The organism is Gemmobacter aquarius (assembly GCF_003060865.1).
Taxonomy (GTDB): Bacteria; Pseudomonadota; Alphaproteobacteria; order Rhodobacterales; family Rhodobacteraceae; genus Paragemmobacter; species Paragemmobacter aquarius.
Map to the genome: position 1 here is coordinate 3,649,632 of NZ_CP028918.1, position 44,945 is coordinate 3,694,576.

Here is a 44,945-nt window from a genome sequence, read left to right on the forward strand (position 1 = left end):
GAAGTCGACGATCACGGCGGTATGTTCGCGGTCGGACAGTTTCATTCCCGCAACGCGGTGGGCCGAGGCGCGCACGCCAAGCGCAACGGCGGGGCGGCCACGGCCCTGATCGCCTTCACGCGGGGCGGCGATTTCCTCGATCAGGCCGGCCTCGATCAGTTCTTGCGTTATCGTGGTCACCGAGGCGGGGCTGACGCCAAGGTCTTTGGCGACCTGCACACGGGGTATGAGGCCTGCAGCACGGACGCGTTCGAACACCTGCTGGCGCATCGGGCGAAGCGTGTCGGAAAGCGGGGGAATCAGTGGCCCGCAACCCCTGCGCCCCTCGGTCGCCTCGCCGTGACCTGAAACCAGCATTTTTTCGGTCTCCAAAGTAAAAATTGCCAGAGCAGGACCGGATTTCTGCGCGTTACGCCGCGAAATTGCTGCAGAGCAGCATAGAACTGCCCGTTTTCGCGGCGCCTTTAGCTTTGCCGATCATTTTTATTTTGACAACTGAAATTATTAGCGGCAATTTTCCCCGCGTGCCGACGAATCTGTCGGACCGGCCATTCGCTGGCCGCATCTGTGGGAGGATAACAATGCGTAACGCAATTCTGATCGCCGTTCTGGCGGTCACAGGTTTCTCGTCGGCAGCGCTGGCAGAGGGCAAGAAAATCGGTGTGTCCTGGGCCCAGTTCCAGGAAGAGCGCTGGAAGATCGACGAAGCGGCGATGAAAGCTGCGATCGAAGCTGCCGGCAACGAATATGTCTCGGCTGACGCTCAGTCGTCGGCTGAAAAGCAGCTTTCGGACGTTGACGCGCTGATCGCACAGGGCGTCGATGCGCTGATCATCAACGCTTGGGACAAAGATGCCATCGGGCCGGCCATCGAGAAAGCCGCCGCCGAAGGTATTCCGGTCGTCGGTTACGACCGCCTGATCGAAGACGACCGCACCTTCTATCTGACGTTCGACAACGTCGGCGTGGGCCGGATCATCGCGGAATCGGTGTTCGCCGTTGCCCCCAAGGGCAACTATGCGATCATCAAGGGCGACCCGGGTGACCCGAACGTCGGCTTCCTGCGTCAGGGCATGGAAGAAGTGATCGGCGCTGCTGTCGCTTCGGGCGACATCAAGATCGTCGGCGAAGCGAACTCGGACGGCTGGAAGCCCGAGAACGCCCAGAAGAACATGGAACAGATCCTGACCGCCAACAACAACGCGGTCGACGCTGTTCTGGCACAGAACGACGGCATGGCCGGTGGCGCTGCCGCTGCGCTGGCCGCTCAGGGCCTGAACGTTCCGCTGGGTGGTCAGGACGGCGACCTTGCCGCGATCAACCGTGTGGCCCGTGGCACCCAGACCGTTTCGGTTTGGAAAGATGCGCGTCAACTGGGCAAGGCCGCTGGCGAAATCGCCTCGGCTCTGGCTGGCGGTGCGGCGCTTGACTCGATCGAAGGCGCGACCAAGTTCTCGGGCGGCGAGAAGGGCATCGAGATGAATGCGATCCTTCTGAACCCGACCGCGATCACCAAGGACACCGTCGCTTTGGCAATCGACGCCGGCCACATCACCAAGGAAGCCGCTTGCGAAGGCGCGGTTGCCGGTGTTGCGGGCTGCGAATAATCGCTTGAGCTAACGGGGCGCCGACCTGTCAGGGTCGGCGCCCTTTCTTCTTTGATGGGCGTGGCGCGCTGTCCGTCCGTGCGTCCTTTACTCGGTGTGCTGCCGCCCGATGTGGCCGGTGCCGCCCTTTCATCTTCATGGACGAGATATGACCGATACAACCCACCGACCCCAAGCCCCCGCCGAAGAAGGCCTGATCGGCCGTTTCCTGCGGGCGACAGAGCTTGACCCGCGACTGATCGGCATGGTCGGCGCGCTGCTGCTGATCTGGGTAGGCTTTCACGCCTATGGCGCGTTGGTGCTGGGAGACGGGACGTTCCTCACTCCGCGCAACCTGTGGAACCTGAGCGTGCAGACCGCAACCATCGGGATCATGGCGACGGGCATGGTGCTGGTCATCATCACACGCAACATCGATCTTTCGGTCGGGTCCATCGTCGGCGTGACGGGCATGTACATGGGCCTGTTGCAGGTCGAATGGCTGCCGCAATACCTCGGCCTCGGGCATCCGGCGATCTGGATCGTGACGGTGATCTTCGGGATCATCCTTGGCGCGCTGATCGGGGCGTTGCAGGGCAGCCTGATCGCGTTTCTGAGCATTCCTTCGTTTATCGTCACGCTGGGCGGTTTGCTGATCTGGCGTGGCGTGGCCTTTCTGGCGGCGGACGGACGCACGATTTCTCCGGTCGATCCGACATTCGCGCTGATCGGTGGCGGGCCTTATGGGTCTATCGGGGCGACGGGAAGCTGGATCATCGCGGCGATCACCTGTGTCGGGGTGATCTGGCTGGTGGCGCGGGGCCGGGCGAACCGGACCCTGCACGGATTTCCGCTGCGTCCGATCTGGGCCGAGGTGTTCATGGCCGTGCTGGGCTGCGCCGTGATCCTGATCGCGACGATGGTGGTCAATTCCTATCCATGGCCCAAGGGCATTCTGAAGGATTACTACGCGACGCTGGGGCAAGAGGTGCCGGAAGGCGCGTTCATCGCGCATGGCTTTGCCTATCCGGTGATCATTCTGGGCGTGGTCGCCATCCTGATGACGATCCTGATGACCCGTACGCGCTTTGGCCGCTATGTGTTTGCCATCGGCGGCAACCCCGAAGCGGCTGCGCTGTCGGGCATCAATACCCGTGCGATGACGGTGAAGATCTTTACGCTGATGGGCGCGCTGGCCGGTCTGGCCGGTGTGATCGGGTCGGCGCGTCTGAACAGCGCAACGAACGCGCTGGGCGATCTGGACGAACTTTACGTGATCGCTGCGGCGGTTGTCGGCGGCACCTCGCTGGCGGGTGGCGTGGGAACGATCTATGGCGCGATCATCGGGGCCTTGGTGCTGGTTTCGTTGCAGACAGGCATGGTGCTGATCGGTTTCGGCGACGGGTCATACCGCAAGATCGTGATCGGTGCGGCGCTCGTGCTCGCCGTCTATCTCGACATCGTTTACCGCAAGCGCATCAAGTAAGGGGATCACCATGAGCAACAATCGCGGCACACCCCTTGTCGAGATGCGCGACATCTCGATTTCCTTCGGCGGGATCAAGGCGGTCGACCATGTGACGGTCGATCTGTATCCGGGCGAGGTTGTCGGTCTGCTGGGCCACAACGGGGCCGGAAAATCGACGCTGATCAAATGCCTGTCGGGGGCCTACAAGGCCGATGTCGGCGAAATCCGCATCAATGGCGAGTTGGTCGACATCAACAGCCCGCGCGATGCGCGTGCGCTGAACATCGAGACGATCTACCAGACGCTGGCCTTGGCAGACAACCTCGACGCCGCGTCGAACCTGTTTCTGGGGCGCGAGATCGTCAACGGCTTCGGTTTCGTGGACGAGACGAAGATGGAGGCCGAGACGCGCAAGATCATGGCGCGGCTGAACCCCAACTTCCGCAAGTTCAACGTGCCGGTCAGCGCGCTTTCGGGCGGTCAGCGCCAGTCGGTCGCCATTGCGCGGGCGGTGTATTTCAACGCCAAGATCCTGATCATGGACGAACCCACCGCCGCCCTTGGCCCGCACGAGACGCAGATGGTGGCCGAGCTTATCGAAGAGCTGAAAAAGCAGGGTCTGGGTATCTTCCTGATCGAGCATGACATCCACAACGTCATGAAGCTGTGCGATCGGGCGAGCGTGATGAAGAACGGGCAGCTTGTCGGCACGGTGGATGTGAACGAGGTCACCGATGACGACATTCTGGGCATGATCATCATGGGTAAGAAACCCGCAAAGGCTGCGTGATGTTTATCGGACTGGACTTGGGCACCTCGGGTTTGAAGGGGGTGCTGATCGACGGGTCGCAGAAGGTGGTGGCGGAAGCATCGGCGCCGTTGACGGTGCAAAGGCCGCATGACGGGTGGAGCGAGCAGTCGCCCGCCGACTGGATTTCGGCCGCCGAGCAGGTGCTGCAACAGCTTTCGGTGCAGAGTCTGGACAAGGTGCAGGGCATTGGCCTGTCGGGCCATATGCACGGCGCGACCCTGCTGGACGCCAGTGACGAGGTGCTGCGCCCCTGCATCCTGTGGAACGACACCCGCAGCCACGAAGAGGCCGCAGAACTGGACGGCGACCCGCTGTTCCGGCGCGTGACGGGCAACATCGTATTTCCCGGTTTTACTGCGCCCAAGTTGATGTGGGTGCAGCGCCATGAACCGCGGGTCTGGGAGCGTGTGGCAAAGGTGCTGCTGCCCAAGGATTACCTGCGGCTCTGGCTGACGGGCGAACATGTGGCCGAGATGTCGGATGCGGCGGGGACAAGCTGGCTTGATACGGGCAAGCGCGACTGGTCCGATGACTGTCTGGCCGCGACGGGGCTTTCCCGCGCGCAGATGCCGCGTCTGGTCGAGGGATCGCAGGTTTCGGGGTCGCTTCGCGATGCGCTGGCGTCGCGCTGGGGCCTGCCGAAAGGTGTGGTCGTGGCCGGTGGCGGTGGCGACAATGCCGCGTCAGGGGTTGGCGTGGGTGTCGTGCGGGCTGGCGATGCTTTCGTGTCGCTGGGCACGAGCGGAGTGCTCTTTGCGGCGAATGACGGCTATCAGCCAGCGCCTGAAACGGCGGTGCACACGTTCTGCCACGCCTTGCCGGATACGTGGCACCAGATGGGCGTGATCCTCGCCGCGACCGATGCGCTCAACTGGTATGCGGAGCTGGTGGGCGAGACGGCGGGATCGCTTACCGGATCGCTTGGTGCGCTGCAGGGTCCGGGCAAGGGCTTGTTCCTGCCCTATTTGGGCGGAGAGCGGACTCCGCTGAACGATGCGGCGATTCGGGGGGCTTTCCTCGGGCTGGAGCACGCGACAGACCGCGCTGCGGGCACGCGGGCGGTGCTGGAGGGCGTGACATTCGCCATCCGCGACAGCCGCGATGCGCTGGCGGCGACGGGGACAAAGCTGGAGCGGCTGCTCGCCGTGGGCGGCGGGTCGCGGTCGGATTATTGGCTGCGGGCGATTGCGACCGCGCTGGATATTCCGGTGCATTTGCCGGTGGCAGGCGATTTCGGCGGTGCCTTTGGCGCGGCACGCCTGGCGCTTATGGCCGCGACAGGCGCGGGGGCCGAGATTGCCACGCTGCCGCCGATCGCGCGGACCATCGACCCCGACCGTTCCCTGACAGCCGCATTCGACGCGGGCCATGCACGTTACCGCGCTGCACAATCTGCCATCAGGGCGCTTGCCCACTAAGGACCGACGACATGACCGATTTCTTCAAAGGTATCCCGCAGATCAAGTTCGAGGGAGAGGGCAGCAGCAACGAATTCGCCTTCCGGCATTACAATCCGGACGAAATCATCATGGGCAAGCGCATGGAGGATCACATGCGCTTTGCGGTCGCTTATTGGCACAGCTTTGCTTGGCCGGGTGGCGACCCGTTCGGCGGGCAGACCTTCGACCGCCCGTGGTTCGGCGATACCATGGCGCTGGCCAAGCTCAAGGCCGATGTGGCCTTTGACATGTTCGATATTCTGGGCGCGCCGTTCTATTGCTTTCACGATGCAGATGCGCGGCCCGAGGGGGCGACGTTTGCGGAATCGAAGCGCAATCTGGAAGAGATCGTCGATTATCTTGGCGAAAAGCAGGCGAGCCACAAGACCCAGCTCTTGTGGGGCACGGCCAACATGTTCAGCCATAAGCGCTGGATGTCGGGCGCGGCGACCAACCCCGACCCCGATGTTTACGCCTATGCGGCGGCGACCGTGAAAGCCAACATGGACGCCACGCACAAGCTGGGCGGGGCGAACTATGTGCTGTGGGGCGGACGCGAGGGGTATGAGACGCTGCTCAATACAGACCTGAAGGCCGAGCGCGAACATGCGGGGCGGTTCCTGCAACAGGTCGTGGAATACAAGCACAAGATCGGCTTCAAGGGTGCGATCCTGATCGAGCCGAAGCCGCAAGAGCCGAGCAAGCACCAGTATGATTACGACGTGGCCACGGTTTACGGCTTCCTCGTGCAGTTCGGGCTGGAAAAGGAAGTAAAGGTCAACATCGAGCAGGGCCACGCCATCCTCGCGGGGCATTCGTTCGAGCATGAAATCGCGCTGGCCTCGGCTTTGGGGATTTTCGGGTCGATCGACATGAACCGGAACGATTACCAATCGGGCTGGGATACGGACCAGTTTCCGAACAACCACGCCGAAAAGGCGCTGGCATTCTATGAAATCCTGCGGGCGGGTGGCTATACCACCGGCGGCACCAACTTTGACGCCAAGGTGCGGCGGCAGTCGCTGGATGCGGATGACCTGATCCTTGCCCATGTCGGCGGAATGGACACCTGCGCCCGTGCGCTGAAGGCAGCGGCGGCCCTGTTGCAGGACGGTGCGTTGGAAGCGGCGCGGGACGAGCGGTATGCCGGTTGGAACAAACCCGAAGCCAAGGCGCTGCTGACAGGCAGCCTTGAGGATGCGGCGGCGGTCGTGACGGCTAAGGGGCTGAACCCCGAACCGCGCTCGGGTCGGCAGGAGCGGCTGGAAAACCTGTGGAACCGCTTCATCTGACGTGATGAAATAGACGGCAAAGGGGCGGCGGTGCACAGGCTTCCGCCGCCCTTCGCATGAATGGAGGACGTGATGACCTATACCCCCGCCGCCGACCGCTATGAAAAGATGGTTTACCGCCGTTGCGGCAAAAGCGGCCTGCAACTGCCCGCGATCAGCCTTGGGCTGTGGCACAACTTTGGCCACGACACGCCGCATCAGGTGAAGCGCGACATTTGCCGCACTGCGTTCGACCTTGGCATCACGCATTTCGATCTGGCCAACAACTACGGCCCGCCCCCCGGCAGCGCCGAAGAGGCGTTCGGCGATATCCTGAAAACCGATTTCGCAGGGTACAGGGACGAGCTGATCATCAGCTCGAAGGCCGGTTACAACATGTGGGACGGCCCTTATGGCGAATGGGGAAGCCGCAAGTATCTGGTGGCATCCTGTGACCAAAGCCTGAAGCGGATGGGGCTGGATTACGTCGACATCTTCTATTCGCACCGCTTCGACCCCGACACACCGCTGGAAGAGACGATGATGGCGCTTGACCATATCGTGCGGTCGGGGCGGGCGCTTTATGTGGGGATTTCCAGCTACAACAGCCAGCGCACGCGCGAGGCTTACGCGATCCTGAAAGAGCTTGGCACGCCGCTGGTCATTCACCAGCCCAGCTACAACATCCTGAACCGTTGGGTGGAACATGACGGGTTGAAGGACACGCTGGCCGATCTGGGCGTGGGGTCCATCGCCTTTACGCCGCTGGCGCAGGGGATATTGACCAAGAAATACCTTGGCGGCATTCCCCAAGGCAGCCGTGCGGCGCAGGGCAAAAGCCTCGACCCCGCGACGATAACCGAAAGCGCGATTGCTTCGGTCAAAGCACTGGACGCAATGGCGCAGCAGCGCGGGCAGACGCTGGCGCAGATGGCGATTGCATGGGTGCTGCGCAATGGCGGGATCACCACGGCGCTGATCGGGGCATCGAAACCCGAACAGGTGGTCGATTGCGCCGGAGCGATCGGAAACCTCGATTTCAGCGCCGCCGAACTGGATGAAATCGACCGGATCGCGGCCGAAGAAGATATCAACCTTTGGGCGAAATCCTCGGCCGAGTGATCTGACAGAGGGCGAGCGGCGCGTTCCCTGTCGGGCACGCGCCGTTTTGCTTTCCGGCATGAAACACCCAAACGCGCGCCAAATCTGCCGCGCATCGCACAAAATTTACGTTCGCGAATGATGTTAGGCCGTTTTCTTTTATCAAAAGGTCAATTTCATGCCACGTTAAGCAGAGGCTTGATCACGGCAGCGGCACAGGACATGGCGACCAATCTTTCCTCATCCTCCAGCGTGCGGTTGGTGCTGGTTTCGACCGGACCGAACGCACATCTGGCTGCGGGCCTGCTTGCCCGGCATCTGGGGGAAGCTCCGGAAGCGGCGCTTGCCCGTCTGGCGCATGCGCCGTCGGTGCTGGCCGAAGCCGTCGAGCCGCACTTGGCGCAGAATCTGGCTGGTCTGTTGCGGTCGTTCGGGCTGCGCGTGCGGCTCGATGCCTTGCACGGCCCCGAGACGCCGGTGAACCTGTCGATCCAGATTTCGATCCCGGTCAGGATGCAGCGGACCATCCGCATCGTGGCCGAACAGACCGGGCTGTCCGAGACCGAGACCACGCAGACGCTGCAACGCCCTGGCGGGGTGGTCCTGACCGGCTTAAGCCGCGCCGAGGCTGCGCGGATTCGTGCGAAACTTGACCGCGTGGGCACGCTGATCGTCATCGAATCCGATCCGGCAAGTACGGTATACGATGTGTTCCTGCCCGACCGCGACCCCAGCGAAGCGCTGACCGACCGGTTGCGGATGATGGGGGCCGAGCCAGACCCGATCACCAACGCTATCGCGGCGGGTCTGGATGGTGCCCTGTGCGACCACCTGCTGCGCCGTTTGCCCGACGCGGGGATACTTGTGCTCGACCGGGCATTCCAGCGGTATGATCTTTATCTGTCGCGGGCGACCGGCTGGGTCACGCAGGATCTGGCCGATTTTCTGGTGGCCCGCACCGGCCTGCCGCGCAGCCGGTTCGAGGTTCTGTCCGAACGGCTTCCGTTGCGGATCGAGCTTGGGCTGGCCCCTGCGGCGGCACGTCAATTCCGGGCGGATTACGCCTCGATCGGGTTGCACACGTTCCTTGTGCTGTCGGGTCTGGCGCAAACTTTGGACAATCCGAATCTTTAACCGCCGCTTCACGCTTTGGCCGCAGGCTTGCCCGTGGGTGTGAAGTGTATCGGGGAATAGGATGGCCGCGCAGGGCAATGCCGCGCCGGTTATCATCAAGCGTAAGAAGGTCATCGTTGCGGGTGGTCATCATGGGGGGCCTGGAAGGTCGCCTATGCTGACTTTGTGACCGCGATGATGGCGTTCTTCATGCTGATGTGGCTGTTGAACGCGACGACGGAAAAGCAACGCAAGGGGATCGCGGATTATTTCAATCCGACGATTCCGGTGAACCGCATCTCGGGCGGGGGGGATGGGTCGTTCGGCGGCGACTCGGTGCTGTCTGACCAGACGCTTGCACAGAACGGAACGGGGGCTTCGGCCACCTCGCCGACCGAGGAAAACAAGGCGCGGGGCGAGATGGGCCCAGCCGATGCCGCAGCCGAGGCAGCGGCTTTGGCCGATGTGGAACAGGCGCTGACCGCGCGCACCGGCGAAAGCATGACGATGGAGCGGCTTATGCGCCATGTCGTGACCCGCGTGACCGACGAAGGGCTGGTGATCGACATTTTCGATGTCGAGGATCAGGCCCTGTTCCTGCCCGACAGCGCCATGCCCGACCGCGAGCTTGCCGATATCGCAACGCTGCTGGTCGAGGTGCTGAACCTTGCCAGCAACGCGGTTGCGGTGAACGGGCATGTCCGCAGCTATCCTTTGCCGATGATCGACAACCCATCGTGGCGCCTGTCGGCGGATCGGGCGCAGGCGATGCGCGGGTTGCTGGAAAAGGCAGGCCTGGACGCAGGCCGCGTGCAGCGCGTCACAGGGTTTGCCGACCGCAAGCCGGTGACATCGGACCCGACGGCGATACGCAACAACCGGCTGGAAATCATCCTGCTGCGACGAAGCAGGTGAAACTATCGCGCATTTTACGCATTAGCGGGCTGTTAAGACCAAATGGCGCAAGGTCGGGCTGACCCAAAAGGGATCAGGCTGCAGAAAGGCGCTGTTACATGTCCATATCTTCGTCGCTGAATGCCGGAGTTGCCGGTCTGAACGCAAACGCGACCCGGCTCGCCTCGATTTCCGACAATATCGCGAACTCGGGCACCTATGGTTACAAGCGTGCGGCTTCGGATTTCGAAAGCATGGTCATCACCTCGTCCAGCGGGGCGGGCACCTATTCGGCGGGCGGGGTGCGGGCCTCGACCACACGGTTGATCGATGAACGGGGCGCGCTGGTCGGCACGGCGAATGCGCTCGACATCGCGGTATCGGGGCGCGGGATGCTGCCGGTGATGCCAGCGGCTTCGATGGGGTCCAATTTTGCCGACCAGCCGCTGGTGATGACCACGACGGGCGCGTTCCGCACCGATGCGACGGGGATGCTGCGAACCGATTCGGGTTTGGTGCTGCTGGGTTGGCCCGCAAATGCCGATGGCACTGTGCCGGTGAATGCCCGCGACACGATACAGGGGCTGCAACCTATCGTCATCAACTCGAACCAGACGGCGGGCGATCCGACGACCAAGATGGGGCTGGGGGTCAATCTGCCCGCCGTGCAGACGGCGGCCGGATCAGCGGGTGGCTCATTGCCCCTGTCGGTCGAATATTTCGGCAACCTCGGGACATCGGAAAAGCTGGACATCACGTTCGAGCCTGTCATTCCGGCAAGCGGCGTGTCGAACCAGTGGAGCATGGTAATCCGCGATTCGGCGCAGAACGGGGCCGTGATCGGCCAATATGCGCTAGAGTTCGACGACAGCCGTGGCAGTGGCGGCACGCTGGCTTCGGTCACCGCTGTGTCGGGCGGTGCCTATAACGCCGCAGCAGGAACCCTCGCGCTGACTGTGATGGGCGGCCCGCTGACAGTGACGATCGGGCGGCTGGGCGATCCGAACGGGCTGACGCAACTGTCGGACAATTTCGCCCCCGTCGCCATCACCAAAGATGGCTCGCCAGTCGGGAACCTGACTGCGGTCGAGGTGGACGAGAACGGGTTCCTGACCGCGAGCTATGACACCGGATTCGTGCGGCGCATCTACCAGATCCCGCTGGTCGACGTGCCCAACCCCAACGGGCTGCGGACGATGTCGAACCAGACTTATCAGGTCTCGCCGCAGTCGGGGTCGTTCTTCCTGTGGGATGCCGGAACCGGACCGACGGGCAAGGTGGTTGGCTATGCGCGCGAAGGGTCTACCACCGATGTCGCGGCGGAATTGACCGCGCTGATCCAGACCCAGCGCGCCTATTCATCCAACGCCAAGGTGATCCAGACGGTGGACGAGATGTTGCAGGAAACCACGAACATAAAGCGGTAACGCCATGAGCGTGTCAGCCGCCCTGTCATCGGCCCTGTCGGGGCTAACCGCAAGCGCGCGGCGGGCCGAGGTCATCTCGTCCAACGTCGCCAATGCGGCCACCCCGGGTTACGTACGGCGCGAAGTGGTGCTGGGCGCGCGGATGGTGGGCGACCAGGGGCAGGGCGTTGCGACCGGCGGGCTGCGGCGCGATCAGGACAGCTTCCTTTTGAACGACCGCCGCCGCGCCGGGGCCGATGCCGGCGGGCGCAATCTGCTGGCCGATGCGATGAAGCGGATCGAGGCGGCGGTGGGCACGCCCGAGGATGCGACCTCGGTCACCGCGCATATCGCAGGGGTTGAAAAGGCGCTGATCGCCGCCACGGCCGACCCCGCTTCGGAAAGCAGGCTGGCTGCGGTGGCCGATGCGTTGGGCGGGCTGACGCGGCATATGGCGCGGGCGACGGCGGTAATCCAGCTTCAGCGCAGCGATGCCGATGCGAGGATTGCGGAACAGGTGGGTGTGCTGAACACCAACCTTGGCAAGGTGCAAGAGCTGAACGCGCAGATCCTCGCCTATGGCAATTCGGGGCGCGAGACGGCGGCCCTGATGGACCAGCGGCAGGTACTGATCGACGGAATCGCCGCCATCGTTCCGGTGCGCGAACAGTTGCGGACCGATGGCATGGTGGCGCTTTACACCCCCAACGGCGCGGCGTTGCTCGAGGGCGCGGCGGCCAAGGTGGGCTTTGATGCGACGGGGGTAATTACCGCCGATATGACCCAAGCATCGGGCGCTTTGTCGGGGCTGACGGTGAACGGGCGGGCGGTGCTTACGGCGGCGACCGGCCCGCTTTCGGGGGGCACGCTGGGGGCGTTGTTGCGCCTGCGCGACGAAACCGCCCCGCAGGCGCAGGCGCAGCTTGACGCCGTGGCGCGCGATCTGGTCGAACGGTTGGCCGATCCCGCACTCGATGCGACCCGTGCCCAGGGGGCTGCCGGATTGCTGACCGATGGCGGGGCACCCTTTGATCCGGCGGACGAGGTTGGTCTTGCCGGGCGCTTGCGCCTGAACGCGGCGGCCGACCCCGATCAGGGCGGGGCGCTATGGCGCTTGCGCGACGGTCTGGGTGCCGCGACCCCCGGTCCGCAAGGCAAGACCGCGCTGCTCGATGGTTGGCGGCTGGCGCTTGCCTCGGCGCGGCAACCGGCCTCGGGCGGGTTCATGGCCGGTGCGCGCAGTGCGGTTTCGTTGGCAGGGGATGCGTTGTCGCGCATCGCCACCGCCCGCGTCGATGCCGACAGCGAGGCGGGCTATGCCACGGCCTTTGCCGCCGCGCTGGAAAAGCTGGAAGCCGATGGCGGGGTCGATACCGACCGCGAATTGCAAGACCTGATGCAGGTCGAGCAGGCCTATGCGGCCAATGCCCGCGTGGTCAAGGTGGTGGACGACATGCTGCAACAATTGCTGGGGTTGTAAGATGGGCCTGACCTCGATCGGCGATCTGGCGCAGAGTCTGGTGCTGAAACGGCAGAACACCGCCGCCAAGGCCGATCTGCAACGCCTGAGCACAATGTTGACGACCGGAAAGGTCACCGACGCCAGCACGCATCTGCGCGGCAATCTGGCCCCGCTTGCGGCGCTGGATGCCACGCTTTCGCGGCTGGAGGGTTACGCGCAGGTCACCGCCGAGGCATCGCGCAATGCGGCGGCGGTGCAGGATATTTTGGGTCTGGTCGACAAGGCGACCGCGGGCCTTGGTCCGGCCTTGCTGACGGCGGGGCAGGGCGGTGCGGGGTCTATCCTGACCGGAGCGGCCTTGCAGGCCGATCAGGTGCTCGACCAGATCGTGAGCGCCCTGAACACGCGGGTTGCCGACCGGTCGCTGCTGGCCGGTGTGGCCGATGACCGGCCCGCCCTGGTGGATACGGAAAGCTTGCTGGCGCAGGCCGCAGCGGCGGTGGCCGGTGCGGTAGGTGCGGCGGGTGTCGATGCGGCGTTGCAGGACTGGCTGGACGATCCGGCGGGGTTCGTGGCGCAGGCTTACAGGGGCGATGCGCCCCGCGCGCCCCTGCCCGTGGCCGAGGGCGAGGTGGCGCGGCTTGATGTGACAGCGGCGGACCCTGCGCTGCGCGGCACGCTCAAGGGCGTGCTGATGGGGGCGCTTTTGAACCGCGGGGTGCTTGCCGGCCAACCGCAGGCGCGGGCCGATCTGGCGCGGCGGGCGGGCGAGACGCTGGCCGAATCTGCGCCCGACCGCGCCCATCTTGCGGCACGGGTGGGTATTGCCCAACAGCGGATCGAGGCAGCGGCGGCGCGCAATTCGGCCGAGGCCACGACTTTAGCCATGGCGCGGGGCGGCATGGTCGGGGTTGACGGATATGACACGGCCACCGCCCTACAAGAGGCGCAGACAAGGCTCGAGACGCTTTACACCCTTACCGCGCGACTTTCGCGCCTGAACCTGTCGGATTATCTGTGATGCGGACCGCGCTTTTGCTGCTTTTGCTGGCCTCTCCGGCCTTTGCCGATCCGGTCAGGATCAAGGATCTGGTCGAATTCGACGGGGTCAGGGGCAATGACCTTGTGGGATACGGCCTTGTCGTCGGCCTGAACGGCACGGGCGACGGGCTGCGAAACAGCCCCTTTACCGAAGAGATCATGGCCAACCTGCTGGAACGGCTGGGTGCCAATGTCACGGGCGAGGAGTTTCGCCCCAAGAACGTGGCGGCGGTCTTCGTGACCGCGACCCTGCCCGCCTTTGCCCGCGCCGGATCGAAGCTCGACGTGACGGTTTCGGCGATCGGTGATGCCAAAAGCCTGCAAGGCGGAACGCTGGTGATGACGCCGTTGAACGGGGCAGACGGGCAGATTTACGCGGTGGCGCAGGGCGGGCTGATTGCGGGGGGCATTTCCGCCGAAGGGCAGGCGGCGCGGGTGGTCCAAGGGGTGCCCACGTCGGGCAACATCCCGTCGGGCGCGCGGGTCGAACGCGAGGTGGCCTTTGACTTCGCGGGGCTCGATTCTGTGCGCCTTGCGCTGCGAAGCCCCGATTTCACCACGGCCGAGCGGATCGAGACGGTGATCAACGCCGAATTCGGCCGCCCGGTTGCGGCAATGCTGGATGCCGGAACGGTGACGGTCAGCATTTCCGGCGGGTCGCCCGCGCATGTGCTGGCGCGGCTGGAAGGGCTGACGGTCAACCCCGAAAGCCGGGCGCGCGTGGTGGTCGACCAGCGGTCGGGCACCATCGTGATGGGCGAGGATGTGCGGATCAGCCCCGTTGCCGTGGCCCAGGGCGGGCTGACGCTGCGGGTGACCGAAGCGCCGATGGCGTCGCAGCCGAACCCGTTTTCCCAAGGCGAGACGATCCTTGTTCCGCGCAGCGATGCCAGCATCGAGCAGCGGCCCGGAACTGGGCTGGCGCAGGTCGACGGTGGCACCAGCCTGAGCCAGGTGGTCGCCGGGCTGAACGCGCTGGGCGTGGCGCCGAACGACATGATCGACATCCTGAAAAGCATCAGCGCGGCGGGCGCCCTGCATGCCGAATTCGTGGTGAACTAGCAGCTACATATAGCTGCGAACCAGCGCCGCCGAGATCAGCGTCCAGCCGTTCGCCACCACAAAGAAGGCCAGCTTGAACGGCAGCGCCACCACGGCGGGCGGCACCATCATCATGCCCATCGACATCAGCACCGCCGAAACGACGAGGTCGATGATGAGAAAGGGCAGAAAGATCATGAACCCGATCTCGAAGGCGCGGGTGATTTCCGACAGCATGAAAGACGGGATCAGCAGCGACAGCGGCGCGCCCGCAGCAGGGCCAGCCTCGCCGGGGCGCAGTGCTTGAAGCGCGGTAAACGTTTCGGGGTCCATGCGGGCGATCATGAAGGCACGAAAGGGTTTTTGCACCTCGTCAAAGGCTTGGACGGCGGTGATCTGGCCCGCGTTCAACGGCTCGATCCCCTTGGTCCAGGCTTCGGTAAAGACCGGGTCCATGATGAACCACGTCAGAAATATCGCAAGGCTGACCATCAGCATGTTGGGCGGCGCCTGTTGCAGCCCGATGGCCTGACGCAATATCGACAGCACGGTGACGATGAAGGGAAAGCAGGTGACCGTGACCGCCAGCCCCGGCGCAAGGCCGAGCACGGTGATCAGCACCAGCAACTGCACCGTCCGCGTCGACAAAAGCGGTCCGTCGCCAAGGTTCAGCGACAGCTCTTGCGCGGCGGCAGGGGCGGCGCAAAGGGCCAGCGCACAGGCCATCGCCAGAAAGAGCCAGCGGGTCACAGCGCCTCACCGGGAGCTGCAACTTCGGTCAGGCGCACGGCAAGCTGGCCTGACGGATCGCCCTCGACCTCGTGCAACTCGCCCCGCGCGATCAGGCGGTCGCCTACGTAAAGCTCGACCGGGTCTTCGACGCGGCGGTCAAGCACCAGCACCGCATCGCGGCCAAGGCGCAAGAGGTCGCGCACCAGCGGGCGGGCGCGACCCACCGAGACGGTGATTTCGATCGGAACCAGCGAGAAGGGGGTGGTGTCATCCTGCATGGGACGTGGCCTTTGTTTCCAGCGTGAAGTAATCGGCAATGGCGGTGGCGATGGTTTCGACCGCGCCGTCGAGGTCGACCCGCGCTTCGGCAGCATCGAGGGTCAGGCGGATATCGCCGGGGGTCAGCGTGGCATCTTCGACGATCACCACGGGCAGGCCGAGGGCGGGGACGCAGAGCCGTTCGATCGCGGCGCGGCTTTCAGGATTCAGCCGCAGGGTGACCGGCGGTTCGGCCAGCTTTTCGGCGAGCGGAAGAATGGTTTCGACCACCAGCGCGGGCAGGGCCGCCTGCGCCATGCGGGGCAGCAGCTTTTCGGCGATGTCGGTCAGCAGGGGGGCCAGCGCCATCAGCACATGGCTGCGCGCTTCGTGATAGGTGAAGCCAAGCGCCTGCAACGCCTCGGCGGTGCGGGCCTCGGCATGGCCGCGGTCTTGCGCGTGGGCGGCGGCGGCGTCGTCCCATCCGGCGGCATAGCCCGCGTCAAAGCCCGCAAGGCGCGCTTCGTCGGCCGCGGTGGCTTCGGCAGCGGTCGCCTCGGCTTCGGGTCGGTCGGTGAAGGTTTCAAGCGTCAGGGGCGGCATCAGGTTTTCTCCGGTTCGGCTTCCATCCAGCCGCGCAGGATCTCGACCGATTCGGCCTGACGCTCTTCGATCAGGCGGCGCAGGCGGGTGACGGGGTCGGCATCGGGGTCAAGCGTGACATCGATCAACTGGCCCGTCTGGCCCGGATCTGGGCCGATCTCGCCGGTCAGGGCCGGGGGGCCACATCGGGCAGGGCGAGCGGTTCGGCAGCGGTCCGGCCCGCCAGCGCGGGGCGGAGCACGAAAAGGCCAAGCAGCGTGGCGACCAGCGCCAGCAGCGCCAGCTTGACCAGCGTCATCAGGTCGATGCTGCCCGACAGCAGCCCCGACGATGCGGTCGCAAGGGTGCCAAGCTCGGCGGGCGGCGAAAATTCGAGCGTTTTCAGCGTCAGCACATCGCCACGGTCGGAGTTGATGCCTACGGCTGCAGTGACAAGCTCTTGCAGGGTGGCAAGCTCTTCGTCGCTGCGGGGTTGCCACGTCTCGGTGCCGTCTTCGGCCACTGTGCGTGTGCCGTCGACCAGAACGGCCAAGGTCATGCGGCGGATATCGCCCGGCACGCGCGTTATGGCGCGCTGGGTTTCGGAAACGTCAAAACTGGTGCGTTCGTTGCTTTCGGCGGTTTCCGATTTGGTGCCGCCTTGCCCCCCGCCCTCGGGCAGGTTCGAGGCGACCGTGACTGCCCCGCCCGCCCCGCTGTCGCTGCCGCTTTTCGAGGTCGATTCGGTGGTTAGCGCAACGCGGCCCTGCGGGTCGAGCACGCGTTCGGTGATTTGTTCGGCCTGGGTTTCAAGCTCGATCGCCACCTGCACCACGGCCTTGCCCGTCCCTACGCGGGCGGCAAGCAGCCGTTCGACATTGGCGCGGATGGCATCAGCCCGGCTTTCTGCCGAAGCCTGCGTCGGGCCTGCTTCATCCAGCGGTACAAGCCCCGACACGCTGTCGATCACCTCGACCCCGTCGGGCAGCAGGTTCGGCACGGCGGCTGCGACCAGATGGCGCAGCGCCCGCGCCTCGGCCTGCGAGGTAAGGCCCGCCAGCGATGTGACCACGACCGAGGCGGTGGGTATGGGTTTGGCGCCGAATGCCTGCGATTCGGGGCGTGCGATATGCACGCGGGCGGCGCGGAAGGACGGGTTGGCAAGGATGGTGCGGGCAAGTTCCCCCTCGATCGCGCGGCCCCAAGCGGCGTCGAACATCTGCGCCGTGGTGCCGAACCCCGACAGGCTGTCGAGCAGTTCATATCCGGCACCGGCCTGCGCGGGCAGCCCTTCGGCAGCAAGCTCCATCCGCAGGCTGTCGCGCTGTGTGGCATCGACCATGATGGCCTGCCCGCGCACGTTATAGGCCACGTTGCGCGATTCGAGTGCGGCCACCACCTCGCCGGAACGGGCCGGGTCGAGACCCGAATACAGCAGCGCCATGTCGGGCGTCGCAGCCAGCCGCCCCAAAGCCAAAACAGTGACGAACATGGCCAAACTGGCCCCGATCACGGCAAAGCGGCGGCGCGGCGTAAGGGTGGACCAAAGCGAAAGCAGCGGATTCAAAAGGGGCCTCCGTCCCGGGCGTTCTGCCCTGTGCATCCCCAAGATGCCGCCAGCGTCTTAACAATCGGTTAGGCGGAAGCGGATAATCTGACCCCGATCGAAAAGGAGGATGGAATGGCCGAAGCCGAGACAGCGCCCGAAAGCCCACCCAAGCGGCGGGGCAAGCTGCCGCTGGTTCTGGGCGCGGTAATGCTGCTGGTTCTGGGTGGCGGCGGTTTCTATGCAACCTGGTCCGGGATGGTGCTGGGCAGCCACGAGGAGGCCGAGGGGGAAGATGCAGCGCCCCTGCCCGACATCGCCTTTGTGCCGGTCGAACCGGTGGTGATCTCGTTGCCGAAAACGGCCAACAGCAGCCATTTGCGCTTTTCCTCGCAGCTTGAGGTGACGGGGAAATACACCGCCGACGTCACGCTTTTGCTGCCGCGTATCGCCGATATCCTGAACGGTTATCTGCGGGCGATCGACGTGGCCGAATTGGAAGACCCGACCGCGCTGGTGCGAATCAGGGCGCAGCTGTTGCGCCGGATCCAGCTTGTTACCGGAGAGGGGCGCGTGCGCGATCTCCTCGTCACCGAATTTGTCTTGAACTAAAGGGAGCGCGCAATGCCGCCGATGGAAATCCTGTCTGACCTGATGCTTGGGCTGGGGGCGTTCGGCGCGATGGCCTACTGCCATATTCTGTCAGGAAGGCTGAAGCGATTCAATGCGTTGGAAAGCGGGATGGGCGGTGCGATTGCCGTGCTGTCGGCGCAGGTGGACGATATGACCCGGGCGTTGAACGCGGCGCAGAGGCAGGCGCAACAGTCGTCCGAGGGGCTGTCGGCGCTGGTTGCGCGGGGTGATGCGGCAGCGGCGCGGCTAGAGCTTTTGATGGCCTCGATGCATGATCTGCCGGACGAGGAGCCTGGCAAACGCCTGCGCGTGGTGCGCCGTCGCGGGGCTTTTGCCGAGGCTGCAGAATGAAGCGGTGGCAGGGCAGGGGCGCCTTGGCGATGATCGCGCTTTTGTGTGCCGGATCGGGCGCCTTACGTCTGGGCTTTGGCGCGGGGGCCGCGCTGGCGCTGGTGCCGGACCAGGGCGCTACCGAAGCGGCAGGCCTGTGCAGCCCGCCGCCCGCTGCGGTGGCACAGGCCCTGACCGAACGCGAAGCGCTGCTTGCCGACCGCGAGGCGGCCTTGGCCGATCGCATGGCCGCGCTGGCGTTGGCGGAAAAAGCCGTCCAGACGCGCATGGCCGAAATGGCCGAGGCGCGCGACAGCCTGATGCAGGTGGTCGCCGTGGCGGACGGGGCGGCTGAAAAAGACCTCTCGCGCCTGACTGCCGTGTACGAGGCGATGAAACCGGCTGATGCCGCGCGGCTGTTCGCGGCCATGTCACCCGATTTCGCGGCGGGCTTTCTGGGCCGGATGCGCCCCGAAACGGCGGCCGCGGTGATGGCCGCGCTCGACCCGAAGGCCGCCTATGGCATCAGTGCCCTCATCGCGGGCCGGAACGCGAATGCGCCGACCGACTAAGGGCTTTGTTAATCGCAACAGGCGAGACTGCCGGTAACTAGAGTTGGGGGTTGGGTCATGTTCGGCATCATCGGCATCGTCGTGATCATGGTGATGGTCTTTGGCGGCTATGTCGCCGCGGGCGGCAAGATGGCTATCATCTTGCACGCGCTGCCCTTCGAGATGGTGATGATCGGCGGCGCGGCGGTCGGGGCCTTCATCATCTCGAACGACCCTGCCACCGTGAAGCACACGATGAAGGATATTCCGCGCGTCTTCAAAGGCACCAAGTGGAAGACCGGCGACTATCGTGATCTTTTGTGCCTGCTGTTCGAACTGATCCGCCTTGCGCGCACCAATCCCGTCGGACTTGAGGAACATATCGAGGCGCCGCAATCTTCCGCCATCTTCGGGCGCTATCCGCGCGTTCTGGCCGACCATGACGCGACCGACCTGATTTGCGATACGTTCCGCGCCGCTTCGATGAATTACGACGATCCGCATCAGGTCGAAGAGGTGCTCGACAAGCGCACCGAATCGGCCACGCATCACGCCATGCATTCCAGCCATGCCTTGCAGAACATGGCCGATGCCCTGCCCGCGCTGGGCATTGTCGCCGCCGTTCTGGGGGTCATCAAGACCATGGGGTCGATCGACCAGCCGCCGGAAATTCTGGGCAAGATGATCGGCGGCGCGCTGGTCGGCACCTTTCTGGGTGTGTTCATCGCCTATGGTCTGGTCGGGCCCTTCGCGGCGCGGCTGAAATCCGTGGTCGAAGAAGACGCGCAATTCTATCGCCTGATCCGCGAGGTTCTGGTGGCCAACTTGCACAGCCATCCGGCCAATATCTGCATCGAGGTCGGGCGCCAAAACACGCCGCACAGCGCAAGGCCCAGTTTCGCCGAGTTGGAACAGGCGCTTCGCAACCTGAAGGCCGAAGCAGCATGATCCGGCTTTTCCTGCTGTTCCTTCTGCTGGCCACACCTGCCGCCGCGCAGGCCGTCCGTGTTAGCTCGGGCGAGCATGAGGGGTTTACCCGTGTCGTTCTGCAATATGGCCAGCCGGTCGACTGGCAGGTTGGCCGCACCGCCGACGGCTACGAATTGCGGCTGACCGGAAATGCGCCACGCTATGACCTGTCGCGCGCGTTCGACATCATCGGGCGCGACAGGCTGTCGGGTCTTTGGGTCGATCCCGATACGGGCGGGCTGCGAATCGGTGTGGCTTGTGCCTGCCATGCCTTGCCCTTTGCGCTGCGCCCCGACACCGTGGTGATCGACTTGCGCGACGGACCAGCGCCGACGGGCTGGAGCTTCGAGGCGGCGCTTGACGGTACCGACGTTCCCTCGCTTGGCACAAAAGCGCCCGGTCCGGTCGGCCCCGTGCCGTGGAACTGGCGCGACATGGCGCTGGGGGGCCGGTGGAGCGGTTCTGAACCGTCGGTAGTGCCGCAGCCGCTTTTGCCCGAAACGCCAAGCCCGCGGAACATCGTGCTGGAAACCGCGCTTGCCGAAGGCTTCGCCCGTGCCGCGACGCAGGGTCTTGTCGATCCGGTAGGAAAGCCCCCGCCTGTGAAAGAGCCAGCGGCCGAAGCCCCGGAAATGGCGCAGATCAGCCTTGGGATTCAGGCGCGACCAGCCTCGCAACAAGCGGTGGCCCTGTCGGCCCAGGGTGTGCAATGCCCCGGAGAGACGCGTCTTGCCCTGCAAGACTGGGGCGATGACCGCCCGATCCGGGAACAGATGGCCGATGCCACGACCAGCCTTGCCGGAGAATTCGACCGAACAGAGTCAGAGGCGCTGTTCCGTGCCATCCGCTTCCAGCTTTTTCTGGGGTTCGGCGCCGAGGCACGCGCCCTGATGCGTGCCTTTGACGGCCCCAAGCCGGATGCGCCCTTGTGGACTACGCTGTCGCTCATAGTGGATGGCGGCACCGATCCGGATGGCGCGCTGCGGGGCCTTGCCGGATGCGATGATCCGGCGGCGCTTTGGGCCACGCTTGCCGATCCGGCCCTATCACTGGCCGAGGTGAACACGACCGCGTTGTTGCGGACGTTTTCGGCACTTCCGCCGCATCTGCGCTTGCAGGTCGGTCCCGGTCTGGCGGAACGGTTCATGTCGGCGGGTGACACCACCACAGCGCAGGGCCTGTCCGACGCGATCCTGCGACCGCTCGCATCCGACGATGACCGGCGGGCCACGCTTATGCAGGTGCGTCTGGCGCTCGAGGCGGGCGATGCCGCCACCGCGGACCGGTTCTTGACGCAGCTTCTGCAAGACCCTGGCCCGCTTTCGGCGCAGGCAACGGTGGCGCAGATCGACCTTGCCGCCTTGACGGGCGCGCCGGTTGCACAGGCTACGGTCACGTCGGTACAAGCCATCTTGCGCGAGGCTGACGCGACACAGGCACCCGTGCTGGCGCGGGCGCTCGTGCTGTCTCTCGCCCTGTCTGGCGATTTCGACGCGGCGTTTCGGGCGCTGCCTGACAGCCCGGAAACGCTTGGGGCATTGTGGCGGATACTTGCGGAAAAGGGGCCCGATGATGCGCTGGTCACACAGTCCCTGTCGCTTGACGTGTCGACACAATCCGCACTGTCGGCCGAAACCCGGCGCGTGCTGGCGGATCGTCTGCTGACGCTCGGCTTTCCCGATGCGGCGCGGTTCTGGGTGGGTGGCGACGATCCGCTTCTTTCGGCCCGGGCGGCGCTTGCGTCCGGTCAACCGGCCGAGGTGCTGCGTCTGCTGGGTCCCGCCGATGGCGAGGAGGCCCGCACGCTAAAGGCCCGGGCGTTGGTTAAGCTTGATGCAGCAGCGGCCGTTCCGGCCTTTGCCGCCTTGGGCGATGCCGCTTCTGCCGAGCGCGCCGCGCGGCTGGCCGAGGCATGGCCCGAACTCGCTGCGAACGGGCAAGAACCGTGGCGCCGCGTGGCGGAAAGCCTTGCCGCGCCTGCCACGCCCGAAACCGCGCTGGCCCGCAGCCGTGCGCTGGCCGACAGTTCGACCCGGACCGGGGCCGCAATCGACGCTCTGCTTGCCACGGTTCCGGCCCCCGACGCGCCCTAACGGTTCGGAAAGATTCGCCTGCTAGTCTGGCAAGACACAGCCTAGAAAGGGCATAGGGTGAGAACAGTGTTCCTGCTTCTGATGACGGCCGCACCACCCGTCTGGGCTGCCGAAACCTGTGATATCGCGGCCGAGCAGGCGGCGCAGGAAAGTGGCGTGCCGCTGGCCATCCTGTCCGCGATCACCCGCGCCGAAACCCGCAACGGCAGCGGCGCGCCTTGGCCGTGGACTATCAACCACGCAGGAACCGGCGAATGGTTCGATACGCCCGATCAGGCCTTGGCCCGGATCGACGCTTTGGTGGCGGCGGGCGAAAGCCTTGATATAGGCTGCTTCCAGATCAACACGCGCTGGCACGGCAATGCCTTCGGATCGTCGGCAGATATGCTCGACCCGCTGACGAATGCCCGCTATGCCGCGCGCTATCTGCTTGAGCTTTATGGCGAGAGCGCGGATTGGAAAGCGGCTGTCGCTTCGTATCATTCGCGCGATCCCGACCGTGGCGATCGATATGCCGACCGAGTGGCGCTGATCATGCGCGAGGCGGGTGCACCGGTCGAACCGGTCGCCGATCCGATGCCGCGCGAAAACGGCTTTCCGCTGTTGCTGGCGGGCGATCCGGTCAGTCACGGGTCATTGTTCGGGGCGGCGGGGCTGCTTGGCCCGCTGGTCGGACCATGACCATGCCCGCGCTTGCTGCGCTGTTTCGCCCGACGATCCTGCTTGCCTTGGCCTTGATGTCGGTCATCGCCATGATGGTGCTGCCGGTTCCGGCATGGCTGCTCGACCTCGGGCTTGCGCTGTCCTTCGCTTTGGCGATCCTGATGCTGACGATCACGCTGTTCATCGAGCGTCCGCTAGATTTTTCAGCCTTTCCGACGATCCTTCTGGCCTCGCTGCTGCTGCGGCTGGCGCTGAACGTTTCGTCGACCAAGCTGATCATCTCGCAGGGGCATACCGGAACCGATGCAGCGGGCCATGTGATCGAAGGCTTCGCGAATTTCGTAATGGGCGGCGATGTGGTGCTGGGTCTGGTGATCTTTGTCGTGATCCTGATCGTCAATTTCATCGTCATCACGAAAGGCGCCGGCCGCATGGCCGAAGTGGGCGCCCGCTTCGCGCTTGACGGGATGCCGGGGCGGCAGTTGGCGATCGATGCCGATGTGGCGGCAGGCGCGATCGACCACGCCGAGGCAAAGACGCGGCGCGAACGGGAACTGGCCGAGACGACCTTTTTCGGCTCGCTCGACGGCGCGTCGAAATTCGTCAAGGGCGATGCGGTCGCGGGGCTTTTGATCACGCTGCTCAATCTGGTCGTCGGGTTGATCGTGGGCACGCTGGTGCACGGGTTGCCGCTGGGCGAAGCCTTTGAAACCTATACGATCCTTACGGTTGGTGACGGGCTGGTCACGCAGATCCCGGCGGTGGTCATCTCGGTCGCCACGGCGCTGTTGCTGGCGCGGGGTGGTGGCTCGGGTGCGGCGGACGTGTCGTTCTTTGCACAGTTGGGAAGGTATCCTTCGGCGCTGGCGACCGTGGCGGGGCTGCTTGCGCTGTTCGCTCTGGTGCCCGGCCTGCCGATGCTGCCGTTTCTTGCGGGTGCGGCGGGTCTGGGCGCGCTGGCCTGGCGCGGGTCGCGCCCGGTCGAGGTGGCGATGGTCGCCAAGGTCGAACCCGTCCGCCCTCGACCCATCGGCGACATGCTCGATTTCGACGAATTGCATATCGAATTCGCGACCGATCTGGTGGCGATGGCGCTCGATCCGGCCACCGGGCTTGAGGCACGGGTGGGCAACATGCGGGCGCATGTGGCTGCGAATTACGGCTTTATCCTGCCGGAAATCCGGCTGACCGATGAGGCATCGTTGCAGCCCGGAACCTACCGGATCCGGATACAGGGGGTCGAGCGGGTGCGGGACCGGCTTTTTCCGGATCAGGTGCTGGTTCTTTTGGCCGACGGCATCCCCGCGCCGCCCGGGCTGGATGTGCGCGAACCGGTGTTCGGCGCGCCCGCCCGCTGGATCGCGACTGACCGGCAGGAAGACGCGGCGCTGGCGGGGCTGACGGTCGTCTCACCGCCCGAGGTGCTGGCCACGCATCTGCTGGAGACGATCCGCGCCAACCTGTCGCGGCTGCTATCGCTGCGCGGGCTGCGCCGCCTGCTCGATGAATTCGTGAACGTGTCCGATCCCGACCGCGCAACGGCGAACCGGCGGCTTCTGGACGAGATGATGCCCGACAAGGTGCCGAACGATCTGCTTCTGGCCACGCTGCGGCTGTTGCTCGAAGAGCGGGTTTCGGTGCGTAATCTGCCGCTGATTTTGGAAGCCATCGCCGAATCGCGCAGCCTCGGGCGGGCCGAAGCGGTGGCCGACCATGTGCGCCAACGCCTCGGTTTCCAGATCGTGGCCGAGCTGCGACGCGAGGACGGGACGGTGCCGCTGGTGCAGCTTGCGCCTGAATGGGAAAAGATTTTCAATCAATATCAGATAGATGCGCCCGGTGGGGCGAGGGATGTCGCCCTGCCGCCCGATGTCTTTGCCCGTCTTGCCAACGGCTTTGCCGACCGCATCGCGCGGCTGGCCGAAGGCGGAACCCATGCGGCAGTCGTGACCACGGCCCAGCGCCGACGCTTCTTGCGGACGGTCGCCGTGGCCAAGGGGCTTGCCACGCCGGTGCTGGCCTATGAGGAGATCAGCGCCGATGCCAAACCGGCCCTGATGGGGCAGATCGCGGCATGATGCAGGATCTGGCGCAGCTTATGGTCCTGCTCGACGCCGCGCTGCGGCCCTTGGTGATGACGTTCCTGCGTGTCGGCGCGGTCATGGCGCTTTTGCCCGCCTTTGGCGAGCAATCGGTTCCGGCGCGGTTGCGGCTGGTGATCGCCCTGGCCTTTACCGCCGTGGTCGCGCCCGCCGTGATGGACCGGCACACGGGCGATGCGGTTTTGCTGCCCGCCTTGGCCGAGGTGCTTTCGGGCCTGCTGATCGGGCTGTCGCTGCGGCTGTTGGTGCTAGCCTTGCAAACGGCGGGTGCGATTGCGGCGCAGTCGGCCTCGCTTTCGCAATTGTTCGCCACGGCAGGTGCCGAGCCGCAACCGGCCTTTGGCACGCTGTTCACGCTGGGCGGGTTGGCGCTGGCGGTGCAGGCGGGGCTGCATGTGCGGGCGGCCGAGTTGATGATCCTGTCCTACGACCTTTTGCCCGCGGGCCGCATACCCGCCGCATCCGATGTGGCGACATGGGGCACGGCGCAGGGTGCGCGGGCGCTTTCGCTTGCGTTGTCGCTTTCGGCACCCTTCGTTATCGCCGCTGTCTTGTGGAACGTTGCGCTGGGCGTGCTGAACCGTGCGATGCCGCAACTGATGGTGTCGTTCATCGGGGCTCCTGCGCTGTCGCTCGGGGCGCTGGTCCTGTTGGCGCTGGTCACACCGCTTTTGCTGCCCGTCTGGCTGGCGGCGCTGCATGCCACCCTGCAAAACCCGTTTGCGCCATGAGCGAGACTGACGACAAGCCGCACGACCCGTCGCAAAAGCGGCTCGACGATGCGCGCAAGCGGGGCGAAATTCCGCGTTCGCAAGATGTGCTGACGGCGGCGACCTATGCGGGATTTCTGGCCGCAGGGTTCGCCTTTGGTCCGGTGGCGCTGTTGGCGGCGGCGGATGTGGCGACACGCATGCTGGCGCAGGCCGACCGGCTTTCGCCACAGGCGATGTCAAGCGGCGCGCATGCCTTGCAAACGCTGGTCGGCCCGCTGATCCTGCCCTTGTTGCCGTTTTTCCTGATGCCCGCGCTTGTGGTCTGCGTCGTGCTTGCGGCCGAGCGCGGGGTGATCTTTGCACCCGAAAAGCTGATGCCCAAACTGTCGCGCATCGATCCTGTGGCGGCGTTGGGGCATAAGTTCGGGCCTGACGGGATGGTCGAGTTCGCCAAGAGCACGGCCAAGATCGTGCTGACCGGCTGGCTTTTGTTCTGGTTTCTGGGCCGGCACGCAGCCGATCTGTTCAGCACCGTGGCGCTTTCGCCCGCGCAGGGGCTGGCGCTGATGTTGCGGCTGACGCTCCAGTTCCTGTTTCTGGTGTTTCTTGTGTCGCTGGCTTTTGGCGCGCTCGATTACCTGTGGCAGGTTTTGCGGCACAAGTCGCGCAACCGCATGTCGCGTCAGGAACTGGTCGAAGAACATAAGGAATCCGAGGGCGACCCGCATTTCCGCCAACACCGCCGCCAGAGGGGGCAGGAAATCGCCATGAACCGGATGCTGCGCGATGTCGAAACCGCCGATGTGGTCGTGGTGAACCCGACGCATTACGCCGTGGCGCTGAAATGGAACCGCGCCAAGCGACAGGCGCCCGTTTGCGTGGCCAAGGGGGTGGACGAAATCGCCGCCGCGATCCGCGCCAAGGCGGCAGAACATGGCGTGCCGATCCACCGCGACCCACCCACTGCGCGGGCGATCTTTGCTTCGGTCAATCTGGGCCAGCCGGTCCAGCCAGACCACTACCGCGCCGTTGCAGCCGCGATCCGCTTTGCCGAAGCGATGCGGAAGCGTGCCAGAAAGCGGCTGCAATGACGAAGGATCCGCGCATCGACCGTCTGGTGGTGTTGTCGGGGCTGGTCCGCGACCATCGTCTGTCGCAACTCGCCGCTGCCACTGCCGCGCGTGACGCAACGGTTGCAATGCGCGACGGGCTGGTTGCGACGCAAAGCGACGATCCGGCGGCCTTGCAGGCGCAAGCGGTCTATGGCGTCTGGGTCGAACGCCAGCGCGAGGTTTTGGCGCTGCAGATCGACCGGCAGCAAGCCGAGGTTTCAGCGCATACGGAAACGGCCCGCGTCGCCTTTGCGCGGGCCGTTGTGCTGGCAAAGCTGCGTGATCAGCTGTCCTGACGGACGATCTCGACGATCAGCACGTCGCTGACCTTGTCGGTCAGTATGGCTTGTGCGGCCTCGAGCAATGCCTTGCGGAGGAGAACGAGGTTCGCGCCATCGGTGAACGATCCACGAAAGCCGCCTGCGTTCGAATGATCGAACAGCACCTGCAAGAAGGCATCGCGCAGCTTTGGTTCGATCTCGTACACACGTTCGGATGTGCCCGGCACCACCTCGAGGCTGAGCGACAGGATGACCATCGACACCACCCGCCCCTTTTCCAGCACCGGAACGACGAACTGGTTGTTCAGCTTGACATAATCGGGCGGGACGACGGTTTCTTCAGGGGGCGGCTCGGCCTCGGCGGCGGAGTGCGGCCGCAAGAAGTATCCGCCCCCTGCGCCAGCCAGAAGGGCGACCAGACCGATCAGGGGCAAAAGCAGCTTTTTCATCAGAAGGGCAGCACGATGTCGGCGACCTGCTGGCCGTAGCGGGGCTGCTGCACATCGGTGATCTGGCCGCGCCCGCCATAGGAAATCTGCGCGCCTGCGATCTTGTCATAAGTGATCTCGTTCCTGCGCGAAATATCGACGGGGCGGACATAGCCCGACAAGAGAAGCTCGCGCAGTTCGAAATTCACACGCACCTCTTGCCGCCCCTCGATCCGCAGCACGCCATTGGGCAGCTTTTCCACCACGGTGGCGGCGACCCGCAGCGTCAGTTTTTCGGCGCGGCTGACCGACCCGTCACCCTGAAAGGAAGATTTCGACGTCGCTTCTGCGGCATTCTCCATCGATGCGCCGTCGGGCAATTGTGCGTCTATGCGCTGCGGTATGCCGATCAGCGAGGGGATGCCCATGTCTTCCGCCGCGCTGCGGCTGCGGCCTGTGCTGTTCGAGATTTTGGCCGAATCGTCGATCTCGATCACCACGGTCATGATATCGCCCCTTTGGGCGGCGCGGCTGTCGCCGAACAGCGCACCGCGTTCGGCGCTCCACAGCGACGATCCGGCGGTGGGGCCGTCCTGATCGGATGACATCGGCAAGGGTGCCGAATACATGGCGTGATACTGGTTTGACCCTTCCAGCGGCGCAAAGCCGGGCGCGCGGCCCACCTGGTCCATGCGGGCGCAACCCGCAACCGACAATCCGATCAGCAACCAACGCATGGCGCACCTTTCACATCAATGGTTCCGTCCGGCAGGACCGTGCCGGTCAGGGTGGTCTTCGATCCGGTGTTCATGGCGCGAACCGTATCGCCTGCCGCGCCTTCGGACAGCGCGCGGCCTTCAGCCATGATCACAAGGGTGCCTGCGCCGTAGCGCAGCGCGACCGGCTGGTTGCGCCGCACGAGGATGGCGGGGCCAAGATCACCCGCCCGCAGCGGGCGACCGGCATAGATCGCGACCCGTGCGGTCTGGCCAAGCGCGGCTTGCAACGTGGTCAGCGCGCCGGGAATGGCGGCATCTGCCAAGACCACATCGGTGGCCGCAATCACCGCACCGGGCGCGATCAGCCGCGTGGCGATCAGGCTTTCGGCGCAGGCAGGCTGGGCGGCGAGCATCAGGCACAGCCAGCGCATCAGCGCACCTGCGTGGTGGCCGACAGCATCTGGTCGGCGGCGGTCAGCACCTTGGCGTTCAGCTCGTATCCGCGCTGTGCCTTTATCAGTTCGGTCACCTCGCGCACGGCATCGACGCTGCTGTCTTCCAGATAGCCCTGCCGCAGGGTGCCGAAGCCTTCCGCCCCCGGCGTGCCGGTCTGAACGGGGCCTGACGCCGCGCTTTCCAGAAACAGGTTCGACCCCATCGCTTCCAACCCCTTTTCGTTTGAAAACGAGGCAAGGCCAAGCTGGCCCAGAAGCTGCGGTTGGGTCTGGTTCAGGAAATAGGCATAGACCTCGCCGTTGGCGTTGATCGAGATGCTGCGGGCATCATCGGGAATGGTGATGCCGGGTGCGACGGGATAGCCGTCTGACGTGACGATCTCGCCATCCGCGCTGCGGCGGAGCGACCCGTCGCGGGTATAGGCCGCAGCGCCCGAAGGCAACGTCACCTCGATATAGCCGCGCCCTTCGATCGCCACGTCCAGATCGCCGCCCGTCTGCGACAGCGACCCTTGCGACAGCACCACTGAAACGGCGGCGGGGCGAACCCCCATGCCAAGCTGGATGCCGGTGGGCAGCATCGTGCCATCCTCGGCGGTCACGGTGCCGGGGCGGGCGAGTTGCTGATACATCAGGTCGGCAAAATCGGCGCGGCGGGCGTTGAAGCCGGTCGTCGACATGTTGGCAAGGTTGTGGGACACCACATCGACCCGCATTTGCTGCGCCGTCATGCCGGTTGCCGCGATCTGCAAGGCTTTCATCGCTATCTCCCCAAGGTCTGGATGACGCCGCGCAGCCGTTCGTCTTCGCGGTCGAGAAAGCCTTGGCCCAATTCATAGGCGCGCTGCACCTCGATCATGCGCGACACCTCGGTCACGGGGTCGACGTTGCTGTCTTCCAGCATGCCTTGCAGAAGCGTCGCCCCTTCGGCGGGCTGTACCGCGCCGCCGTCGAACAGGGTGCCGCTTTGGTGGCGCAGCGCCAGCGGGTCGACCGGTGCCCAAAGGCCGATACGGGCAAAGGGCTGGCCATTGGCCGAAAGCGTGCCATCGGCGGCAAGGGCGATCTGGCCCGCCGGAACGGTAACGGGCGTTCCGCCGGCATCGAGCAGCGGGTTGCCATCGGGCGTGACGAGCGTGCCTTGGGCCGACGGGGTGAAAGACCCCGCGCGCGTCAGGCGCTGCCCCTGGGGGGTGTTCACCAGGAAAAATCCGTCGCCCTGTATGGCGAAATCGAAGGTGCCGCCGGTGGTGGACATGCCGCCTTGGGTCAAGTCGACCACGCGGGCATTGGCATTGGCCATCGAGATCGATCCGCCCTCGCCCCCTTGGCGCAAGTATTCGGAAAACACCACCCCTTCGCGCCGGAAGCCTGCGGTCGACAGGTTAGCGATGTTGTTCGCCACCACCTGCATTTCGCGCATCAGGCCCGATTGGCGGGTCAGCGTGACATAGCCGCCGGTTTCCATCAGTTGCCCCCCGCGACGACGGGGATGATCCCCATGGTAAAGAAATCGACCAGCCGCGCCGTCATGAAGCCCATCGCGACCCAGAAAACCGCGATCATCAGCGCCACCTTTGGCACGAATGTCAGCGTGGCCTCCTGCACGGATGTCAGCGCCTGCAACAGCCCGATCACCACCCCTGCGACCAGGGCCACGGCCAGCAAGGGGGCGGAAATCTGCACCGCGATCCACAGCGCGGCGCGCATCATGTCGTAAAGCAGCGTGTCGGTCATATCGGCATCCTCAGGATTTCCTGATAGGCCTCGACCACGCGGTCGCGGACTGTGGCCACGGTTTCCACGGCCATCTGCGACGAGGCCAGCGCCTCGACCAGCGCGTGCGGGTCGGCCCCGCCGGTCATGGCGCTGCGGGCGGTGGCCTCGCCCGCGTCGATGCGGGTGGTGAATTCCTCGACCTTGGCGGCAAGCGGAGAGGTTGCGGTCTTGGCCTGCGCGTAAAGATTTGCGGCAAAGGGTGAGCGGATGTCCATTCTAGACCCCCCCCTTTAGCGGCGGATCAGGTCGAACAGGCTTTGCGTCATTTGACGCGCCTGATCGAACAGTTTGAGATTGGCCTCATAGCTGCGCTGTGCTTCGCGCGCATCCGCCAGTTCGATCACCAGATCGACGTTCGAGCCGTCATAGTGACCGCTATCGTCCGACAAGGGATTGCCGGGATCGTAGACGCTTTGCAGTGGCGACCGGTCAAGCATGACCGGACCGGTGGCCACCGTGCCTTGGGCCATTTCGGCAAAAGACACCGTCTTGCGCTGGTAGCCGGGGGTATCGGCGTTGGCGATGTTTTCCGACAGGTGGCGCAACCGGGTCGATTGCGCCTCCATCCCCGAGGCGGCGGCGCGAAGTGCTGTGACAAGCGATGCCATCACTGCCCCCCACGGCCAAGCGCGGCCCGCACGATGCCCGAAGTCGAGCGATAGATCGCCAGCGCCATTTCATGGCTGACCCGCACATCGGCCATGCGAAGCATCTGGTCCTGAAGTGACACCGAGTTGCCGTTGGGGTCGGTTGCGCCTGCTGTCAGTTCGGGCGTGTCACTTGCGCCACGGGCAAAGACTTCGGCGAAATCGGGCAGATCGCGGGCCTTGAACCCCGGCGTGTCGGCGTTCGCGACATTCTCGGCGATCAGGCCCATACGCGCACCGGCATGGGATGCCAGCGCCTGCGCTATACGGGTAAGTTCCAGCTTTTCAAACATCTCGGGCTTCTCCCTCGACCAAGTTCACCAAGGCTTAAGGCTGATTCGCTAAGGAAGGGTGAAAGCGAGAAGGGAAAGCCGATGACACCCGACACATTCGACCCGCTGCGCGCCCGGATTGCGATGACCCGAGCCGTTTCGCGCCTTGGCCGCGTGTCGGGGCTTGGTGCGGGGGTGCTGCACGTGACGGGCCTGTCGCAGGTGGCCGCACTGGGTGACCGCGTGACGCTCGGGTCCATCGGGGCTGAGGTGATCGGCCTGAATCCCGAGGCGCTGACGCTGCTGCCCGACCATGCGGCCGAGGGCATCGCCATCGGGGCGGCGGTCACGCATCTTGGGCCTGCCATGCTGTCACCGGCTGACGGTTGGATCGGGCGCGTGATCGACCCCGATGGCAACCCGCTTGACGGTCGCCCGTTGCTGCCGGGGCCGGTGCCGCGCCCGCTGCGCGCCGATCCGCCCGCTGCGGCGCGGCGGCGGCGGCTGGGGCCGCGCCTGCCCACCGGGCTTGCGGTGTTCGACACGCTTCTGCCCTTGGTGCAGGGCCAGCGCATCGGGCTGTTTGCGGGGTCCGGCGTAGGGAAATCGTCATTGCTGGGTGCCTTTGCGCGGGGTGTGGCGGCGGATGTGGTGGTGCTTGCGCTTGTGGGCGAACGCGGGCGCGAATTGCGCGGCTTTGTCGAAGATGTGCTGGGCCGCGAAGGCATGGCCCGCAGCGTGGTGGTGGCGGCAACGTCCGACCAGTCGCCCCTGTTGCGGCGGCGCTGCATGATGGCCGCGATGACGGTGGCCGAACACTTCCGCGACCGTGGCGCGCATGTGCTGTTCCTTGCCGACAGCATCACCCGCTTTGCCGAGGCGCATCGCGAGGTGGCTTTGGCTGCCGGTGAAACTGCGGCCCTGCGCGGCTATCCCCCCTCGCTGTCGCATGCGATCATGTCGCTGGCCGAACGGGCAGGACCGGGGTCCGAGGGGGCGGGCGACATCACCGCCGTGCTGTCGGTGCTGGTCGCGGGGTCTGATATGGAGGAGCCGGTGGCCGATATCCTGCGCGGCACCATCGACGGGCATGTGGTGCTTGACCGCCGCATTGCCGAACGCGGGCGGTTTCCGGCGGTCGATCTTTTGCGGTCGGTGTCGCGCAGCCTGCCCGATTGCGCGTCAGGCGAAGAAAACGCGGCCATTACCGAAGCGCGGCGCCTGTTGGGCGCCTGGGACCGTGCCGAACTGATGGTGCAATCGGGGCTTTACGCCGCAGGGTCCGACCCGCTGACCGACCGCGCGATCCGGCTTTTCCCGGCGCTCGATGCGTTTCTGGCCGAAACCGCACCCCACGGCGGCATCGGGGCGAGCTTTGGGCGGCTGGGCGGGATCTTGGCACAAAAATAGTCTCTAACTTGGCCCGATCATATGCGCCGCAAAAAGCTGCGGGTTTGTGAAAGCAGGGTTAGCGCGGTCGATTGCGGCTGGGTTCGCGCCTCGCCGTTCAATAGAAATCGCCGGATCAGATCTTCGGTCTTTGCCGGGTTGGCGAATTGCGAGACGGTTTCGTTGCCAAAGGTCGTCGCGGCCTTGTCCCGCAGCATCCCGACCTGACGGTCGATGTCTATGGCAGCAAAGGTGTCCGGCAGGTTCAGCGCCTTTTGCATGACGGTTCGCAACGGCGGGTTGCCGATGATCCGCAGCCATTTCGTCGTTTCCGAAGCCGGTCCTGCCGCGAGTGCCGTCAATTCGCGCCGCGCGTTCAGGGCAAGGCGAAAATCGCCATTCTGCGCGCCCACCGCGCTTTCGAAGCGGCGTTCCTGCCATTGCTTCAAGGTTTTGTCCGCAAAGTCGGACAGTTTGGTATTCGGCACCGAGAAATCGCCGAACCCGAAGGCTTCGGTCAGGGCCTTGTAGCGCGGGTCGGCCAGCCGCATCGCCAGCGCGCCGGGTTTCAGCGTACCATCCGACAGCACCTTTCGGATAAATGCGCGGCTGTCGATATCTGCCTCCAGCCCAAAGGCTTCCAGCGCGACCCGCAGCAACCGCCGGTCGGCGACAAGCTGCTCGGCGGTGTCGATCTTGCCGATAGTCTGGCGGAAATACGCAACCTCGCGCTGGATTTCGGGCGCTTTCGCCAATGCTGCCTGCTGGGACACAGCGGTGCGCTTCAGAAAGCTCCACCCCCCGTGCCGCTTGCAGGCAGAACCGGTGAAAAGCTCATGACGGGCGGGTTGCCATCAGCCGTTCCTCGCGCGGAAGCAGTGCCCGCAGCGCCTTGAGCGCTGCGTAAAACTCGCCCTCGAGCACCGAGTGAGAGGCAAGGCCAAGCTGTGTCCTGCTGTCAGAATCTGTCAGGACTTGGCTTAGCTGCTCGATCCCGCGCAACAGTTGCAGGCGGATTTCCCCCGCTTCGGCATCGCCGGTCAGCACCAGTTGCGCCAGATAGCAGACGCGCCTGACCGGAGTGTTGGCATTTTCAGGGTGGATCGCATCGCGCAGCCGCAGGATGTTGGCGTTCGGCGTCACCACGGCGATGCGCGACCGCTTGTCGCCATTCTCGATCACCGCGCCGTTGATCAGCACCCGTTCATGCGGGCCGAGTTTCAGCACAAGGCCGCTCATGCCGTGCCCCCTTCGCCGCGTAGGCCGCGCATGACGGCGGTGTTGATATCGACAAGCACACCGACCGAAGACCGCCCTTCAAGGATGGCGCGGCTGTGTTCGGCGGTGAATTCGTACAGGTAGAACAGTTGCGCCCGCAACGCTTGAGGCAGGGCGTTCGACGGGTCGGCCACGTCTGCGCCAAGCACGGTCCACAGGCGCAGATTGGCATCGATCGCCTTTGCAAGAACCGTGAATTCGGTATCGCGGCGGCGCCAGGCCATGTTCAGATCGGCGGTGCATCGTGCGAGCAGATCGTATTCCACCGCGCGCGGGTTGCGTGCGGTCACGTCCGGTCGGGCATAGGCCCGCCGTGCCATAAGGTGGACTGTCATGGGTTTCTCCGCTGGTGCCAAAGGCTAGGGGTGTGGCGGGGGCCGGTCTGGCCGGCCCCCTGTGATCATCAGCGGAAGAGCGACAGAAGGTTCTGCGGCTGCTGGTTGGCGATCGAAAGCGCCTGGGTCGAAAGCTGCTGCTGCACCTGAAGCGCCTGCAGCCGGGCCGAGGTTTCCTCCATATCGGCATCAACCAGCGAGCCGATCCCGGCTTTCAGCGAATCTGTCAGTTTGCCCACGAAATCGGCCTGGATACCGATGCGCTTTTCCACCGAACCGAAGGACGCAGCCGCATCGATCGAGGTTTGCAGCATGGTTTCGATGCTGCCAAGCGCGGTGGTCGCGCCATTTGCGGTCGACACATCGATCGACGACAGCGCACCCAGCCCGCCCGATCCGGCGTTGCGGTACTGCCCGCTGACGGTCAGGTCAGTCGTGCTGTCGTTGGTGAACACCAGCTGGCCGGGGTTTGCGCTGTCGAAATCGACCGTCAGGCCACTGACCTTGAGCGCATCGATGGCATTCTTCATCCCCACGGCCACGAGATCGGGCACCGAGTTGCTGCCACTGGCGATATCAGAGTCGGTGATCGTATAGGACGCTTGCTTTTCCCCGATCCGCATCGTGATCTTGTCGCCCGCCGCCCATGCGTTCGCCCCGTCGGCGATGGTGATGTCATCGGACCCGCCGCCACTGTCGAGCGACAGCACGAAGGTATCGGCATCGGCTGAAATCGTTCCGCCGGTGCTGGCGCTGAACACATCGTTTGCCGTGTATTCGCCGGTCGACAGGTCTTCGGCCGTGACCGTGATGGACGAAGCCGAAACCCCCGTCGCCGACCGGTCGAGCGAGGACAGGACATCGACGCTGGTTTGGCTGCCGTTCACAAGGTTCAAGCCGTTGAACTGCGCCGCGCCGACCACCGATTCGATCTGTTGGCGAAGCGCGACGATGTCGGTCTGGATTTTCGTCCGGTCGACGTTGTCTTCCTGCGCGGCGACGATCTTTCCTTTCATGTCGGTCAGAAGTTTCGTCACCGTTTCCGAAGCCTGACGCGCCACGGCCACCGTGGACGAGCCGAGCGACAGGCTCGACGAGATGCCCTTGAATCCTTCGACATCCGATTCCATCACCTTGGACACGGCCCAGACGGCGGCATTGTCCTTGGCGCTGCTCACCGATTTTCCGGTCGAGATTTCAGACTGCGTCTTGCTGAGGTTCGCATTGATCGACTTCATGGTTTGCAACGCGACCATCGCGCTGTTGTTGGTCAGGATCGAAGACATGTTGCGTCCTTTCGTGCGGCGCGTGTTTTGCGACCGCTTTGGAAATGGCGGCTTCTGGCCGATGCGGTCTTTGCCGCGCCATCCCGTCGGGGATGCAAGCACCACTAAAGCGCGGTGCGTCCTAAGCCTTTGCTAACGGCGCGGTTCGAATAGCTAAAATGCAAGTCAAAGCCGGTGCGTCCGGGCTGCGGCAGCAGAATGGTCGTGCTTTTGGCCCGCGCTGTCATAGGTCGTCAGGGTCTGGCCGTTTCGCAGTGCATCGATGCGCCGTCGGGCGGCCCGCAACCCCTTGATTGTGGCATCAAGCAAGGCAGCATTGTCGCGCGCCCGTTTGGCGATACGGGTCAAAGTTGCGGGGTCTGTGGGCGCAGAAACAGTCTCTAACATTGCAGAAAATGCAGCAAGGCGGGAATAATCGCCCGCCTTCACCGCTGAAAAGACATCATCCACAAGCGATTCAAGCGGCGTCATCCGTGCCCCCCATCGAGCGGAACAACGCTTCGGTCAGGCCCAGCCCGCCGGATTGCACGATGGCCTTGGCCTGAGCCTCGCGCAGGAACGAGGCGAACTGTTCTTCGCCGGTGCCTCCGCCGAAATCCTTGCTTGGTGTGCCCAGACCGGCGGCTTGCAACATTTCCGACAGGAAGGCCGCTTCCATCTCGGCTGCCTTTGCGCGCAGGGGCGACGGGGTGTCGGGCAGGTGCGGGGGCGGGACGGGTGTGATCATGCGCGGCTCCATTCTGGGCGTTGGCACAAGAATGGCTATGTGCGGTAAAGAATTCCGTAACGCATCTGCGTCAGAACCAGGTCACCAAGACAGAAGGTCTGCCGGATGATTCCCGAATTGATGGTCCTGCGTGTGGCTGCCCCGCCTTCGCCTGACGCAAAGGCCATTTCGCTTGCCGACCCGACGGCCGAGCCGGCGTTTGGCGATCTGGTCGACGATATCGTAGCCAAAGAGGAGCCGCCGCCGGTCATCGATGTTGGCCCGCGGCACCTTCTGCCCGATTGGCCGGTCGATCCAACCGGATTGACTGCAGCACCGGTGGATTTGGTGCCCGCTTTGGTTGCGGTGGCTGGACCGCTTGTCGCAAAAGACGATGCTGCCTTGGTTATCCCAGACGCATACGACCCGCCCGAGGCGATGGGCAAAGGCGCGACCCGCCCCGACTTCGGTCTGCCCCCGCCGGTTCTGCCAGATGTGACCCGCAGCGCTGCCGCTGCCCATGTGCCTGCGCCTGGCCATGGCAATGCGGGTGCGGTGGAACCCTTGCCAGTGCGCGCTGTGGCAGAGGCAGCCGTGAGCTTCGGAACCACTCGGGCCTATGGTCCGTCCAAGCAGGGGCAGCCGGTCGACCCTGCAAATGCCAAGCTACAGGCGCCCGGCAGTCGGGAACGGCCCATCCCGGCATCGCCTGATGCAGTGGAGGGCAAAGTTACGGGTGGCGAAACGCCGCCAAGCGCCTCGGCGGTGTTGTCGCGTGCGATAGCGGCTGGGTCTGGGGTAACACCTGCAACAGCGCCGGTGGGCGGCTTTGCACAGGGCACAACACCCTTGTCAGAAGATGTGCTGCGCCAACCCGATGCCTTTTCTGAACGGTCGGTGCAGGCTGACCGCGCTGTGCCGCCCCGGCCCGTACCGGACGGTGCTGGCCGAAACCGCATCCTGCCCGATCGTCCAATACCCGATGCCGACCCGGTGCTGCAAACGACCGCCGTTACAGGCAAGGCGGGCACCCTGCCAAAGGCTGGGCCGCCAGATGACCCAAGCGCGCCCGCCAAACCCGTATCTGCGCCGGCTGCGGTTGTGCTGCCCCTGTTGCAAGCCCCGGCGCAGGTGACGATGATCCCGCAGCCGCAGCCGCAGCCGCAGCCGCAGCCGCAGTCGCCGGCCAAGGGCGCGGTGCAGGCGGATGCGGCACCCGCCACGGGTGGAGTGCCGCGAACGTCTGATCCTTCGGCCACATCCGGGCCGGCGCCGGATACATCAACCGGCACCAAAGATGCAGTCGCGCATTTGCCCGACCGGACCGCTGGCGCATTGCCCGAAGCCCCGGCCTTTGCCCCCTCTGATCCGGCTTTGCCGCTTCGGAACGATCCCCGGCCGGTCGAGGCGCGGCACCCGGCCCAACCGATGCCGCCTACCGTCGTGCCCATGCTTGTCGATGCGGCCCGCGCCCTGCCCGACGCGCCGGTGACGCTGACGTTGACGCCCGAAGATCTGGGTGCCCTGCGCTTCGAGATGCAAAGCCGGGGCGACACGATCCACGTCTCGCTGACGGTCGAGCGGCCCGAAACGCTCGACATGCTCCGACGCCATGTCGAGCAGCTGACCGGAGAGTTCAGGCAAGCCGGTTTCGCCAATGCGTCTTTCTCGTTCGCAGGGGGATGGGGCGGCGGCGGGCAAGAGCGTGCGGCAGGCGCAGGCTACGCAACCCGCACCGTGGATAAGGACGAAAGCCCCGTGGCGCGGGCAAGCAAACATGTGAACGGCGGGCTGGACCTGCGGCTATGAAAGGATAAGGCAATGGAAATCACCGCGACCACCAACACGGCTAAACCCGCAGTGAAACCTGCAATCAGCGCCGATTTCGACACGTTCCTGAAAATGCTGACCGTGCAGATGACCAATCAAGACCCGCTGAACCCGATCGAGGGCTCCGATTATGCGGTGCAGCTTGCCACGTTCTCAGGCGTGGAACAGCAGGTGAGGACGAACCAGTTGCTGGCCGATCTGGCCGCGCAAAGCAGCCTTTCCAACATGACGCAGCTTGCGGGCTGGGTCGGGCAAGAGGCACGGGTGGCTGCGCCGGTCTGGTTCGAAGGCGGCGCGGTGACCGTGATGCCAAAGCCCGCCGCGATGGCCGATGCCGCGACGCTGGTGGTCAGCGATGCCTCGGGCGCTGTCGTCGCGCGTGAGGAATTGCCGCTTGGCGCCGCGCCCTACCGATGGCTTGGCGCAGATGCGGCGGGCAACCCCTTGCCGCGCGGGCAATACCTGTTGCAGGTCGAAAGCCGTCAGGGCGACAGCGTCTTGCAGACCGAACTGGTCGAATCCTACGCCCGCATCACCGAAGCGCGGCGCGGGGCCGAGGGTGTGCTGTTGGTCTTGCAAGGCGGGATCGAGGCCAAGGCGACCGATGTGACCGCGCTTCGCATGCCCTGATCTGCGCGTCGTGACCCTTGCGCGCTGGCACAAAGCGGGTAAGCGTCCGCCCGATGGACGACAGGCCCGAAACCACGCAGACCGCGCTGATGCGGCTTGACCCCGCGCTGAAAGCCGGGGATTGGCAACCGCTTGCCGGCGGCCGGACGAACCGGCTGTGGCGGGTGGGGCGCTTTACCGTCAAGCAGTTCGATGCGGCGGCAGCGTCGGCCCTGTTTCCCAACGATGCAGGGGCCGAGGCGCGGGCGCTGACGCTTTTCGCGCCTTTGGGTCTTGCGCCACGGTTGCGGGCAAAGGGGGCCGATTGGCTGATCTATGACCATGCCGAGGGGCGGCCCTGGGCGGGCGATCCGGCACCCGTGGCGCGGGCGCTGCACCGTTTGCACGGCGCGCAGGTGCCGCAGGGCAGTTTTCGCTTGGCCCCGAATGGCAGCGCCGCCGTGCTGGCCGATGCGCGGCGCATCCATGCCTTGCCCGATGCGCCGCCCGATCCCGCGTGCCCTCCGGTTCCGCCGGTTCCGATCCATGCCGATGCCGTGGCGGGCAATATCATCGACACGGGCGCAGGGCCGCTGTTCATCGACTGGCAATGCCCCGCCATGGGCGATCCGGTCGAGGATTTGTGCACGCTTCTATCGCCCGCGATGACATGGCTTTACACCGGAAAGCCGCTTGATCCGGCTTGGGCGCAGGCGCTGTTGCGCGCCTATCCCGATGCGGAAACGGTGGCCCGTGCGCGGGCCATGCTGCCGGTCTATCGCTGGCGCATCGCCGCGCATTGCGCTTGGAAAGCGGCGCGGGGCGACGGCGATTATGCAGCCGCCCTGAAGCTGGAGCTTTAGAGAAAGGTGCCCAGCCCGATGCCTGCCGCAAAGATCACGAAAGCGGCGGGAATCAGATACCAGCGCGACCGGCGCACCTTGACCAGCACCTTGGGCCGGTCGGCCTGCGCGATCAGGGCCGCTTCGACCAGACGCGGCAGTTTCGGGCCGAAGCGCGACAGGATGCGGGCGGTCTGCGCCAGATCGCGCAGCAGGGCGGCGGGGCCGATGTTTTTGGCCACATAGCTTTCCACCACGGGGCGGGCGACCTGCCAGATGTTCATATGCGGATCGAGGCTTCGGGCCACCCCTTCCACCACAACCATCGTGCGTTGCAGCAGGATCAGGTCGGTGCGAGTCTCCATGCCAAAACGTTCGGTCACGTCGAACAGATAGGCCAGCAGGCGCGCCATCGAGATGCGGCTGGCGTCCATGCCAAAGATCGGCTCGCCCACAGCACGCAAGGCGCGGGCGAATTCGTCTATGTCGCGGTCGGCGGGCACGTATCCGGCTTCGAAATGCACCTCGGCCACGCGGCGGTAATCCTTGCGGATGAAGCCCATCAGGATTTCGGCATAGACGCGGCGGGTGTATTCGTCGATCCGGCCCATGATGCCGAAATCATAGGCGATGATCGCCCCGTCGGCCCCGACCTTGAGGTTGCCTTGGTGCATGTCGGCGTGGAAATAGCCGTCGCGCAGCGCGTGGTTCAGGAACAGCGACAGCACGCGGGCGGCCAGAACCTTGCGGTCCAGCCCCGCCGCATCGATGGCGGCATTGTCGTTCATGCCGAAGCCTTCGGCCCAGCCCAGCGTCATCACCGTCTTGCCCGACAGGAACCAGATCGGTTTGGGGACGCGGAACCCTTCGTCCTTTTCGGTATTGGCGGCGAATTCGGCGGCGGCCGATGATTCGAGCCGTAGGTCAAGCTCGCCCATCACCACGCCTTCGAAATGCGCGATCACCTCCATCGGGCGCAGGCGGCGCGAGGCGGGAGCGACGATCTCAATGGTGCGGGCGATCAGGTAAAAGGCGTCGATATCCTTGCGGAAGGCGCGTTCGATGTTCGGGCGCAGCACCTTGACCGCCACTTCCTCGCCGGTTTCGGCGATGCGGGCACGGTGCACCTGCGCGATTGATGCGGCGGCGACGGGTTCGGAGAATTCACTGAAAATCTGGTCGACCGGCAGTTCCAGTTCGGCCGCGATCATCGCCTTGGCGACATCGGTCGAAAACGGGGGCAGGCGGTCTTGCAGGTATTTGAGCTGCTGCGCCAGTTCCTCGCCCACCACATCGGGGCGGGTCGAAAGGATCTGGCCGAATTTGATATAGGCGGGGCCAAGTGCTGTCAGCGCACGGGTGGCGGGGGGAAGGTCGGGGTCACCCTTTAACCCCAGCCATTTGAACGGCCAACCGACGACATGCGCCAGAATACGCAGGCGCGGCGGGGCGCGGAACGCTTCCAGCACGACATCCATCGCGCCGGTGCGTTCCAGCGTCGCGCCCGTGCGGATCAGCCGCCAGATGTTGTGCGGTCCGCGCATCAGATCTTCCAGCCGGAATGAAGGGCGGCGACACCCATCGTCATGTTGCGGTATTTCACCTGCCCGAAGCCTGCGCTGCGGATCATGCCGGCGAAGGTGTCCTGATCGGGGAATTTGCGGATCGATTCGACAAGGTATTGGTAGCTGTCACGGTCATTCGCCACGATCTGGCCCATCACGGGGATCACGTTGAAGGAATAAAGATCATAGGCCTTTTGCAGCATCGCATTCGGGATATGGCTGAATTCCAGCACCATCAGCCGGCCACCGGGGCGCAGCACGCGGTAAGCCTCGGCCAGCGCGTCCTGAATACGGGTGACGTTCCTGATGCCGAAGCTGATCGTGTAGACGTCGAACGAATTGGCGGGCAGCGGCAGCGCCATGGCGTCGCCCACCACCCAGTTCAGCCGGTCAGCCTGATGTTCGGCCTCGGCCCGTTTGCGCCCTTCGACCAGCATTGATTCGGTCATGTCGAGCACGACCGCCGACGACCCCGCCGCACGCTTGAGGAAGCGGAAGGCCACATCGCCCGTCCCGCCCGCCACATCCAGCAGGCGCTGGCCGGGGCGCGGGGCCAGCCAGTCCATCATCGCGTCTTTCCACAGGCGGTGCACGCCGCCCGACATCAGGTCGTTCATCACGTCATAACGGCTGGCGACACGGGTAAAGACGCCATGGACCATTCCGGCCTTGGCCGATTCGTCGACAGTCTGGAACCCGAAATGGGTGGTGCCTTGCGCGGTGTCGTCGTTCATCTGCTCTTGCCGTTCCTTGCTTCGCCCCTTCCTTATAGGGCTGAAGTCCGGCGCTGCAATGCGCCCCAATGTCATCAGGACCAGCCATGCCCGAACTGCCCGAGGTTGAAACCGTCCGCCGTGGACTTGTTCCGGTGATGGAGGGGCAGGTGATCACGCAAGCGCAGGTGAACCGCGCCGATCTGCGTTGGCCCTTTCCCGACCGGATGGCCGACCGGCTGACGGGGGCGCAGGTCATCGGCTTGCGGCGGCGGTCAAAGTATATTCTGGCCGATCTTTCCACCGGCGAGACACTGCTCATCCATCTGGGCATGTCGGGCCGGATGCTGATTTCGGCGCCGGACGGTGCGCGTGCGGCGCTGGGCGAGTTCCACCACGTCCATCCCGCACCCGAAAAGCACGACCATGTGGTCTTCGACATGGCGAACGGGGCGCGTGTCACATTCAACGACGCGCGGCGGTTCGGCGCGATGGATCTGATGGCGACGGCAAAGGCCGGGGCGCATCCGCTTTTGGCGGGGCTGGGACCGGAACCCTTGGGCAACAGCTTTGACGACACCTATCTTGCGGGCAAGCTGAAGGGGAAGAACACGCCGATCAAGGCGGCGCTTCTCGACCAGCGGCTGATCGCGGGCTTGGGCAACATCTATGTTTGCGAAACGCTGTATCGTTCGCGCATCCATCCCGCCACGCTTGCGGGAAAGCTGAAACCCCGCCAGATCGCGCAGATGGTGCCCATCATCCGCGACGTGCTGGCCGAGGCGATCGAGGCGGGCGGATCATCCTTGCGCGATTACCGGCAGGCCGACGGGGAACTGGGCTACTTCCAGCACAGTTTTCAGGTCTACGGACGCGAGGGCGACCCCTGCCTGACGCAAGGCTGCGACGCGGTTGTCCAGCGTATCGTGCAATCGGGCCGGTCCTCGTTCTTCTGCCCCGTTTGCCAGAGGTGACTTGCCAAAGGAAAGGTTGCTGCTAGGACATAGCGCAACGTGAACCCGGGGGACCCAATGGCCTATGAGACGCTGCTCGTCGAGGTCGAGGATTATATCGCGACCATCCGCCTGAACCGGCCCGATGCGCTGAACGCACTGAACACCAAGCTGATGCAGGAACTGGCTGTCGCGCTGGCAGCCGCCGATGCCAACGAACGGGTGCGCTGCATCGTGCTGACCGGATCGGAAAAAGCCTTTGCCGCCGGTGCCGATGTGCGCGAAATGGCGTCCAAAGGTTATACCGACGTCTTTTTCGACGATCTTTTCGGCCCCGAGGCCGAGGCGATTGCCCGCATCCGCAAACCGATGATCGCGGCGGTGGCGGGCTATTGTCTGGGCGGCGGATGCGAGCTTGCGATGATGTGCGATTTCATCATCGCAGCCGACACCGCGAAATTCGGCCAGCCCGAAATCAACCTTGGCATCTGTGCCGGAATGGGCGGCACCCAGCGCCTGACCCGCGCCGTGGGCAAGGCCAAGGCGATGGACATGAACCTGACGGGCCGTTTCATGGACGCGGCCGAGGCGGAACGTTCAGGTCTGGTCAGCCGCGTCGTGCCCGCAAAAGAGTTGATGGGCGAGACGATGAAGGCCGCGACCAAGATCACGCAAAAGAGCATGCTTGCGGCCATGGCGATCAAGGAAACGGTCAACCGCGCGCAGGAATCGACGCTGCGCGAAGGGCTTTTGTTCGAGCGGCGGGCCTTTCACGCGCTCTTTGCGTCCGAAGACCAGAAAGAGGGCATGGCGGCCTTTCTGGAAAAGCGCGAACCGCAGTTCCGCGACCGTTGACCCCTTATTTTCCTGTTTCCTTTCGCTGTGATTTGCCCTAAAGGCCACGGCACATGCGTGTGGGCCCGCTTAGGCAAGATGATTCCCGTAACTTCAGACGGGGCCTTGGGTCTATTTTCGCTATCGAATTGAAACGACAGACCCTAGGAAAACCAGCCAGATGGCAAATACCGCCCAGTCCAAAAAGCGCGCCCGTCAGTCCGAAACGCGCTACGCGATCAACAAAGCCCGCCGCTCGCGCATCCGCACCTTCCTTCGCAAGGTCGAAGAAGCGCTCGCTTCCGGCGATCAGGCCGTTGCGGCCGAAGCCCTGAAGAACGCACAGCCCGAACTGCAGCGCGGTGTGTCCAAGGGCGTGCTGCACGCCAACACCGTTTCGCGCAAGATCTCGCGCCTCGCGCATCGCGTGAAGGTTCTGGCGACGGCGACTCCGTCTGCCTGATCCGGCCATCCGGCCAAAAGAATCGGCAGGGCGCATCCCGCAAGGGCTGCGCCCTTTTCCGTTTCGCCGGCCCGCCGCCGTTTAGGCGATTCCGGTGCGGTTCCGCCTTGTCCGCCTCGCTAGCTATCGGGGTCGAGTGGCGCTTTTGCACAGGGGTTTGGATTCGGTCGCAGCAACCTTCTGTCAAGCGCGAAGATCGGTTGCGGACGGGTTCACGGGCTTGCTACCGTTACCCTGCGATTCACTTCGTCTTGGGGGACATAACGGGGTCGCAGACTGGATTTTTCAGGTTCGCCAAGCTGCCAAGCCGTGTCAGACCTGAAAAAAACTGTGTGCGATCAACCGGTTGTGCTGTCTGCTAACGTTTGCAGAACACATAGCCGCATCGGTCGGATCTGGCGCGAGCCGATTCCCGACCGGTCTGGAAATGCCCGGCTTTGCTGCCGGTAGCCGCGCGTTCGGGTTTGCTTCTTTGCGAGGCATGCCAGAGCGCAGGACACCAGTCGTATTGCCTTTCGGTGCCCTGTGCCCCGATGTCCGATCCGAAGTGCCGCGCTGTGAGGTGTGTGGGTGGTGAAAACAACAAAAGAGGCGCAGGGGAGGTCCCCGTTTCAAAAGCGCCTCATCGGACGGGTCAGAAAACT

At 64.7% G+C, this 44,945-nt stretch carries 51 protein-coding genes and 1 pseudogene (1 of these 52 only partly in view); 29 read left to right on the forward strand and 23 right to left on the reverse strand.

Features of this window, described 5'->3' with window-relative positions; genetic code table 11:
- Positions 1-357, reverse strand: the start of a protein-coding gene (locus tag HYN69_RS17660; RefSeq protein WP_108436901.1) for an ROK family transcriptional regulator. The gene continues 918 nt to the left of window position 1, outside the view; the window shows 357 of its 1,275 coding nt (coding positions 1-357); it begins with the start codon at positions 355-357; its stop codon lies beyond the left edge, outside the window.
- Positions 358-581: 224 nt separating this feature from the next.
- On the opposite strand from HYN69_RS17660, the gene HYN69_RS17665 reads away from it, so the two are divergent.
- From HYN69_RS17665 to HYN69_RS17720, 12 genes and pseudogenes are all read left to right on the forward strand, one after another.
- Complete coding sequence (locus HYN69_RS17665; protein ID WP_108436902.1) at positions 582-1,607, forward strand: substrate-binding domain-containing protein; 1,026 nt, start codon at positions 582-584, stop codon at positions 1,605-1,607.
- Between the two features lie 148 nt (positions 1,608-1,755).
- Complete coding sequence (locus HYN69_RS17670; protein ID WP_108436903.1) at positions 1,756-3,072, forward strand: sugar ABC transporter permease; 1,317 nt, start codon at positions 1,756-1,758, stop codon at positions 3,070-3,072.
- A gap of 10 nt (positions 3,073-3,082) precedes the next feature.
- On the forward strand, positions 3,083-3,844 hold the full coding sequence (locus HYN69_RS17675; RefSeq protein ID WP_108436904.1) for an ATP-binding cassette domain-containing protein: 762 nt from the start codon (positions 3,083-3,085) through the stop codon (positions 3,842-3,844).
- Positions 3,844-5,283 carry a xylulokinase gene (xylB, locus tag HYN69_RS17680; RefSeq protein WP_108436905.1) on the forward strand — a complete coding sequence of 480 codons (1,440 nt, stop codon included), beginning with the start codon at positions 3,844-3,846 and terminating at the stop codon, positions 5,281-5,283. The genes HYN69_RS17675 and xylB overlap by 1 nt, the downstream gene beginning before the upstream one ends.
- An 11-nt stretch (positions 5,284-5,294) precedes the next feature.
- Positions 5,295-6,596 carry a xylose isomerase gene (gene xylA, locus HYN69_RS17685; RefSeq protein WP_108436906.1) on the forward strand — a complete coding sequence of 434 codons (1,302 nt, stop codon included), beginning with the start codon at positions 5,295-5,297 and terminating at the stop codon, positions 6,594-6,596.
- A 72-nt stretch (positions 6,597-6,668) separates the two neighbouring features.
- A complete protein-coding gene (mgrA, locus tag HYN69_RS17690) occupies positions 6,669-7,697 on the forward strand; it encodes an L-glyceraldehyde 3-phosphate reductase (protein ID WP_108436907.1) in 1,029 nt (342 codons plus the stop codon).
- Between the two features lie 201 nt (positions 7,698-7,898).
- Positions 7,899-8,810, forward strand: a complete 912-nt coding sequence (locus HYN69_RS17695) for a hypothetical protein (RefSeq protein WP_159082517.1) — start codon at positions 7,899-7,901, stop codon at positions 8,808-8,810.
- 61 nt (positions 8,811-8,871) lie between these two features.
- Positions 8,872-9,704 (forward strand): annotated as a pseudogene (locus HYN69_RS17700) (flagellar motor protein MotB).
- A gap of 98 nt (positions 9,705-9,802) precedes the next feature.
- Complete coding sequence (locus HYN69_RS17705) at positions 9,803-11,110, forward strand: flagellar hook protein FlgE (RefSeq protein WP_108436909.1); 1,308 nt, start codon at positions 9,803-9,805, stop codon at positions 11,108-11,110.
- Between the two features lie 4 nt (positions 11,111-11,114).
- Entirely contained in the window at positions 11,115-12,569 is a 1,455-nt protein-coding gene (flgK, locus tag HYN69_RS17710) for a flagellar hook-associated protein FlgK (protein ID WP_108436910.1), read from the forward strand.
- Between the two features lies 1 nt (position 12,570).
- Positions 12,571-13,572 carry a flagellin gene (locus tag HYN69_RS17715; RefSeq protein WP_108436911.1) on the forward strand — a complete coding sequence of 334 codons (1,002 nt, stop codon included), beginning with the start codon at positions 12,571-12,573 and terminating at the stop codon, positions 13,570-13,572.
- Positions 13,572-14,654, forward strand: a complete 1,083-nt coding sequence (locus tag HYN69_RS17720) for a flagellar basal body P-ring protein FlgI (protein ID WP_108436912.1) — start codon at positions 13,572-13,574, stop codon at positions 14,652-14,654. Before HYN69_RS17715 ends, HYN69_RS17720 begins: the two co-directional genes overlap by 1 nt.
- A 3-nt stretch (positions 14,655-14,657) precedes the next feature.
- Here the strand turns inward: HYN69_RS17720 and fliP are convergent, their stop codons facing one another.
- Genes fliP through fliF form a run of 5 tightly spaced genes read right to left on the reverse strand, consistent with a single transcriptional unit; the run spans position 14,658 to position 17,772 of the window.
- Positions 14,658-15,359 carry a flagellar type III secretion system pore protein FliP gene (gene fliP / locus HYN69_RS17725; protein ID WP_108437298.1) on the reverse strand — a complete coding sequence of 234 codons (702 nt, stop codon included), beginning with the start codon at positions 15,357-15,359 and terminating at the stop codon, positions 14,658-14,660.
- 20 nt (positions 15,360-15,379) lie between these two features.
- Positions 15,380-15,643 carry a FliM/FliN family flagellar motor switch protein gene (locus HYN69_RS17730; protein WP_108436913.1) on the reverse strand — a complete coding sequence of 88 codons (264 nt, stop codon included), beginning with the start codon at positions 15,641-15,643 and terminating at the stop codon, positions 15,380-15,382.
- Positions 15,633-16,226: a FliH/SctL family protein gene (locus tag HYN69_RS17735; RefSeq protein WP_108436914.1), complete on the reverse strand. Its 594-nt coding sequence runs from the start codon at positions 16,224-16,226 to the stop codon at positions 15,633-15,635. Before HYN69_RS17735 ends, HYN69_RS17730 begins: the two co-directional genes overlap by 11 nt.
- Positions 16,226-16,354: a hypothetical protein gene (locus HYN69_RS21830; protein WP_329608590.1), complete on the reverse strand. Its 129-nt coding sequence runs from the start codon at positions 16,352-16,354 to the stop codon at positions 16,226-16,228. The genes HYN69_RS17735 and HYN69_RS21830 overlap by 1 nt, the downstream gene beginning before the upstream one ends.
- A gap of 38 nt (positions 16,355-16,392) precedes the next feature.
- Positions 16,393-17,772, reverse strand: a complete 1,380-nt coding sequence (gene fliF, locus HYN69_RS17740) for a flagellar basal-body MS-ring/collar protein FliF (protein ID WP_329608591.1) — start codon at positions 17,770-17,772, stop codon at positions 16,393-16,395.
- Between the two features lie 114 nt (positions 17,773-17,886).
- Between fliF and HYN69_RS17745 the strand changes: the two genes are divergently transcribed.
- The 10 genes from HYN69_RS17745 to HYN69_RS17790 all read left to right on the forward strand — a co-directional run bounded on the left by HYN69_RS17745 (position 17,887) and on the right by HYN69_RS17790 (position 27,213).
- Positions 17,887-18,363, forward strand: coding sequence for a flagellar basal body-associated FliL family protein (locus tag HYN69_RS17745; RefSeq protein ID WP_108436915.1), 477 nt, complete (start codon positions 17,887-17,889; stop codon positions 18,361-18,363).
- 12 nt (positions 18,364-18,375) lie between these two features.
- Entirely contained in the window at positions 18,376-18,735 is a 360-nt protein-coding gene (locus HYN69_RS17750) for a hypothetical protein (protein ID WP_329608592.1), read from the forward strand.
- Positions 18,732-19,286: a MotE family protein gene (locus tag HYN69_RS17755; protein ID WP_108436916.1), complete on the forward strand. Its 555-nt coding sequence runs from the start codon at positions 18,732-18,734 to the stop codon at positions 19,284-19,286. Before HYN69_RS17750 ends, HYN69_RS17755 begins: the two co-directional genes overlap by 4 nt.
- Positions 19,287-19,343: 57 nt before the next feature.
- Positions 19,344-20,213, forward strand: a complete 870-nt coding sequence (gene motA, locus HYN69_RS17760) for a flagellar motor stator protein MotA (RefSeq protein ID WP_108436917.1) — start codon at positions 19,344-19,346, stop codon at positions 20,211-20,213.
- Positions 20,210-22,327: a hypothetical protein gene (locus HYN69_RS17765; protein ID WP_108436918.1), complete on the forward strand. Its 2,118-nt coding sequence runs from the start codon at positions 20,210-20,212 to the stop codon at positions 22,325-22,327. Before motA ends, HYN69_RS17765 begins: the two co-directional genes overlap by 4 nt.
- A 66-nt stretch (positions 22,328-22,393) precedes the next feature.
- On the forward strand, positions 22,394-23,008 hold the full coding sequence (locus HYN69_RS17770; RefSeq protein WP_108436919.1) for a transglycosylase SLT domain-containing protein: 615 nt from the start codon (positions 22,394-22,396) through the stop codon (positions 23,006-23,008).
- A complete protein-coding gene (locus tag HYN69_RS17775) occupies positions 23,005-25,068 on the forward strand; it encodes a flagellar biosynthesis protein FlhA (protein ID WP_407925237.1) in 2,064 nt (687 codons plus the stop codon). Before HYN69_RS17770 ends, HYN69_RS17775 begins: the two co-directional genes overlap by 4 nt.
- On the forward strand, positions 25,065-25,823 hold the full coding sequence (locus HYN69_RS17780) for a flagellar biosynthetic protein FliR (protein ID WP_108436921.1): 759 nt from the start codon (positions 25,065-25,067) through the stop codon (positions 25,821-25,823). Before HYN69_RS17775 ends, HYN69_RS17780 begins: the two co-directional genes overlap by 4 nt.
- On the forward strand, positions 25,820-26,896 hold the full coding sequence (locus HYN69_RS17785) for an EscU/YscU/HrcU family type III secretion system export apparatus switch protein (protein WP_108436922.1): 1,077 nt from the start codon (positions 25,820-25,822) through the stop codon (positions 26,894-26,896). The genes HYN69_RS17780 and HYN69_RS17785 overlap by 4 nt, the downstream gene beginning before the upstream one ends.
- Complete coding sequence (locus HYN69_RS17790) at positions 26,893-27,213, forward strand: hypothetical protein (protein WP_108436923.1); 321 nt, start codon at positions 26,893-26,895, stop codon at positions 27,211-27,213. The genes HYN69_RS17785 and HYN69_RS17790 overlap by 4 nt, the downstream gene beginning before the upstream one ends.
- On the opposite strand, the gene HYN69_RS17795 is transcribed toward HYN69_RS17790, so the two are convergent.
- Genes HYN69_RS17795 through HYN69_RS17835 form a run of 9 tightly spaced genes read right to left on the reverse strand, consistent with a single transcriptional unit; the run spans position 27,201 to position 31,519 of the window.
- Positions 27,201-27,647, reverse strand: a complete 447-nt coding sequence (locus HYN69_RS17795; RefSeq protein ID WP_108436924.1) for a flagellar basal body-associated FliL family protein — start codon at positions 27,645-27,647, stop codon at positions 27,201-27,203. The two genes, HYN69_RS17790 and HYN69_RS17795, sit on opposite strands and share 13 nt — an antisense overlap.
- The gene (flgH, locus tag HYN69_RS17800; RefSeq protein ID WP_108436925.1) at positions 27,647-28,363 is read right to left on the reverse strand and encodes a flagellar basal body L-ring protein FlgH; all 717 of its coding nucleotides are present in this window, start codon (positions 28,361-28,363) and stop codon (positions 27,647-27,649) included. Before flgH ends, HYN69_RS17795 begins: the two co-directional genes overlap by 1 nt.
- On the reverse strand, positions 28,348-28,776 hold the full coding sequence (gene flgA / locus HYN69_RS17805) for a flagellar basal body P-ring formation chaperone FlgA (RefSeq protein ID WP_108436926.1): 429 nt from the start codon (positions 28,774-28,776) through the stop codon (positions 28,348-28,350). The genes flgH and flgA overlap by 16 nt, the downstream gene beginning before the upstream one ends.
- Positions 28,776-29,561, reverse strand: coding sequence for a flagellar basal-body rod protein FlgG (gene flgG, locus HYN69_RS17810; protein ID WP_108436927.1), 786 nt, complete (start codon positions 29,559-29,561; stop codon positions 28,776-28,778). The genes flgA and flgG overlap by 1 nt, the downstream gene beginning before the upstream one ends.
- Positions 29,562-29,563: 2 nt before the next feature.
- Entirely contained in the window at positions 29,564-30,268 is a 705-nt protein-coding gene (locus HYN69_RS17815) for a flagellar hook-basal body complex protein (protein WP_108436928.1), read from the reverse strand.
- On the reverse strand, positions 30,268-30,537 hold the full coding sequence (locus tag HYN69_RS17820) for a flagellar biosynthetic protein FliQ (protein WP_108436929.1): 270 nt from the start codon (positions 30,535-30,537) through the stop codon (positions 30,268-30,270). Before HYN69_RS17820 ends, HYN69_RS17815 begins: the two co-directional genes overlap by 1 nt.
- Positions 30,534-30,794 carry a flagellar hook-basal body complex protein FliE gene (fliE, locus tag HYN69_RS17825; RefSeq protein ID WP_108436930.1) on the reverse strand — a complete coding sequence of 87 codons (261 nt, stop codon included), beginning with the start codon at positions 30,792-30,794 and terminating at the stop codon, positions 30,534-30,536. The genes HYN69_RS17820 and fliE overlap by 4 nt, the downstream gene beginning before the upstream one ends.
- Before the next feature lie 15 nt (positions 30,795-30,809).
- Positions 30,810-31,187, reverse strand: a complete 378-nt coding sequence (gene flgC, locus HYN69_RS17830; protein ID WP_108436931.1) for a flagellar basal body rod protein FlgC — start codon at positions 31,185-31,187, stop codon at positions 30,810-30,812.
- Positions 31,187-31,519, reverse strand: coding sequence for a flagellar basal body protein (locus HYN69_RS17835; RefSeq protein WP_108436932.1), 333 nt, complete (start codon positions 31,517-31,519; stop codon positions 31,187-31,189). The genes flgC and HYN69_RS17835 overlap by 1 nt, the downstream gene beginning before the upstream one ends.
- An 81-nt stretch (positions 31,520-31,600) precedes the next feature.
- Here HYN69_RS17835 and HYN69_RS17840 point away from each other — a divergent pair, with 81 nt between their 5' ends.
- On the forward strand, positions 31,601-32,908 hold the full coding sequence (locus tag HYN69_RS17840) for a FliI/YscN family ATPase (RefSeq protein ID WP_108436933.1): 1,308 nt from the start codon (positions 31,601-31,603) through the stop codon (positions 32,906-32,908).
- Between the two features lie 17 nt (positions 32,909-32,925).
- Here HYN69_RS17840 and HYN69_RS17845 read toward each other — a convergent pair whose 3' ends face one another.
- The 6 genes from HYN69_RS17845 to HYN69_RS17870 all read right to left on the reverse strand — a co-directional run bounded on the left by HYN69_RS17845 (position 32,926) and on the right by HYN69_RS17870 (position 36,513).
- On the reverse strand, positions 32,926-33,660 hold the full coding sequence (locus HYN69_RS17845) for a DUF1217 domain-containing protein (protein ID WP_216824625.1): 735 nt from the start codon (positions 33,658-33,660) through the stop codon (positions 32,926-32,928).
- A gap of 61 nt (positions 33,661-33,721) precedes the next feature.
- Positions 33,722-34,126, reverse strand: a complete 405-nt coding sequence (flbT, locus tag HYN69_RS17850) for a flagellar biosynthesis repressor FlbT (RefSeq protein WP_108436935.1) — start codon at positions 34,124-34,126, stop codon at positions 33,722-33,724.
- Complete coding sequence (gene flaF / locus HYN69_RS17855) at positions 34,123-34,500, reverse strand: flagellar biosynthesis regulator FlaF (protein ID WP_108436936.1); 378 nt, start codon at positions 34,498-34,500, stop codon at positions 34,123-34,125. Before flaF ends, flbT begins: the two co-directional genes overlap by 4 nt.
- A gap of 68 nt (positions 34,501-34,568) precedes the next feature.
- Positions 34,569-35,786, reverse strand: coding sequence for a flagellin (locus tag HYN69_RS17860; protein WP_108437300.1), 1,218 nt, complete (start codon positions 35,784-35,786; stop codon positions 34,569-34,571).
- 165 nt (positions 35,787-35,951) lie between these two features.
- A complete protein-coding gene (locus HYN69_RS17865; RefSeq protein ID WP_108436937.1) occupies positions 35,952-36,257 on the reverse strand; it encodes a hypothetical protein in 306 nt (101 codons plus the stop codon).
- A complete protein-coding gene (locus HYN69_RS17870; RefSeq protein ID WP_108436938.1) occupies positions 36,244-36,513 on the reverse strand; it encodes a rod-binding protein in 270 nt (89 codons plus the stop codon). Before HYN69_RS17870 ends, HYN69_RS17865 begins: the two co-directional genes overlap by 14 nt.
- Before the next feature lie 105 nt (positions 36,514-36,618).
- Between HYN69_RS17870 and HYN69_RS17875 the strand changes: the two genes are divergently transcribed.
- The 3 genes from HYN69_RS17875 to HYN69_RS17885 are packed head-to-tail and all read left to right on the forward strand — an operon-like array spanning position 36,619 to position 39,794.
- Positions 36,619-38,301 carry a flagellar hook-length control protein FliK gene (locus HYN69_RS17875; RefSeq protein WP_108436939.1) on the forward strand — a complete coding sequence of 561 codons (1,683 nt, stop codon included), beginning with the start codon at positions 36,619-36,621 and terminating at the stop codon, positions 38,299-38,301.
- Positions 38,302-38,313: 12 nt separating this feature from the next.
- Positions 38,314-38,952 carry a flagellar hook capping FlgD N-terminal domain-containing protein gene (locus HYN69_RS17880; protein WP_108436940.1) on the forward strand — a complete coding sequence of 213 codons (639 nt, stop codon included), beginning with the start codon at positions 38,314-38,316 and terminating at the stop codon, positions 38,950-38,952.
- 53 nt (positions 38,953-39,005) lie between these two features.
- Positions 39,006-39,794, forward strand: coding sequence for a phosphotransferase (locus tag HYN69_RS17885; RefSeq protein WP_108436941.1), 789 nt, complete (start codon positions 39,006-39,008; stop codon positions 39,792-39,794).
- Here the strand turns inward: HYN69_RS17885 and ubiB are convergent.
- Together ubiB and ubiE are read right to left on the reverse strand one after the other, a co-directional pair.
- The gene (ubiB, locus tag HYN69_RS17890) at positions 39,791-41,317 is read right to left on the reverse strand and encodes a 2-polyprenylphenol 6-hydroxylase (RefSeq protein WP_108436942.1); all 1,527 of its coding nucleotides are present in this window, start codon (positions 41,315-41,317) and stop codon (positions 39,791-39,793) included. The genes HYN69_RS17885 and ubiB overlap by 4 nt on opposite strands.
- Complete coding sequence (ubiE, locus tag HYN69_RS17895) at positions 41,317-42,072, reverse strand: bifunctional demethylmenaquinone methyltransferase/2-methoxy-6-polyprenyl-1,4-benzoquinol methylase UbiE (protein ID WP_108436943.1); 756 nt, start codon at positions 42,070-42,072, stop codon at positions 41,317-41,319. Before ubiE ends, ubiB begins: the two co-directional genes overlap by 1 nt.
- Positions 42,073-42,158: 86 nt before the next feature.
- On the opposite strand from ubiE, the gene mutM reads away from it, so the two are divergent.
- From mutM to rpsT, 3 genes are all read left to right on the forward strand, one after another.
- A complete protein-coding gene (gene mutM, locus HYN69_RS17900; RefSeq protein ID WP_108436944.1) occupies positions 42,159-43,025 on the forward strand; it encodes a bifunctional DNA-formamidopyrimidine glycosylase/DNA-(apurinic or apyrimidinic site) lyase in 867 nt (288 codons plus the stop codon).
- Between the two features lie 57 nt (positions 43,026-43,082).
- Positions 43,083-43,859 carry an enoyl-CoA hydratase gene (locus HYN69_RS17905; RefSeq protein WP_108436945.1) on the forward strand — a complete coding sequence of 259 codons (777 nt, stop codon included), beginning with the start codon at positions 43,083-43,085 and terminating at the stop codon, positions 43,857-43,859.
- Between the two features lie 160 nt (positions 43,860-44,019).
- Positions 44,020-44,301: a 30S ribosomal protein S20 gene (rpsT, locus tag HYN69_RS17910; protein ID WP_108436946.1), complete on the forward strand. Its 282-nt coding sequence runs from the start codon at positions 44,020-44,022 to the stop codon at positions 44,299-44,301.
- Positions 44,302-44,945 lie beyond the last annotated feature (644 nt).

What these genes read in the sequence shown, in the direction of transcription:
- flgK (WP_108436910.1), top strand. Translation starts at nt 11,115, where the DNA reads ATGAGCGTGTCAGCCGCCCTGTCATCGGCCCTGTCGGGGCTAACCGCA.
- HYN69_RS17905 (WP_108436945.1), top strand. Translation starts at nt 43,083, where the DNA reads ATGGCCTATGAGACGCTGCTCGTCGAGGTCGAGGATTATATCGCGACC.
- HYN69_RS17880 (WP_108436940.1), top strand. Translation starts at nt 38,314, where the DNA reads ATGGAAATCACCGCGACCACCAACACGGCTAAACCCGCAGTGAAACCT.
- HYN69_RS17835 (WP_108436932.1), bottom strand. Translation starts at nt 31,519, where the DNA reads ATGTTTGAAAAGCTGGAACTTACCCGTATAGCGCAGGCGCTGGCATCC.
- HYN69_RS17750 (WP_329608592.1), top strand. Translation starts at nt 18,376, where the DNA reads ATGCCGCCGATGGAAATCCTGTCTGACCTGATGCTTGGGCTGGGGGCG.
- HYN69_RS17795 (WP_108436924.1), bottom strand. Translation starts at nt 27,647, where the DNA reads ATGAAAAAGCTGCTTTTGCCCCTGATCGGTCTGGTCGCCCTTCTGGCT.
- flgH (WP_108436925.1), bottom strand. Translation starts at nt 28,363, where the DNA reads ATGCGTTGGTTGCTGATCGGATTGTCGGTTGCGGGTTGCGCCCGCATG.
- HYN69_RS17885 (WP_108436941.1), top strand. Translation starts at nt 39,006, where the DNA reads ATGGACGACAGGCCCGAAACCACGCAGACCGCGCTGATGCGGCTTGAC.
- HYN69_RS17840 (WP_108436933.1), top strand. Translation starts at nt 31,601, where the DNA reads ATGACACCCGACACATTCGACCCGCTGCGCGCCCGGATTGCGATGACC.
- HYN69_RS17720 (WP_108436912.1), top strand. Translation starts at nt 13,572, where the DNA reads ATGCGGACCGCGCTTTTGCTGCTTTTGCTGGCCTCTCCGGCCTTTGCC.
- HYN69_RS17665 (WP_108436902.1), top strand. Translation starts at nt 582, where the DNA reads ATGCGTAACGCAATTCTGATCGCCGTTCTGGCGGTCACAGGTTTCTCG.
- HYN69_RS17695 (WP_159082517.1), top strand. Translation starts at nt 7,899, where the DNA reads ATGGCGACCAATCTTTCCTCATCCTCCAGCGTGCGGTTGGTGCTGGTT.
- HYN69_RS17860 (WP_108437300.1), bottom strand. Translation starts at nt 35,786, where the DNA reads ATGTCTTCGATCCTGACCAACAACAGCGCGATGGTCGCGTTGCAAACC.
- xylA (WP_108436906.1), top strand. Translation starts at nt 5,295, where the DNA reads ATGACCGATTTCTTCAAAGGTATCCCGCAGATCAAGTTCGAGGGAGAG.
- HYN69_RS17865 (WP_108436937.1), bottom strand. Translation starts at nt 36,257, where the DNA reads ATGACGCCGCTTGAATCGCTTGTGGATGATGTCTTTTCAGCGGTGAAG.
- flaF (WP_108436936.1), bottom strand. Translation starts at nt 34,500, where the DNA reads ATGACAGTCCACCTTATGGCACGGCGGGCCTATGCCCGACCGGACGTG.
- HYN69_RS17745 (WP_108436915.1), top strand. Translation starts at nt 17,887, where the DNA reads ATGGCCGAAGCCGAGACAGCGCCCGAAAGCCCACCCAAGCGGCGGGGC.
- HYN69_RS17735 (WP_108436914.1), bottom strand. Translation starts at nt 16,226, where the DNA reads ATGCCGCCCCTGACGCTTGAAACCTTCACCGACCGACCCGAAGCCGAG.
- flbT (WP_108436935.1), bottom strand. Translation starts at nt 34,126, where the DNA reads ATGAGCGGCCTTGTGCTGAAACTCGGCCCGCATGAACGGGTGCTGATC.
- fliE (WP_108436930.1), bottom strand. Translation starts at nt 30,794, where the DNA reads ATGGACATCCGCTCACCCTTTGCCGCAAATCTTTACGCGCAGGCCAAG.
- xylB (WP_108436905.1), top strand. Translation starts at nt 3,844, where the DNA reads ATGTTTATCGGACTGGACTTGGGCACCTCGGGTTTGAAGGGGGTGCTG.
- flgC (WP_108436931.1), bottom strand. Translation starts at nt 31,187, where the DNA reads ATGGCATCGCTTGTCACAGCACTTCGCGCCGCCGCCTCGGGGATGGAG.
- HYN69_RS17675 (WP_108436904.1), top strand. Translation starts at nt 3,083, where the DNA reads ATGAGCAACAATCGCGGCACACCCCTTGTCGAGATGCGCGACATCTCG.
- HYN69_RS17730 (WP_108436913.1), bottom strand. Translation starts at nt 15,643, where the DNA reads ATGCAGGATGACACCACCCCCTTCTCGCTGGTTCCGATCGAAATCACC.
- HYN69_RS17755 (WP_108436916.1), top strand. Translation starts at nt 18,732, where the DNA reads ATGAAGCGGTGGCAGGGCAGGGGCGCCTTGGCGATGATCGCGCTTTTG.
- motA (WP_108436917.1), top strand. Translation starts at nt 19,344, where the DNA reads ATGTTCGGCATCATCGGCATCGTCGTGATCATGGTGATGGTCTTTGGC.
- HYN69_RS17780 (WP_108436921.1), top strand. Translation starts at nt 25,065, where the DNA reads ATGATGCAGGATCTGGCGCAGCTTATGGTCCTGCTCGACGCCGCGCTG.
- HYN69_RS17870 (WP_108436938.1), bottom strand. Translation starts at nt 36,513, where the DNA reads ATGATCACACCCGTCCCGCCCCCGCACCTGCCCGACACCCCGTCGCCC.
- HYN69_RS17875 (WP_108436939.1), top strand. Translation starts at nt 36,619, where the DNA reads ATGATTCCCGAATTGATGGTCCTGCGTGTGGCTGCCCCGCCTTCGCCT.
- HYN69_RS17715 (WP_108436911.1), top strand. Translation starts at nt 12,571, where the DNA reads ATGGGCCTGACCTCGATCGGCGATCTGGCGCAGAGTCTGGTGCTGAAA.
- ubiE (WP_108436943.1), bottom strand. Translation starts at nt 42,072, where the DNA reads ATGAACGACGACACCGCGCAAGGCACCACCCATTTCGGGTTCCAGACT.
- HYN69_RS17815 (WP_108436928.1), bottom strand. Translation starts at nt 30,268, where the DNA reads ATGGAAACCGGCGGCTATGTCACGCTGACCCGCCAATCGGGCCTGATG.
- HYN69_RS17705 (WP_108436909.1), top strand. Translation starts at nt 9,803, where the DNA reads ATGTCCATATCTTCGTCGCTGAATGCCGGAGTTGCCGGTCTGAACGCA.
- flgA (WP_108436926.1), bottom strand. Translation starts at nt 28,776, where the DNA reads ATGCGCTGGCTGTGCCTGATGCTCGCCGCCCAGCCTGCCTGCGCCGAA.
- HYN69_RS17765 (WP_108436918.1), top strand. Translation starts at nt 20,210, where the DNA reads ATGATCCGGCTTTTCCTGCTGTTCCTTCTGCTGGCCACACCTGCCGCC.
- mutM (WP_108436944.1), top strand. Translation starts at nt 42,159, where the DNA reads ATGCCCGAACTGCCCGAGGTTGAAACCGTCCGCCGTGGACTTGTTCCG.
- HYN69_RS17775 (WP_407925237.1), top strand. Translation starts at nt 23,005, where the DNA reads ATGACCATGCCCGCGCTTGCTGCGCTGTTTCGCCCGACGATCCTGCTT.
- HYN69_RS17790 (WP_108436923.1), top strand. Translation starts at nt 26,893, where the DNA reads ATGACGAAGGATCCGCGCATCGACCGTCTGGTGGTGTTGTCGGGGCTG.
- HYN69_RS17820 (WP_108436929.1), bottom strand. Translation starts at nt 30,537, where the DNA reads ATGACCGACACGCTGCTTTACGACATGATGCGCGCCGCGCTGTGGATC.
- mgrA (WP_108436907.1), top strand. Translation starts at nt 6,669, where the DNA reads ATGACCTATACCCCCGCCGCCGACCGCTATGAAAAGATGGTTTACCGC.
- HYN69_RS17785 (WP_108436922.1), top strand. Translation starts at nt 25,820, where the DNA reads ATGAGCGAGACTGACGACAAGCCGCACGACCCGTCGCAAAAGCGGCTC.
- rpsT (WP_108436946.1), top strand. Translation starts at nt 44,020, where the DNA reads ATGGCAAATACCGCCCAGTCCAAAAAGCGCGCCCGTCAGTCCGAAACG.
- HYN69_RS17670 (WP_108436903.1), top strand. Translation starts at nt 1,756, where the DNA reads ATGACCGATACAACCCACCGACCCCAAGCCCCCGCCGAAGAAGGCCTG.
- fliP (WP_108437298.1), bottom strand. Translation starts at nt 15,359, where the DNA reads ATGGCCTGTGCGCTGGCCCTTTGCGCCGCCCCTGCCGCCGCGCAAGAG.
- flgG (WP_108436927.1), bottom strand. Translation starts at nt 29,561, where the DNA reads ATGAAAGCCTTGCAGATCGCGGCAACCGGCATGACGGCGCAGCAAATG.
- ubiB (WP_108436942.1), bottom strand. Translation starts at nt 41,317, where the DNA reads ATGCGCGGACCGCACAACATCTGGCGGCTGATCCGCACGGGCGCGACG.